The following is a 57671-nucleotide window of genomic DNA, read 5'->3' as shown; positions in this document are numbered from 1 at the left end:
GGCTGCAGTACAGCTTCCTTGCTGATCCAGCCGTAGTTCACAGCAAAGCTTACAGCCGAATAATACTCATTGTCCGGGCTTACACCGGCAACGGCCTTGGGCTCTGTTGCATTCGAATATCCTGAATAGTTTGGATTTGAAGCTTTGGCGATGAAGTTAAACCAATCTCCTACGGTGATTTCCTGATCCGGATTTATTTTACCGTCTGCATCCGGGATAAGTACACCATACTTCACCAATTCGGTTAATGCTTTTTCCGCTGGATGGCCCTTGAGGTCAACTGCCGCAGACGCCGCTATATTCTGGCCATAATAGGTGTTAACCTGCACCCATTTACCCGTGGAGGCATCCAGGACGGAGTACTGATCTTGTTCATTGACCGGCAGTGGACTGTAGACGAGCTTAACCTGCGGTTCTACATAGACATTGTTGGTGTACATTCCGCCTATGCGGCTATATTGAAGCTTCAGGACATACCGGTCCTTATAGCTTTTCAGCGCCTCGTTTTGGGATATAGCCGGGGCGGGCTGCTCCTTTATCGTTGCGAGATCATTGCGGCTCATTGCGGAATAGCTTTCGAGTCTGCCGTACATATCCATGACCAGCGTAATACCTGAGTCGCTTAAAGGGGTGTTCTTGTAATAACGGACAAATTGAAAACGGAAGCCTTTGCCATCCGGAAGCACACCCCACGTCCCGCCATGCTCTTCCAGCTTGAGAACGCTGCTGGCCTGATCGTACAAACGATTGACAAGTGTTATGGCTTGCTGCTTGGCTTCAGCCTGAGACAGCTTCTTTCCTCCGGCAGGCGCAGGCTGCGGCTTCACATTTGTGTTGCCGGTAAATTGCTCCAGCTGGAATTGGTAGATTTGGCCGGTTACTGCATCCACCTCAGCGTAAGAGGTAGGTGTAAATCCAGCCATGAGTGCGCTGCTGTTCTCACGCCAGGACAGCCTCCAGACCTTTTGCTTCGTATTCGGGTAGACATTACCCTGCATTTGGTCGTTAAGCTTGCGCCCTGCCGGAATTGACATAACCTGCTGTACAAGCTTAGCAGCTTCAGCGGCAGTAAGCCCCTTACCGGTACTGATCGCCTGGAATCGATCCTTAGTCTGAGGCACAGCCTCATAGGTTACCGGCAAAGAGGAGACTTCTGTGCCTTCGTTGTCTGTTCTCTTACCGGTCTGGGCATCTATTGAATACAGCGACTGTTCCTGCGGACGCCAGCCCAATACCCATCGCTCCACAATACCATCCTTGTAAACCGGAATATAATAGAGCCCCAAGGCAAAGCTGTCCGTATACTTCTTCTGCGCCGATTCCATAGAAACGGCAGGTTTGGCCGATGGGTACGTCAGTCCGGGGGATGGCTTGTTAAACTGAGTGACATTGCCATTGCCGTCGACCGTGACCCAGAGCCGATCCGAAGCTGTAGGCAAGCCGTTTTTGAGAAGCTTGAAGGAGAAATTATATTGAACGGCTCCGAACAGGCTGCTCCCCGCCCCATTCATAGACTCATTATCCTGTAGCTGAATGTCACCTGTACCCAAGGAAGGCGCCGCTTTGGCAATAAACTTCTGCGCTTGCCCCAATGCCTCATCACGCGTTAGTTTAGGCGGGTAATAAGCATCTTCTTTCAAAAAAGGAAACGGCAGGTACGTGTTAATCAAGTCACCTGTGATCGCATCCACTTGACTTGAAAAACCATATCCCGAGTTGCCGATCTCATAACTCCACGAAATATTCCACATCATTTGATTGCCGCTGGCTGGCAGGGACCCGTCGCCCCCGAAACGGACATTGGATACGGTTGCATCCTTCAGCACCGGAAACAGCTCTCTCAGTTTGGCAACAGCCTGATCCTCCGTAATCTTGGCTTTGGAAGGATCCGGGGCTACTGCGGCTTGTCCTTGAGCTTCCGTAACCATTGGCACTGAAACGGTAGTATGGCTTGAATCCGCTGCGGCAAGTCCCCCGGGCAACAACAGAGCGAGGGCTACTGTAGTAATCAGTGCGGTTTTGACTGTTTGATGAATGAAGGGTGTACTGTACGGTTTACTTGCATGTCTATCCAAAAAATTCATCCTCCTCAATATGCTTCCATTATTCTATCTAAGTATAAGGATATGTGCATATTTTTTCCATATTTTATTTACGACAGGAAATTACAGCCTTATGCAAAAAAAAGACCCCATCTGTCTTATCGACAGTGAGGCCTGCGTTGCGGCACAACAGATGAAGCATCGTCAAAGGATATTTATCTAGGCAGATGAACATTGAATTCCGTGCCTGAACCCAAAGTGCTGGATACGGTTATTTGTCCTCCATGAGCTTCGACAATTGCTTTTACAATGGCAAGTCCAATCCCTGCTCCCCCGGTTTTACGGCTGCGTGATTTCTCTCCCCGGTAAAATCGTTCAAAAATGTAAGGCAGCTCATCCTCAGCGATTCCTGCCCCCGTATCGGCAATACTTACTATGACCTCAGAGGGGTTCTCCAAAAAGGTGATTTCCACTTGACCTTCTTTGGTAAATTTCAGCGCGTTATTCAACAAGTTGACGAATACCTGCACCAGCCGTTCATAGTCACCACTGACCCAGTGCTCCGTCTCCTCCTTCAGCGTCAAGACTACCTGGTCCAGCTCCGGTCTGCCCGCAACGGAATGAACTGAATCCCGGAGCACGTCATTCAGGCACAGGCGCTCATACCGCAGCTGAAGCATCGGGTTCTCGGCAGCATTCAGCTTTTCCAAATCATCAATAAGCTGCACCAGCCGCAGGATTTGTCCATGACAGATCTGGAGCCTCTCAGGCGTGGCCTCCCACACTCCATCCTGAAAAGCCTCAATATAGCTCTGGACAGTGGTCAAGGGTGTACGCAACTCATGGGCCACATCGGCTGTGAGATTCTTCCTGAGCTTTTCTTGCTGCTGCAGCGTATCCGCGAGATAATTAAGTGCCTGTCCAACCTCATCAATTTCCGTCTGTCTACTGGCAGGCAGGGTAACCCTTTCCGTCAAATCTCCTTCTCTCATCCGTACCGCAATTCCCTTGATGCGCACGAGTGGCCGGCTTAGATCCTTGGCCATGTATCTGCTGTACAGATAGGCTCCGCCAAGCACCAGCAGCAGCGCTCCCCATGACAGCCGATTGAACATCTGCAAAAAGTCACGGTTCTGCATCTGCTCTGCTCCGCCATTCCCCTGAATTTCGAGTGTACCCACATTCGCTCCGTTGCCCATCACCGAATAACGGCTGGCAGCGTCATCTGAAGCAACCGCCGACATCCCCATATTCCCTGTATCCCAGATGAGTTTCCCGGCCACATCATAGAGGCGGATAGAATAATCCCGCAGCATGGCCTGATGAGACAATGACATCAATGTGTCCATGCTCCAGGAATTCGAGGAGTCATAGGCCTGCTCCAGATCAGCCAGAAGGAACCCTGCCTCCGCGCGCTGCCGCGCCTCCACATACCTTCCGAAGGAGAAGCTCATAACCAGGTTAACCAGGAACATAATGATTAGCAAAGAGCATAAGGCCACACCTAAATGGGATAGCAGGAGTTTGGTCCGTAATCCGCTTTTATTCATCCCGGTTCACCAAAAATTTATAGCCGACGCCGAACACAGTCGCAATATAGCGGGGACGCCTGGAATCATCGCCGATTTTTTGCCGCAGATTCTTGATATGCACATCAATAGTCCGTTCAAAACCGTCGAAATCATCCCCCTGGATCAGATTAACCAGCTCGTAACGGCTGAAGGCCCGCTTAGGACTCCTTGTCAGACACTCCAGCAGCTTGAATTCAAGAGGAGTTAACATGGCAAGCGCACCGTCCACTTTAACCTCATGCCGTTCAGCATCAATGGAGAGGCCGCCCCCGCCAAATTTCAGGGCACTGCCTTGCATCTGATTCTGTGGGGGATGTGCTCTCCTGAGCAGGCTGGTTATCCGTGCCAGCAGTTCACGCGGACTGAAGGGCTTGGTCATGTAGTCATCCGCACCTCTCAGCAGACCGTCCACCAGATCATCCTCACTGCTTTTCGCGGTAAGCATAAGAATGGGAGTGCTTGAGCTGCTGCGGATCATGCGGCAGATCTCTTCACCGGATATATCCGGCAGCATAAGATCAAGAACCACCAGATCAGGCTTCACACGTTCAAAAAGCTGCAGCGCGCTAGTTCCGTTCTCGGCTTCGTATACTATATAATTGCTCTTCTCCAGATAGGCCCTAATGACCTCAAGAATATCCGTCTCATCATCCACAAGCAGAATGGTTGAAGTATTCATAGACGACCGTCCCTTTCTATATAAAAAGACAGACCCCGCCCTTACGGGGCCGGAGGTCCATCTTCATTTTTTTATCATCAGAAATTCATCATACCGCCGCGTCCGGATGTACGGTCCATCATACCGCTCGTGTTAGTCCCTTGCCCGCTTCGGCAATGGTTCACCATATCTTTAACCTGACTGTCGGTCAGATCAGGATGCATCTGCTTTGCAAATGGCAGCATGTTCTCAAACCAGCTTTGTCCATCGTCATTGCTTGCCGCATACACGCTCGTGCCGATTCCCATAACCAATACTAATGCGATAATGCCTAACCAGATTTTTTTCATTTCGTTTCCCTCCTTCTTATGTATACAGCATATCCTAAAGTTGTGAAGAACTTATTTGCTTTTGGGGATAGACTGGACGATATTTGTGCCAAGCAAAAAACGGCTCATCTCTGAGCCGCCTTCTTCAACGCCGCCATTTCATAAACTTGTAATCCAGAACATCCACCAGCATGAACAGCACAAAGCCGACCAGGCTGAACAGCATAATACCTGCGTACATCTCCGGATAATCCAGCCGCAGCCAGGCATCCATGATAAAGAAGCCCATGCCGTGTTCCGTCCCGTAAATTTCGGTAAAAAACAAGACGGAAATCGCTGTTCCAAGCGAGATCCGGATGGTGCTGAGAATGACCGACAGTGCACCAGGCAGCGTCACATTCCAGAATTTCTGCCCTGTGCTTGCGCCGATGCTGGTCAAGACATCATAAGTGCTTTCGGGGATCGCCTTGACACCGTCACGCACGGAGATGATGACCTGGAACAGCAGGATCAGCATGATCATCAGCACCTTGGAGATTTCGCCAAGACCGAAGAACAGCATGACCACCGGCAGGAGAGCAATTTTGGGAATTGGATAAGTCAGGTAAACCACCGGGTCCAGCAGCCGGTTCCACAGCTGTGAGCGGCCCATCAAGAGACCAATCAGCAGGCCGATCATCAGCGCCAGGAGCACACCTTCGAAGATGCGCAGCAGACTGTACCCGACATTCAGCGCTACATCCCTGGCTCCCAGGTGAAACATAGCTTCATAGACAGCTCCGGGGCTGGGGAGAATCGGGTGATTCATCAGCAGATAGGCCATGTACCAAATGATGTTCATGCACAAAAAAACAAATAATAACCGCAGTAAATGTGGAAGACCCCGTTTTTTCACCATTTCGCAAGCATTACCTTTCTGATCCGTTTGCTCTGCTCAAAGAATTCATTGCTGTCCCGTTTCTCTTCATGCTTCATGGCAAACACAGGGGTATTGTCGAGAATTTCAGGAGTATCCTGTTTGGCGGATGGCATTACGATCACCTTCTGCCCGAGCAAAATCGCTTCCTCCACATCATGAGTAACAAATAATGTGGTTGCCGGATGAGCCAGCCAATTGTCCAGGAAAATCTGCTGCAGCGCTTCACGGGTAATGGCGTCCAGTGCGGAGAATGGCTCATCAAGCAACAAAATCGTTGGCCGAATGGCAAACGCCCTGGCAATGGCTACCCGCTGCTGCTGACCTCCGCTGAGTGAGGGCGGGTAGCGTCCGGCGAGTTCAGCTATCCCCATCGACTTCAGCCAGTGGGAAATTTCCGCTTCCATGACTCTCTTGCTCTCCCGGTCCGGACTTGTAATCCGCATAGCCACCCGAATGTTATCACGGACGGTTTTCCAGGGCAGCAGCCCATAGTTCTGCGGGACAAGCCCGATCAGTGTTTCTTTGTCATGTACAGATTTTCCGTTGAACAGCAATTCACCCTCATAACTTGGAAGCAATCCCGCTACCGCGCGCAACAGCGTGGATTTGCCGCTGCCGGAAGGCCCGATAACCGTGTAGATCCCATGCTCAGGCAAGGTCAAGCTGACTTGTCCGAGCGCCGGTTGTCCGCTTGAATATTCTACTTGAAGGCCCCTGATGCGAAGGCCGCTATTTCTTAAACTGGACATCGGAGATCACTTCTTCAGCCGATATATTTTTGGTCAGCAGGCCTTTTTCCCGTGCCCAGGCGAATGCCGCTTCCACTTCCTTCACATCTACTTGGTTCGCCGGCTGGTATGCCGGCACTGTAATCTGATCCTTCAAGGTATCCGGATAGCCGACCTCCTTGATAATCAGATCGATATACTCTGACTGTTCATGTGATTTCATGTAGGCTACTGCTTCATCATATGCGGCGTACATATTTTGAATGGCTTGCCCCTTGGCATCAATCGCGCTTTGCGGGAAGGCCAGCACAAACGGATTCACTCCTGCGGTCTTGGTCGAACTGAGCACGCGCAGCCCCGCCGCTTTGCCCATAGTAACATAAGGCTCGGGTAATACAGCAGCATCCGCTTTATGGTTCTTCAGCAGTTCCAGACGGGTTGGGATTTGCGGCACTTCAGTCACCTTAATATCAGCTTCCGTCAGACCCGCCTGCTTCAGCATAGTAGCCACCGTATACTGGGTTGAGGTGTTTTTGGATAAAATCACTGTTTTCCCCTTCAAATCCTTCACATCCTGAATCTCGTCATTACCGGTCAGCAGATCGAATTCGCCAGTGGTAGTGCTCGTAATCTTCACATCCAGGCCCGCTTCGTTATAAATCGAGATGGCCACCAGATCGGCACTGATGCCATCCACCTTGCCGGCCTGAAAAGCCACATCCCGATCCTTGGCACTCTTGAAGGTCTGAATTTTGAGATTCACATTATGCTCTTTGTCAAAACCCTGCTCATGAGCCAAAATGAATGGAATAGCATCAATCGAAGGTAACAGTCCCAGGGTAAGTTCAGCTGCCTCTGCCGGTGCCTCACTTGCAGCCGCTGTGTCTCCAGCAGCATTTCCTGTATCTGCCGTGCCTGTATTGTTCTTATTGGAGCCGCAGCCCGCCGCCACCATACTAAACGCAGCAACCAGCATTAACAGCATCATCAGGTGTTTCCAGTTTGTTCTCTTCATGTTCCTAGGTAGCCTCCATCTTCTCTGTTGATTGGTTTCTGAGCTTCTCTTCCTGCTTCAGGCCGGACTGGCGATATACGATCTGCACATGCGAATTAATTCACATAAGGACGTGTAACAAGTGGAAATGGCTGCCAGTCCTTTACTGACGTAATCCGTTTTGCGAGATCATAGATTCGCTGTCCGTGTTCCGGGAAACTCAAGTAAAGCAATTTTACACCCATTACCCTATTTTGTATATTTCTAAATTTAAATAGTTTACCTATGTACTCTCCATGGCAAAAAGCTTACCCTTGCCGTTTAAGGCAAAGGTAAGCTGACACTCCACACTCCCGTTCTTTGCATTTGTGGTAAATCACAGCCATATACACCCCCGCTGTCCACATTGTTCGGCTGCAATGCGGGTTGGAAGCCGTAAGGTTAACCACACCTTCGCCTAAGATATAGATAGTATCTCCAAAACTCCCAGGGATATTATCCGACACCGCCTGTTCAGCAGCAACAAAAAAGCCCTCTTTCAGCCCGAAGGATAAAAGAAGGCTCTTGCTTATTCCATTCAACTACATCGTTACTCCGGTAACACTCGTCCCGTTCTTCGTAATTTTGTAGCTTACCATTTCACCATTCCAAAAATGGAACTTCAGAATGATATCACCATTGTTGACTTCGTTAAAGAAGGCCGGCAGCAGGCTGATCTCATTCGTGCTGTAGGAAGGCGTGAATGCATAAGCGAATTCCTTGTACGGCGTCCAATTTTGTGGACCCGCATTGCCGCCTGTGGAATACACAGCTTCCATCGTAGCCAGGGTAGTCCCATTAAAGACAGCAGGAATCTTAAATGAACTGGTAGTCCCTTGAACATTGCTTAGTACCGGCGTGTCATATAGAATCACGTTAAAGTTCCAGTCTGCCCCTTTGTTGAAGTGTGCAGTCAATACTGCATTCACACCGAGCTTGCCGGAGGATATAAGACTGGTGAGCCGGGCAGCCTTGAAGGTTAGCTGGTCGCCGCTAAGTGTATAATCAGTTCCCTGCACCAGCTGCTGACTCCCGAAAAAGATGGAGGACAGCGTATTTCCATTCAAGTTAAGTTTCACTGTCACGTCTTTTGCAGATGCACCTTTTTTCAAGTTGATGAGATCGCTTTCAGCAGTAGATGAACGTTTGCTCCAGCTGGTTTTCATTATATTGTATAGCTGAGGGTCAGACCATTGATAGGTGGTACGGCCAAAGTGCTGGCCATTATCCCACAGCATCGGCGTAATTTGTTTGGACTTCAGATAGTAGGCCAGATATTCAAAAAATTTCAATTTCTCGCCTTGTTCAATCACACCTGTGTTCTTGTCAAATCCAAGCAGACCGTATTCGCCTACGATGACCGGAATTCCTTTAGCAGTAAAGGTATTATATACATTCGTGAAAGTGGTATTAATGTCATTCTGGGTATCCGTATCGAATTTGGTATATCCCGCAATGTTGACGCTAAACGGCCAGAAGCCATAATAATGCACGGTCGCGATCAAGTTGGAATCGTTCAGCTTCGTGATTGTATTGTTCAGCGAATCCATGCGGGTCTGGGTTGGAGACGTTTCCAAAGTAGGGAGCACAAGCGGACGGGTGGCATTCATTCCACCGGAGTTTCTGACAATGCTGTGGAAAGATACATTCAGCTCGTCCAGCATCTGGAGCGCCTTGTTCTCATCGGTAGTGCCTCCATCGCTGAAGCGCGGCTCATTGACGCTCTCAAACATCAGTTTACTGGAGTGGTTCTTGAACTTACTTGCGATTTGTGTCCAAATAGCGTTGTAGCGGGCTAACACTTGATCATGCTGCTGCTCCATCTTGCTGATCCACAACCATGAATCGTGATGGAGGTTGATCATAACATACAGATTTTCGCCAATTGCCCAGTCCACGACCTGCTGAACCCGGGTCAAATAGGCCGGATCAATCGTATATCCCGGAGCGGCTCCAACATGAACATCCCAGGTTACTGGAATGCGAATGCTTTTGTACCCTTGGGCAGCAATCTTCTTAATGAGTTCCTGAGTAACAGCCGGATTGCCCCAAGAGGTCTCATCCGCCCCCGTTGCATCCAGCGTATTCCCCAGGTTCCAGCCTGGCTGCATCGCATCCACATAAGATTGCAGATTTGCGGCTGCAGCGTTGGTGTGCGGTGCCTGTTCCGATGAATCAGCGGATACCGCAGGTGTAACCATGGCAAGCAGTAAAACGGCGATAAACGCAAGTGACAGGAACGATTTCTTTTTAGCCATAAAAAGTTGTTTCCTCCCTTATTGTTTTTTGAAACCGCTTACGCAAATCAATATAGCACCTTTTTCAAATGGAAAATATCCCATTAATTAGTGTAAAAACCAGTCAGAATTATAGGTTTCCATTTTTTCACGGGGAATCCATCCGAGTTCATGCTTTTTCCAATTCTTGTCCACCCTCATTTATGCTATAATGAATCAAAATTACACCGATGAAGAACCCCCTCCCGCATCCATCATCCATCGATAATTTATTATGAGTAGCTGAGGAGCTGTGACGATGAGTGACCCCGTACTTCAACAAATACTTACTGCTATAACTGGTGTACAGTCTGACTTAAGTGACATAAAATCCGAGATTAGTGGCATGAAATCCGAGATCAGTGACATCAAATCCGAGATCGCCAGCATTAAGGAGGACACCAAGCTGATCCCGCTGATCCAGCAGGCCGTATCGGAAGTGAATGCTGAAGTGATTGCCACCCGTGACATCATAGAGCGTATCGAAGAAACGCTGCGGGGACATGACGTCACACTTGACTTGCTGTCCAGACGATCCATTGACCAGGAAGCGGCATTGAAACGGATCAAATAACAGCTCTGTCCTATAAATTAGTTCAAGCGGCTGCCTCCAAACGGAGGCAGCCGTTTTTTGATGACAGCTGCCTTTCGCTATTTTCCCCCTACACTTCAGGTACAAGCAACAATGTCTCCTCAGAGTGGACACATATCTTTCCAACAGGCACATTTCCCTTTATATACGCAAATTGTTCACAAATTTTTGTCTGTTTCAGGCGGACACATCTTTCAATATCGTTTTTATGTGCTATAATGAAAGCGTAACCAAAAGGAGCTTTGAACCATAGATTTCATAGCCCAAGGAGGATGGAAGAAATGCTGGCAGGACTTAAAGAACTTAAGAATTGGGTATCGGGAATGTGGCAGCCATGGATGACCTCGGAAGAAGAGGATTACTGGAAAATCGAATATTCGGCAGAACGTCACCTGCATACTCCACCATCGCCAAGCCCGCTCTCCTATCAAGAAGAGGCACGGATCAAATCGGTGAAGTACCACTAAAGTTTCAACTAAACTAACCAACATGGCCATAAAGGATGGCTCTAAATATAAAACCGCGTAAACCGGAGAAATTCCGGCTTACGCGGTTTTTTTATATCCATTCTATCTCCTATCCATTTTCCGGCTCCATATGGTACCAGTCATTCGCCTCTTGCAAAACCTGTTTACCTCCCGCTCCCATAAATTCCTTGAAGAAGGAATCGAAATAATCTATGGTCTGGTCCCCGGTGATGATGGAAATATAGGCTTTGTTTTTTAATTTGATCAGCCCAGCGCTGTACTTCATGAGTGAAGGGGTGGAAACCTTCATGGCGTTGTATATCCCATTCTTGTCCAAGCCTAAGGTTGAGGCCCACTGCTCTCTGCGGCCCATAGGCTTGCGCGGAACGGTCATTCCGATTCCGGCGCCAATCCGGTTGGTGTAGTTGGTGATGGCATCAAATGGAGAAAGAATCATGAAATCACCCTTGGACTTGTCCGACCATTCCCAGTGTACTCCCTGAATCCCGTACAGCATGGACATCGCTTCGTCCTCATCCGGATTCGCACTGACATAGTCCAGAATTTGCAGAATTTTCTCCAGCTTCCCCGGCTCCTTGACGGCATCGGCACCAATCGCCGTGAAGCTCATCAGCATATCATAAGCCTTCGAGCCGCTTTTCCCCTGAGGGCCGGTCACAGGCTGTCCGAATATGATCCTGGCGTCCTTGTTCTTGGCTGCAAGCTCCCGTGCATTGAACGTGGCCTCTACAGGTACCTCTTTACCTGTTGGATCTAAATCCATGTAATCTCCGGCCTGAATCCAGTGATAATAGTTGCCCATCGAGGTCATCCCGATTCTGCCGTTGATAAAAGCATGGGATAGGTGTTTGTAGCCGCCCTTATTCTCTCCGGTGATGAATTCAGGATCAATGATACCGTCTTTATACCATTTTCGCAGAAGCCCCAGGGCTTCCTTCATCTCCGGCTCCAGAGCCCCAATGACCAGTTTCTGATCCTTAACATTGAAATACAGCTGGTCAGCAAAAACAATCTGTCCAAACGCCCCAAAAACAACATTCATCCCTTCACTGGAAAGCCCATAGGTATCCTTCTTGCCGTTACCGTCCGGATCATTGTTCGTGAAGGCATACAAGACTTTCTCAAACTCCGCCAAGGTCTCTGGAACCTTAAGCCCAAGCTTATCCAGCCAATCTTTTCTGTACACAACTGGGATTCTATAGATATTCGTCGGATTCACTACAGGGATCCCATAGAGCTTCCCGCCGATTTCCCCATAGTTCAAATATCCGGGTGCATTGTGATGGATCGCCTGCATGAGGTTCGGTGCATTATGGAGCAGAATGTCCTTTGGAATTTCGGCAAGCGCTCCCTGCGACTCGTATTTCAAAAGATCCTGCGGCTGCCTGATCCGAAACAGGTCCGGAATTTGCCCTTGTGCGAGCTTCAGGTTCAGCAGCGCTTCATATTTATTATTTTCGAGATTCCAGACATCCAGGTCCACCTTAAACTTATCCTCGATATATTCAATCATTTGTGCATCTGCGGGAACCGGCTCATTCTGATGCATCGTCCAGGAGATGGTGTAGGCGCTGTCCCGCGCAGGTGCCGCTTGAGCGGTTTCTCCGGTATCCCCGGGAGCTTCACATCCACCGACAGCAGACATCAGCATCATCAGCAGCAACAGGAACGAGAGCGATTGAAGACGGTTCATTTTCATGTCCACGGCCTCCTATGACTGCTCCATTAATTGTCGTATATAGTGTTTAGGGGTATAACCGTTCTTCTCTTTGAATTTTTTGATAAAATAAGCTGTCGTGCCATATCCAACGGTGTTCGCAATTTGCTCGATGGTCATATTATGGTTAGCCATTAGCTCCAGGGCTTTTTCCATCCTTTTCCCGGTCACATATTCAATATAGTTCATCCCGGTTTCTTCCTTGAATATCTTACTGAGATATTTGGGGCTTAGAAAGACCTTGCCCGCAACCGTATCGAGCGAAAGCTCCTCCGAAAGATGTGAGCTGATATATTGCTTAACCGCCTCAATGCTCTCGCTCGTCCGATTGTCGCTCCGCTTCTCCATATGACTAATACACACCGCTATGGAATCGGTCAGCCATTCCCTATAGCCGTTGATATCATGAATGGAAGTATATTCATTGTATAAATTAATTTTCACATGATCCGATGGGGTATACCTCACACTTATTAGATAATCTGAGTATACCGAAACCGTATTCAGTAATATAAAGCGGCAGTAATCTGCAGAGTACACCCCTTCCCGCATCTGATCCAACAGATGGTCAACGGCTGCAAAAGCACCCTCAATATTCCTTGCCTGAAGCTTTTCTTTGAATTTCAGCAGAACCGCCTGCGGGATTTCGTTAGGACTGACCTCCCTCTCCAGCAGGCTTGTATCCTTAATAACGGAAACCTCAGGCAGGAGGAATCCATATTTAGCAAGAATCTTTGCTTCACCAAAGCTCTTATGCACCTCCATAAAACGCCCCACCCAGCAGCCCAGGGAGATTTTGAATTTCAGGTCAAAGCTGCGTTTCACCTCTGAAAGAATGAAGCCTGAAATCTGCTCCAGCAGTCCTTCCTCCGCCTTGTCTGTACACACAATAACCGCTACTTTTTTATCCGGAAGCTCTTCCGCAATGATGTGGCATCCAGCAAAATCCGCAGCTTCCAACTGATTAATCATCCGGTAGAGAACAAATTGCGCGGTTTTGGAATGGAGCGCTTTGAAACCCGGGCTAAACGGGTCTATCAGCATGCAGCAGTAGCGGGTATACGCTATGGGAATATGGATGGATTGCAATTGCTCTACAAGTTCCTCCTCACTGTAGCTGTTATTCAGGAGATTGAGCACGATATTATGCTTGATGACCGGACTGTTGGCTTGCAGGGTTTCTTCGAGGCTGCTCACCTTGCGGGTCAATTTGTTGATGGCTGTATCAATCAGCGTGTATTCATTCAGCCCGGCATCCGGGGTATTGTCGAACATGCCTTTCATTTTGTCCCTTAAGCGCTTCAGGGGGTCATAAATGGCGACGGTGAAAATACCGGACAGGACCATACCTACGATAGCCGCCAGCAGACAAATCAGGAGCACCGTCCTCTGCAATAGAATCGATTTCTGATAGTAGTTGTCTGTAGGAGTAATGTTATATATTTTCCAGTCATTGGATGGAAAGGTGTGAAAAGAAACCTCATGGGACCCCCGGTTTATCGTATCCGTGAAGCTTTCAGCTACCGCTGTGGAAGACAGAATTTTGTTGATAAGTGAGCTGCTTCCGGCGCTATGGCCCAGTATTCCTTTGTCCGCCGCAGAGATGATCGTCCCGCTTGGCCCCATAACAAAAGTGTTCTTATAATCAGATGGCATAATATGCCGGATGATTCCGCTGATGGCCTCCTCCTTCATATCGACAGCAATCATCAGGTCGCAATCGGCACCGGTGGAGTGAAAAGGATAGCTATGTGCGTATGAAATCATAGGGTCCACTAGGCTATCGTCTGACAAACTCCTATTGATGTCCTGGGGTGCCATGCGCGCTTCGGTCCACACAAAGCTTGAATCACTGTTCTGCAGACGTTCCATCCAGCTTACTGCCGCGGCTGCAGCTTCACGCTCCTGATCCAAGTATCGCAGCCCGGAATCTGACGAAATCATGATCTTTTGCTTGGGATAATACAAATGAACCGCAGAAACAATGTCCACATGATCCGCGACTTCATTCTTAAGCAGGTCCTGCAGATCCAGTACAGTACCATGATTGCCCTGCAGGGTATCTTTGGCAAATATATCAATGCTGACAGGTTCACCCAGGGAAAGATCCAGATAGATTTGCTGCACCCGCTGAAACACAGACGATTCGATATAGTTGGCCGCACTCTCCAGGATAATCTGATTCTTTTTTTGGATTTCTTCATTGTAGTTCTTAGGAAAATACATATAAAAGATGGAGCAGAGCAAAAGGACAATGACCATCACGATCGTTACATAGGAAATAGCGAGGTTGGCAAAAGCAGAGTTCCCGTTTTTTTTCATCGTTGTTGTCTCCGGATTCGAAAGTGTTGAAGCATCTTAACCATCTCCTAATCTTATTGGAAATATGTTCACAGAGCGTTATACATGGACCCTGTTTATGTAAAGAAGCCTGATTCTAAAGAGAACATACGATTTTTATAGAATAGGGAAATTGTTGTATTGAGGCCCGGATCACCCGAATGCTACAGTGATGTCGAACTAAAACAGAGGAGTGATACATTTTGAGAATGGGATTTAGGAAAAAGCAAGTATCAGCAGCTTTGGGTCTGTCATTACTTTTAAGTTCCATAAGTGGAATGGTTGCGAGTGCGAATGCGGCTCCCATCCCGGAATCAGTGGCACTGCCACCTGCACCGGCCTGGGGGTATTATGTAGACAATTACAAAAACAATACTTCCTCCAACAAAACGACCCTCTCAAACCCCGCGATCGGGACTCTTTCCGGTTTTGAACAACTGTGGACTCCTGGTGCTACCTGGGATAGCACGAAATTGAACAGCAGCGTGCTGGATGCCAACATCCAAAAGGTGGTAGACATGGCCGCCAAACGAACCTCCAGTGAAGCTGACGCAGCCTACCTGGATGACCGGAGAAAACAGAGCTACAGCGTCATGGACGGCCTGGGTTCCCTTACCGATATCTACAGACTTCATGTGGGAGCAACGACAACAATCACCGGTATTCCCGCAGATGCCACAACGGTTAAATATGAGGATCAGGGAAACGGCGGAGAATATGGTTCAGGCGATCCGAATTCCAGTCTCGGCAGCATCGTGAGCTTGGTGAATACCTTCCGCAACAGCAGTGCTTCAACTAGTCCGTCAAAGACCTATTATAAATATCCCCGCCCGTTTCGCTGGAGCAGCCCGGCCATTGTAGTGCCGTCCCTTGTTCCTGCAATCAATGCTGACCCCAGCAACGACGGCGGATTTCCAAGCGGCCATACCAATGCCGCCTACCTGAGTGCAATAGCGATGGCCTATGCTGTACCGGAGCGGTTTCAGGAACTACTTACCCGGGCATCGGAACTTGGAAACAACCGTATCGTTGCCGGTATGCACTCTCCGCTTGATGTAATGGGAGCACGGGTCATGGCTACGGCGGTATCCGCTGCTGCGTTGAATGAACCGAACAATAGCCTTTTGAAAAAGACGGCGTATAACGATGCGCATAGTCTATTGTTGACACAGACCGGCACAGCAGAAGACCGGTTCAGCAATTACGCCAAGAATAAACAAGACTACACAGAGCGTTTGACCTACGGATTCAGTCCGATCCAATCCACAACTAAGCCAGTGGTGGTTCCAAAAGGCGCAGAAGTCCTGCTCGAAACACGCCTGCCATACCTGGACGACACGCAACGCCGCTGGGTCTTAGCCACGACAGGGCTTCCCTCCGGCTATCCTGTGCTAGATGACCCGGAAGGATGGGGACGGCTTAATCTCTTTGCCGCAGCAGATGGCTATGGTGCTTTTGCGAATGACGTTACAGTGACCATGGACACTTATCAAGGCGGCTTCAATGCCCTGGACCGCTGGCGGAATGACATTTCCGGCACAGGCGGGCTGACCAAAAAGGGAACGGGGACGCTCAAGCTTCAGGGGAACAATAGTTATTCCGGAGGTACACAGCTGAATGAAGGTACGCTTGAGGGAAATTCGGCGGCAGCTTTCGGAACCGGCGATGTGAACAACCACGGGGGAACCCTGATTCAGAATGTTCCTGGACAGATGACCATCGGCGGGAATTTCAGTCAATCTGCCGGCGGCACACTTGAACTGAACCTTAGCAGTACAAACGATCTGCTCGATATTAAGGGCAAAGTACAGGCTGGCGGTACATTGCGTCTGAACTTTTTGAATCATTACGTACCTGACGGTGTGATTACACTCATCACCCATGGTAAGGATCAGCGGAGCGGAGAATTTTCTTCCGTAGAGACAACGGGGCTGCCCAGCCAATACAAAATGAAGGTCATCTATAACGCTAACAGCATTCAGCTCGCTGTAGACCTCGAGGCGCCAAGCTGGCCGGCAGACGCCAAACTGACCGGTTCAAATAGTACCCAATCGGGCCTTACCTTGAATTGGCCGGCGGCGATAGACAACGAAGGGGTAGTCAGCTACAGCGTATATCGTGACAGCACACTGCTTCACACCGTAACCGGTGCTACCTACTCCTATAATGTAACCGGATTGACTCCAGGCACAGCCTATTCGTTCTCTGTCATCGCTTATGACCTTACGGATAACTCAAGCCGTCCTTTAAAATCATCCTTGAGCACCGTTTCCAGCTCTTCTTCTGGCGGGAATGGTCCAGTGGCAACGCCAACACCTTCCCCTGTGCCTTCGGCTGCTCCAAGTCCCGCATCCAGTCCGGGGACAGATAACGGGAAGCAGAGCCTATCGGTAACGGCAACTGCCGATTCCAGCGGGAAAGCAGAGGCAACGATTAAGGATTCCCAAATTACTGACTTGTTGACTAAGGTCAGCTCTTCTACCGCAGCAAAGATCTCAGTACAGCTGAATGTGGGAACCGTAGACCATGCAAAGTCAGTTGGAATCATACTTTCCAAGGATGCCATCAGCAAGCTGTTCGAGAGTAAAACTGCTGAAGTGGAACTTGTAACCCAGTTCGGAAGCATGTCCTTTAACAAAGCAGCCTTGGGGTCGTTGAAAAATGCCGGGGGAGACAGTATCCGCATGGGAATCGCTCCAGCAGCTACTTCCGGCCTTTCTTCTGAAGCAGCAAGTCTGGTCGGCACGCGGCCTATGCTGGAGTATACCGTTCAGTCTGGCACTTCAAGCCTGACCAGCTTTGGAGGCGGAAGCCTCAAGATCAGTATTCCGTTCACTCTCGCCCAAGGTGAAGATGCTAACGCCATTACCGCCTATTACATTGACAGTAGCGGCAAGCCTAATGCGGTCGCCAAGTCTGGATTTAACCAGAAGACAGGTACTGTTACTTTGTTAACCGATCACCTCAGCAAATACGCCGTAGGCTATAACAAAATCAGCTTTAGCGACACTTCCGGTCACTGGGGCAGCAGCTATATTACCTACCTGGCTGCGCACCACATTATTTCCGGTACAGGCGCTAACACGTTCGCACCTAATAAGGGGATTACCCGGGCAGAATTCGCCAAAATGCTGGCAGGACTCGCCAATGCGGATGTCTCAGGGTATTCCTCCTCAGCGTTTACCGATGTCAAAGCCGGTGACTGGTACCTGCCTTATGTAGCGTGGGCTGCCGCGAATAACATCGTGAATGGGGCAGGCAACCATCATTTCAATCCGAATGCCTTCATCAGCCGCGAGGAAATCAGCGTCATGATCGGGCGGTATGCTGATCTTGCGGGCTACGCACTACCTGCCAACATCAGCAACGCAGGCTTTGCAGACAACAGCAGCGTTAGTGCGTGGGCCGTGGATGCAGTAACTGCCTTGCAGAAAGCAGGAATCCTGTCCGGCAAAGGCAATAACACATTGGATCCTAAAGGCGGCGCAACCAGAGCTGAGGCCGCTAAAATGATGACAGTGCTTTTGCAAGGAATGATTCAATAGCTTCAACAACCAGGGCGATAGCCAGCAAATCACAGATTAATTTATTTAATCGGATTGCTGGCCATCGTCTTTTTCTAGTTTCAGCTACTCTCTCACCAAACAAAAATAAACCTCCTCTCCTCCCGAAGGATGAAAGAAGGTTTAGCAGCGTTAAATATCAAGTGCGGCATGATATCCTTGATAGATTGCAGTCGTAATCGTTGATGCCTTAACGCAGTCCCCAATTTGGGCAACATAAGGTGCGCAATCCAATAACTCATCTACTACATTTCTTCTAGCTCGTTGTCCAAGCGCACAAATGACCGAAGTACCCGGAACAAGAACCTCTTCCCCATTTGGCTCCGCGCAAACCACACCTTCTTGTGTGACACGCAGCCCTTTATATCCTAAATGCACTTGAATGTTGTTCTTTTCAATTTCTTTCAGCATAATGGGACGATGTCTGATATTAGCATCTGGAGCCAGCTCCGTTCTCATCTCTACCAGATGGACAGTCTTACCCTCCTGGGCAAGGTGAATGGCGGCTTCACAGCCTGCCAGACCGCCTCCCAATACGATTACGCTATCACTGACCTTGTCCTTCTCCAGATAATAGTCATTCACAACGACTACGTTATCTCCGTTTAATCCAGGGATTGGAGGAACAATGGCTGCGGAACCGACGGCAATAATTAACGCATCAACCTCTTCTTTCTCAGCATACGCTTTAGTCACAGGTGTATTCAAACGAATCTCAACACCGGCGTCCTTGGCGAGTTTTCCGAGAGTTACTCCCAACTCATACATCTCATATTTAAATGGAATGGCCTGTTCACCCCTCAAGATACCCCCTACGTCATCAGACTTCTCACATAAAATGACTTGATGTCCGCGTTTAGCTGCGGTAAGCGCGGCATACAGTCCACCCGGACCTCCGCCAGCTACCAAAACCTTGCGTGAATTAGGAGAAGGATATATTTCGGTTCCATCCATTTCACGACCAATGAGCGGGTTAACTGTACAGCGTCTTGTGGATGTTTCGGCACGTTCTGCCATACAGGTGAAGCATCTCAGACACTTGATAATATCCTCATCCCGGTTGCTCATCACCTTTTTGGGGAGCTCGGGATCCGCCAGGAGGGCACGGGCCATTTCTACAACATCCGCCTGACCGCTGGCAATGATTTCTTCCATTTGAGCAGGGTCATTTAACCCGCCAACCGTTGCTACCGGAACACTAACATGCTTCTTGATCTCTGCCGCAAGATAAACATTACTGCCATGAGGCAAGAACATAGAAGGGTGTGTGATACCAAACCCTGTCTGATACGTTCCGGCAGATACATGTAGCAGGTCGATCCTTGATTCCAGTAATTTAGCAATTTCAATCCCTTCTGTCAGATCATAGCCGCCTTCAAACAACTCGGAGCCACTCATTCTAAACTCTATGGGAAAACCAACGCCAACAGCTTCACGGACACTGTCAAGCACCTCCTGGGCAAAACGCACCCGATTCTCCAAAGATCCGCCATACTTGTCTGTTCTGCGATTGAAATGAGGAGAAAAGAACTGATTAATCAACCAACCATGCCCGCCATGAACCATAATCATTTCAAAACCTGCTCGCTTCGCAAGTCCCGCACAGGTACCATAAGCAGCTACAATGTCATCAATCAGTTCTTGCGTAAGCTCCTTAACTTCTCTGCCGTCCGGGCGCACCCCGGGGCTGGGGCCCCACTGGGCAAGTCCTTGTTTCTTATTTTTATCAGTCAGATAAGTTCCTGCATATTGACCCGAATGGGATAGCTCCACACTGGCAATGGCCCCGTGACGGCGGATAGCATCTGCTGTATACGTAAAGCTGGCCAAAGAATCCACTGTTCCCAAATCCAGATGATACATATGAGAAGCTTCTGTCTCGGGGTGAACTACAACTTCACTGACTGTAACTGAGGCAGCGCCGCCTTTTGCTCTTAATTCATAAAAAGCAGTAGATTTGGGGCCAATGGTGCAGTCAGCTGTAATATCTGTTCCTCCCATAGGTGCGCCAAACATTCTATTTCTAAAAGTCACATTGCCGATGGTGATGGGCTTGCTTAAGTTTGGATATTTTCTGTGCATGCTTTCTTACTCCTTCTCTGTAGATGATTCTTCTTACATTTAAATGATAGCCTTCTGATTCTTATTAGCAGCCGTCTGCTGATACTTGACGGCCCGCTTATATACAAAGGTCAGAACAAATCCGGTGATGCCAAAAACAGCCGCAATGACAAAGGCTCTCTGGTAACTACCGTCTGCGCTGTACACGTTCTTCATAATGGACGGCCCAAAATATCCTGCGATTGCAAATCCAATGAACATAATGCCATAATTCACACTGTTATTTTTTGCACCAAACTGATCCGCAGTAAATCCGGGAAACACCCCCATCAGTGAGCCAAAGCTTAATCCGATCACTGAAATACCGATATAAAAGGTCGCCACACTGTTTTCTCCGGATAAATACAGCAAGGTGAGTCCGATTACCGAAAAGAGAGAAGAAATGGCCAGAGTATTGATTCGACCGATTTTGTCTGAAATATAGCCTGCAATGATTCGTCCACCCGTGTTAAAAAGAGCCAATATGGAAACAGCGGTCGTAGCGGCTGCCGCAGACAGGCCAACCATTTTCTGCGCGATAGGTGAAGCTTGGGATGTACACATTAGTCCGGCAAAAGCTCCACTGATCAATAACGCGATCATTACATAAAATAGTGGATTGGCAAGCATGCCTTTCCAGTCCTTGTCATTCTTCAAAGAGCGGCCAACATGTACAGCCTTTGGTGTCCATCCGGACGGAACAAAATCAGATGGGCATTTCTCGATGAAGAAAGAAGCAGCACATATAATCACAAGAAATGCGATACCGAGTATAATGAATGCCGTTTTTACACTGGAAGTACTTATTAATCCGTTGGCAATCGGAGGGATTATCACTGAGCTCAATCCATAAGCTGCCGTGGTTACACCGCCAACCAAACCCCGTTTGTCAGGAAAAAACTTAATCGAGTTGCTGATCGTGCATCCGTAAACCATTCCTGTACCAAGGCCGAGTACAATACCGTAAGCAAATACCAGGAAGCCTACAGATGTTGCAAACCCTGATAAAAGCATACCGCCTCCAAATAACAAGCCCCCTGCAAAGATAACTTTCTTGGGTCCAAATCGGTCATTGATCCACCCACCAGAAATCATCGTGATTGGCCCTACTGAATTTGTAATGGTAAAGGCAATAGCCAAATCCCCCGGTGTTAAAGTACGTCCTGTGACATTGCTCAAATACTCAGCCATTGGGGCAGCAAATACACTCCATCCGTAAATTGATCCAATACACAGATTAATAAAGCAGCTTGCAATCAGAATAATCCATCGCTTTTTCGTAAGCTCCACTGAGATTCTTCTCTCCTTCAAATTGTATTGTGAATTTATTCACACCATTTGAGTACATATTAACATAGGATTTTATTTATATCAATATAAACATGTATGTATTTATATGTTCTGAAATACATGTTGTGCGAGGCTTGTATCAATCCTTATTGCGAGCCCCAAAATATGCTATACTTAACAAATCAAAAAGACGAAATGTATAGGAAGAAGCGAGCCTTATGAGAACTTTAAAGTATGCCATTTTGGGGTTACTAAATAACGAACCTATGACGGGTTATGATATTGGTAAAGAATTCAGCAAAGATTTAGGTGAATTCTGGAATGCAAAGCACAGCCAGATCTATCCGGAATTAAAAAAACTGTTTGACGAGGGACTTATCGTTTACGAAATCCAAATTAGCGGAGAGATCCTGGAGAAAAAAATGTATTCGATTACGGAGGAGGGCAAAGAAGCTTTTTTGAAATGGTTAAAACAAGCGGAGCCTTTAGAACCCACTCCCAAAGATGTGTTTCGGCTTAGAATGTACTTTTCGAATCATCTGGATGTGCCAACCCGGATACACCTCTTAGAGCATCAGTTGCTTCAGCATCAGGAGCGGCTGCAACATTTACGCAAAAACAATGAACGTCACCAAAGTATTCCACCACATGATAGCGTGGATTTTGGTGATTATTTCATATTGGATGGAGCTATTTTACGTGAAACGGTAACGATACAATGGCTGGAAAACTTCATTCAATATTGCAAATCGTTGTAACAGATAAGCATACAGAAAAACCTTCCCTCATCCCGGAGGATAAAAGAAGGTATACGTCTCTTTTCTGAGGCAAGACAGCTATGAACGTATACAGAATTCCGTCAGCATAAAGTATCATGCTCATATATTTTGCTGGGGCGGCCCCACTCAAAAAGGCTCAGTCCGATCTCACGGAAACCATATTTTTCGTAATATTGAATATGATCCGTAGTTAAGTAGACCTTTTCAACCCCCAACCGGCTGCCTGCCGTTTTCCTTGCGTGCTGCAAGAGCATGGCTCCTAGAGCCTGCCCCCGCTCGTTCTTGTCGATGAACAACGGTCCGATCCAAGGTGATAAATCTTTTCGAATCAAATATTCCTGTTCAATCAATTGGTAGAAGCCGATCATCCGGTTGTTCCTTAACATTAAGAAGGTCAATGGTAAAGCGTCCACTGTAGATAAACTTCCTTCCATTTGAGCGATCACGATGTCCTTTACGGCTGGCCAAGATTCAGAAATGTATGTGATAAAGGCATCCCTATGTTCAGGGCATTCCTTAAGGGATTGGATCACTGGATACCCATCTATAGATGTAATCGTTGATGTAGGGGCCGTATAAATGTTCATTTCTGTGCCATTAAATATATATCCATTCGTGAAGTGGCTCCACCCAAGCCTTTCGTAATAGCCGTCCAGATCGGTACAGAGATACAGGTTGTCATGTCCCAATTCCCGGGATTTCTGAAGTGCATGTTGCAGTAGTTCGGCTCCCATCTTTTGTCCTCTAAACTCCGGTACCACATACAAACAAGCAAGCCACGGAAAAACATCTTGGCGGCTGATCAAGTCATTCCTCAGCAATGCATATGTACCGATGATTGAGCCATTTTGTACGGCAATATAAAAACGCGGCAAACCATCCTCCGTTTTCATGGAATGAAGCATACAGTCGTAATAGAATTGATAATTCAGATCGCTTCCCCATTCGCTCCAAAACAATTGGACAGCGTTTTCAAAAAAATCGGTTTTTTCCCTAAGTTCATATATCCGGAACACCATATCCCCACACTCTGTTTGTCCTCAAGAATAAGTCCTTCCAGCTGGCTCTATTCAATGATAGCTGATTCTCTGTCGTGCCAGGTCATTTCATGAAGAAATCTCGATAATAACGTTATCTGCTATGACCGTGAATTCCACTAATGGACTGTCAAATAAAACGTTAAACTCAAACCCAGCTTCTGTGGAGTACACTTCATCGTACAGCCAGTAACTGCCTGCACTTAAGTCTGAAGGTTGTAGGCACTTCACCCCTGTAAATGTTACTTTACTTTGATATCGGTTTGATAATGGTAGCCCCCTCTACAATCCAGGTTCATGATGAAAATGTCCGTAGAAGGTATTTCGATTGAAGTTACTTTTGCATCATGTATCAAATCATGCTCATTCGCTTATCGTACTCACTTCGCCACTGTTCAGCCATTGGTATGATTTCACGGTTTCTCATATCTTAGATTAAACTTTCAGAATATCTGTCATTAACCAGTCGTTATAATTTCCATCTTTCGAAACAAACCATACATTGTTATACACCCTTGGCTTATATATCAAATTTTTATTTCTTAATAAGCAACTCATTCCAAAAATAGGAGAAGCATTTCTAATTAATAGTGCCGTAGGATATGTATTTTCATATTTTAAAATCTTTTTTTCTTTTTGTTTTAATAGATGATTCAGGGCACTAATAAAATTTTCATAAATCTCTATTCCATGCAGATCATTATTAGATCTACCTAATATCATTTTGGCTTCTTCAGAATCATAAAATAAGTGTGCAACTTCAAGTCCTAATAATTCGCCCTTCAAATTTTCCAAGACGAAATCCGGACTCTCTCTTTTTTCTACTAATTTAAGTTGATCCTTATGGTTTAAGTTGAATAGGTTTAAAAATATGCCAAGTGCGGCATTCTCCAGAGCATATTTTTCGTCGCTATGATTCTTCATCTTTTTCCCCTTTTGTAATCAGTTAACTCTTTTATATTCTTAATAACTGCATAGCCGTCATAAGTCACTTCATCTCTAATCTCATCTAGCTCAATTTGATAATTGCCTGTAAAAATTTCTTTCCTATCTTTCTTGTTTGTATAAGATATTGTGAATTCCACATTATAAATATAGTTCAATTCTCCATAATCTAATATTGTCATTTGGACAGAAAAATTAGAACCCTTATGTAAAAGACTGGTCATTAGACTCTTTATGTTTTTTAATACACTATCATTGGCAGAGATCCGCTTTATTTCAGTGATATCTAAAGTATTCAAACAATCTTCAAGTACTTTTGGGTAAAATCCAAGGAGCTCATCTGCATAAAAACCATCGGTTTTCACTGCCCCCATACGCTGCTCAATATCTTGCTTGAAATTTGGCCATTCTCTAATATCACTTAAGAAATACGTCTCTCCAACCTTCTCAACCGAATAAATCCAATGAAATTCCTTTGATGTTCCTTGCTTCTGGGGATAATTAATCGCAATATTTTCAGTAGCTTCAACATCATATTTATTCACATCCGTATAATAAACCCTATAAATATATGAACTTATAAATTTCTCAGTGATTTTTCTATTAAATAAGTTATTTATGAGCTTCTTTTGTGACACATACAAATTACTATTTGTTAAAAGATTGGGTTCAACAATTGAAAATGTATTATTATTTATTGATTCAACAAGATTAATTTGATAATCATTAATTAATTTATTTATTTTTTGCATTGTATTATCAGGTTTATTTTCAGAAAAGATGATTTCATTTTCTTGTGATTTATCACTTCTGTTTACATGACTAGTTCTGTTTGTATTACCAATGAAACTATCGTTACTGCTACAGGCTGTAAATACACAAAAAAACAGGACCAAAACTAATGTTTTCCTCATCAAGTTTCCTCCTGTTTCGTATTTACATATCCATTAGATGCCGACCTTACATCACTATAAAAATATAACAAGTTGGGTAATTCTTCCTTTTCTAAATCATTAATATTGTTTTTGTATTTAATTAGTAAATCAAGAGATTGACGATAATAGTCCAAATGGTATTCATTTATTTTGGTTCGTTTTACTTGTGCGATATAGGTTTCCAAATCTGAGATTTGAGTAAATAAATATTCACGTATTATTTCAAATGTCCTTTGATCAAGTTCATTGATATCCGTCATGTTCCTTACATTCTCTTCAATCTTATGGAGCCATTCATAATCTCTTTGAAATATTTGATAAATAGGTTCCAGAAATGAATAAAGTGTTTTGTATCGTCTTTTTTTGAATAAAAAGTGCGTGATATTAAGAAACATGTACATCCACCACCGTCTTATGTTTTCAATATCTTCTGGGAGTTTCATATAACGTTTCCGTATTCCTGACGTTCAAGGGGCTTAAGGGCTCTACCTTACATATTCATTATATTTTAAAAGATGCTGGATTGCTTCACTCTGATAAAATCCATATTCCCAAATATCCCTTCTGTCGCTAAGTAATATCCATCACTCTTAGAACCCAAGCACCAAGTGGCTTCGCTTTTCTCAGAATCTATTCATACGTATCGCTGATTCTTATATATCCGTTTATTTGTTCCCGGGTCCTTTGAAATATGCCTGATCTATTATTATAATTCCCTTCTGCTGTTATTATTTTATCCTGTTCTACTTTTAATACCACTCCGATATGATCATTCGGTCCATTCCCCACAATATTATCAAATACGATAAGATCCCCTTGATCTGGGACGAACGATAGCTCACTTATAGGATGATAGAAACCATATAGCTGTCCCCATTCTAACCAAGCTTCTACCCATGCAAAATTACGTGAAACCGGCTCTGGATATCGTACAGGTAACTTCAATCCTGCCTCCGTACAACAATGATATACAAATGCAGCACACCAATCGAAACCAATATTTGGATTATCTCTTGGAAAATACCTAAGAATGGGTTCCAAATCCGGACCGTATTTATCTTCATTTCCGATCACCGGTCTTGCAGCTAATTCTTCAGCTATTTTAGCCAGAGTCTCTCTTCTGCTCATGGTTTCACCCTCCGTTTGTATATAAGGCCACTAATTTTTCAATGACTGAATGAACTTCTGTTGAATCTTTAATAACAAAAAAATAATCTGCTTCTCCCTCTGTGGGGTCAGAAATATTGTCTTGTTTTGATTCTGCATTTTGTCTGTTTAGCACTTCTACAAAATTTGAGGCCGTTCGAAATATCGCTTTACTACGAGCACTCTTATGGACACGTTCCTCCAGAATGAAATCAGGGAAATCGAAATGGACCAGTACGGTTTCAAATCCTTTATCATGAAAATAAGTTAGAAGTTTGGAACGACCTATCGTATTTCGGTTTGAATTACTAAGGATGAGGTGAAGCTCCGTCATCTCTACAGCATAATCTACAATTGTATTCGTTATCGCATATTTGATTGTGTTCGGTCCCTGCTTTGGACGTAGTGATTTATAGTAGGTATTGATGAATTCAGCATGGGTATCTTGATCAATCACGATTGAGTTATTCAATTGTTGTTCTAGTTCTTTAGCAAATGTTGTTTTGCCACTGTGTGTTTTACCTACCGTAATAATAGCGAGTCGCTTCAAGAATACTCCCTCCAATTCATCTGAGGCCGCGAAGAAGTTAGGTTCGCAGATTATTCAAAAACAAACTTTACCCGTTGATCTCCGCACCACTTTTCTCTTATCCCATTATAGTAAACATCTACATTATTATTTATGATTTCTTTATAAGTGCCAGCTAATTGAGGATAGTTACGTCCAATAAACTTTTCCAAAGTAGGCCCTGTGTTTTTTCCTATTCTAACTTTATCTAAAAATACGGGTATGTCCTTATCCAGAGCATGAATCATTAAATCCACATCTGTTATTCCGGGTAAAATCGGAGTGATAAATACCCAAACCTTAATCCCCATTCTATGTAGCTCATTGGCTGTCTGTATATTGCTCATCAGATTATAATCATCGATTTTCTTCAACTGTTCCAGGTTAGATAAACCTAACAGCAGAGTGAATTTGTCCCCCATAGGTTTAACCACATCGAGATCTCTATAAATTAGTTTTGACCCGGCTTTAGTTGTGACCATACACTTCACGTTTAACTTACATAATTCGATTAGGCATTTCCTGGTTAACTGATATTTCCGTTCAATTTCCATATAAGGATCACACTTACTTCCCAAATATACGATATCTTCTTGATTCCAGTGAATGAATTCTTCATATAAAATATCTGCAATATTGAGTTTAACATTCAAGTTTTTATTCCAGTTTTCATCTTCTAGCTGGAAACAATAAGGGCACCCGATAGTACATCCATCATACGGGTCAATAATTGGTAATGTTCCTCCGTCAGGGGGATATTCATATGTCATTGCACAACTAACACATATTTCTTTAAGCATTTCGGGCCATCTCCATTCGTCCGTTTATGAGACGATGGTACATGAATCCCGGAAAAAAATATAGACTTATAATAATCATTCTGCTATGATGTTGAATAAGGTCTTGAAAAAAATAGTCATACAAACCCTGAGATTCTAATGATCTTAGGGTTTTATTTTTTTGTTTTGGGCTCATTTCGCATTACAGATCAAGACTTAATCGAATCATATCCCTACATTGTATTCCGTTTTCATAAATCTCTTCCTTATAATGCCTTACAAAGAAATCCCGGTCTATTCCTGTTATTCGAAAACCGCATCTTTGATATAGCATGAGCTGATGTACACTGGAGTTTCCGGTTCCGATTTCAATGGTTTTAGCCTTTTCTTCTCTCGCCTTATCTATCGAATATACAATTAATTTCTTTCCTATTCCTATCCCCTGATAGTCTTCCTGTACCGCGATATTTACAATTTCTATGGTTTCAGGTCGAGTCCTAATCAAAACCAAAACTCCAATTATTTCTTCGTTTATTAGAGCTACTAAGCATTGTCCTCTTCCCAAATATTCCTTAACGATTTCCTTCGACGGATCAGCAAGAAGTAATAGATCAAAGGGGATTTCTTCGCTTGAATTTAGTGGTCGGATCTTAATTTCCATGAATTTTCTCCTTTGGCACGCTTCGTGAATACAATGTTATCTGAACTCTGCATTTTCATAATAGTCCCGACTGAGGAGCTACTGCGATCAAAAGTGTCACGTTTTCATATAACTACCTATTAATCATAATATTGTGCCTGTGCCTCCCACATCGAACTATATTCCTTTCCATTCTTCACGAGCTGGTCATGATGCCCGTACTCCACTAACTCACCTTCTTTAAAAACGGCGACCTTATCACAGAATTTACAGGAAGATAAACGATGAGAAATATAAATAACGGTATGCTTTTCTGTCATGCGGTTAAAATTAGAATAGATTTCGTATTCTGCATATGGATCAAGGGCAGCCGTGGGCTCATCCAAGATTAGAATAGGGGATTTTTTAAGCAAAGCCCTGGCCATTGCCATTTTTTGACCTTCTCCCCCTGAAAAATCCGTCCCCTCCGAATCGAATGTTTTAAATACCTGTGTGTCTAGCCCCTTTTCTAAACCACCGATTTTTTCTTCAAGCCCGACTTGCTTCATCATCGATAGCATTTCTTCTTCTGCATCTAAAGTAAACTTCAAGCTCAAATTATCTTTTATGGAGAAAGAAAATAACTTATAATCCTGAAAGACTACACCCAGGGTCTTCATATAATCTTCGTATTGGTATTGTTGAATGGGATATCCATTAAGCAAAATCTCACCCTGTTCGGGTTCATACAATCGGCAGAGTAATTTAATAAAAGTCGATTTCCCTGCACCATTTTGTCCGACGACAGCCAGATTCTCACCACTTTTTATCGTAAGAGACACATTTTTCAAGGAATAGACCTCACTCCCTGCATATTTAAAATAAACACCTCTGAACTCTATCTCAGCTTCTGTCAACTTCCCAATCATTCGTTCTCCACTTCTCATGGTTGCAGGAAGACTCTCAAATTCTCTGAAAACCTCAAGATACCTGCACATTTGTCGAAGCTCAACATAGGCATTAAACACCACAGATACTTGTGTAGAAAAGCTGTTAGCAGCTGCAATATACATTATGAAATCACCGATTTGAATCCTTCCACTCATTACCTTAACAATCATGTAGCCATAGATCACCACCATTTGCAGTTGAAGATTAATACTCGTTAACCCCTTGTAACGCCCAACCTGTCCGTATAATTCTCCAAATCCCCGGATCGTATCCTTGTGATATGCATCTACCTTTTTCAATAAAAAAGGTGCCATTCCATACAGACGAATATCCTTGGCCATAGAAAAATCAGTTGCCAGCCTGGAGTAATAACCAAATTTACGATTTAGCGGGGCCAGTATTTTGTAGAATCTGAACTGGGTCTGCTGTGATTTTTTAAAAATATAGGTATTCAGCAAAATCATCCCAAGGATCAATAAAATGATCCCTATATTCAATGTGGAGATCAGAGCGGTCAATGCTATAAGGGACAGAGACGTTTGAAGAAGCATTCTCATGCTGGTCATCATTTTACTTATAACATCCTGCTGCTGAATCGGTGATAATGCCTGCTCCTTCAAATCAAGAACCTTAGCATTCTCTAAGCTTTCAAAATCGAGATTCATAATATGTTTGCCGACATGAAGCTCCAAGCCATCCATTACTTGCAGATTGGCCTGTTCCATTTTTTGATCCAAATAACTCTGGAGTAACCCAAAAATGGCATTACCTACGGCCAGAATACCAATCCATAGAAGTAATTGCGTTTCCCGCGCTAACCCCATAAGTTCGTCAATGATATACTTGGGTGCAATAATATTGATAAAGGGAAAAAATGCACTACACAATGCAACCAATAGCATCAGAGGGATATACGTCTTAGAGTAGGAATTAACCAGCTTCCAAAAATAAACGACGACTTGCGAATCCTTCTTCAGTTCAGGGAATGGGTTCATATTCTTTATTTTCACTCCCTTTGTAGTATTGTGCTTGAACCTGAAACATTTGCGCATACTTTCCATTCCGTTCTAGCAATTCTTTATGTGTGCCCCGCTCCGCAATTTCACCCCATTCCATCAAGAGAATCTGATCACAGAATCGGGTACTGGACAAACGATGTGAAATATATAAGGCCGTGCGATCTCCAATCATTTCATCAAAACTCTTATATAAACTGAACTCTGCTAGAGGATCAACCGCTGCGGTGGGTTCATCTAATACAATAAGATCTCCATTTTTATATAAAGCACGGGCTAACATCATTCTCTGATTCTCTCCGCCAGACCATTCAACCCCTTCATCATCCAAAAATTTCTGCAAATGAGTGTTAATGCCGTATTTAAGCGTTGAGATCTTCGGGCCTAAACCCGCCATTTCTAAGCAATTATGAATCTTTCCAGCATTGGATTCCCCGTTCTCCTGAAGAGAGACATTCTCGGCTACTGTAAAGGCCAACACTCGAATTTCCTGAAATACAGTAGACCATAAATCCCAGTACTCACCTTGGGAGAAGCGCTTGATATTAATTCCATTCAGATTAATCTCTCCGCTGTCCGGTTCGTACAATCTGCAGAGCAGCTTGATTAATGTTGTTTTCCCTGCTCCATTATGACCTACAATGGCAAGCCTCTGGTGAGCAGGGATAATAAAAGATAAATTTTCGAATACTAGCCGGCCGCTGTTAGGATAACCGAAGGAAACATTTTTAAATTCGATGGTGTAGGGTCCTGACGGAATCGGCAGCCTGTCCCCTTTCTCCTCTCTCTTAGTAGGTTCAAGAAAACTGCACAGTTCCTGTATGTACAGATTCTGTGTCCGCAAATGGGCTAAATCTTTTATCGTTCCCCGGAGAACATATGAGAAACCCGCTACAGCTCCGGTGTACATAGCAAAATCACCTACCGTTATCCTGTGATGGACATATAGGTAGGCTAAATAACTGTAAACACTTCCCTCCCTGGCGAAACGAATGATGACGTCCAATACATCACTCTGAAAATAACGCTTGCTTATGTTGTACTGAAGTGTCCTTCTCTTATCGGTAACTGCCTGGAATAGAGAAACAAAGTGCTTGTTTAACGAATAAATTCGAATTTCCTTCCCGTAAGCAAAGTCCTGCATCACATCCGAATAATAACGTTTTTCACGGTCCAGCTCTGATTGTCGTTGTTCTTGCTCATATTCATATTTCTTTGCCCGAAGTGAAAAAAAATATGAACCTGCAACCGATCCGATTAAAAAGAGAATAATCCACATCCCTAGCCTGGCAATTACTGTGAAGTATCCAGAAAGAGCAATAATCCCCCCCAGTAACGAAAATAACGTATGGAATAAACCCTGAAAACCATTCTCTACACTTTGCAGAGATCTCTTAGCCTGTTCCATTTGATTGAGGAATACCGGATCTTCCGTATTTTTGAAATCCGCATTCAGATTTTGCGCGGTATGTGCATGCAACTGACTAAATACAACTTTCATCAGCTGGGTTTGGCCTATATTTTGCAGATAGGCAGTTAAAAAACCAATGGTACTTGATAAAACAAACATGAGTGCAATTAGTAATATAAAACGAAGGGGTCTTTGCTGTCCCATTAATTCATCGAGAATGAGTTTAGGAAACAATAGCAGAATAAAGGGCTGAAGAGCAGTAAGCAGAGTGACTATCGAATAATAGATAACCGAAAGCTTACTATGAATCCACGCTGTCGAAAGGATATATCGTATGCTGGACCCAGTGGAAGATTGGAAACTTGTTTTGAGCATTGTCACGCTCCTCTTATTCACTCATTTACAAAATCTTTATTTATACTCCACCTTTACACAAAGTTATGTAATATAAATATTTCTTGTATATATTCTAACGATGTTATTATTTGGTAACTATATGAATTTATTAGGACTCATAAGATTATTTAATGGTAATTCAATGAACAGAAACCTTTAGCAGACAAAATAAAAAAGGGCTTTCCCATATGCCATGAAATGGCTTTGGGACAGCACCTCTAAATATAACCCTTACTTACATTCCTTGTGCTAGCAGTACTTTCTTATAAACGTTTCCGTGTTCACCATGTCCTTTCACCTTAATCCCTTTAGGACGGTGCAGTTAGGTGATTGGGTATGTCCCGGCATCTACTTCTCCGACTTACCTTCTGGGACTTCGGTTGGATCAAAGGACCACTCGCTCGCCAACAGCGTGAATGCATTGTTATCGAATGTCAGCGGCATATCTATATTATTTTTCCAAGTAACATTTTCATTCTTACTTCACACCATAAAACACCATCTAACACCGAATTTGTCGACAAACTGAACAATACATGGACTATAAAAGGTTGGACCTAATGGAGTGATCGTCTTGCTTTCATCCTGCAGAATTTGATATGCCTTTCTTAACTCTTCATCGTTATCAAAAATAGCAACAATTTCCATAGTAGCATCTGCCGATGATTCTCTAGTGCCACCAGCGTCACTAAGCATTAATCTTGTTCCAAGAACATGAATCTCAGCATGAATAACGTATTTCTCTGGCTCCTTTTGAGAATCAAACATTATCGAATCTGTTTCAGTATTAAAAGCTGCTTTATACAATTCAAGAGCTTCGCAACACGCACCATTTAAATATAATTGTGGAACTAACATATACATCCTCCCTTTTGTACATTCAAACATCGAAATGTTCTACAAGAAACTCAATTTCTTTCTTATAATGAGCAAGATGACCTTCCGCGACTAATTGTATAAATGCGGGATCTCCAAAGGCGGCACGTAGGTGAATTCATCACTTCTTTGATTGAGTACACTAATTATTGCGCGTTATAGTCTTTCTTAAGCAAGGCATATATCACCACATCCACAAATCGGTTTCTCCAAAAGTAATGTTCCTTCAATACCCCTTCTTCACCTAAACCGATTTTCTCAAGGACCTTCCTTGAACTCACATTCTCCGGCTCTACAAATGCTTCGATTCTGTTCAATCTAAGTTCGTTAAATCCGAATTCAATGATCTTTTGATTCGCCTCGGTCATAATACCTTTGCGCCAATATTCAGGAGTGAGTTCATATCCAATTTCAGCTTTAGAATGTTTTTTCATCCAACCATGAAATCCACAGGTTCCAATGACTCTGTGATCTGACTTCAAAGTTATCCCCCAGCGAAAGCCTTGATTTTCTTCGAACTTTTGATTCCAGCGCCAAATTAATGCTTCTGCTTGATTAATAGTAGTAAAACTCTCCAAATCATAAAACTTCGTAACCTCATCCAAAGAGAAATATTGAAAAACTTCCCTGGCATCGTCTTGTTTAAGTTGTCTGAGTATTAATCTTTCTGTTTCTAATATAGGAAATTGAGACATCTTCTTCTCCCTTCAGGGTTTGGGTCATTTCACCTAACGCTTTTTTTGAAGTCAAATTCATCAATAATTTCTTTAGTACCATCCTCTTTAACCACCATCACTTGCACATCTTTAATCGGACTAATTGCATACCAAAACCGCTTACCCTCTTCAACATCAATGATTTGCGCAAGCTCTTCACCTGCATATACTTCTCTTATCGAATCTCCACTTATTGTACCTGAGTATATAAAAGGGGGTTGATTCATTGAAGACCATTTCATCGGGGAGTTCCATTCCGCACCTCTTGTTTGTATCCAACTCCATTGTTTATCCCGTTTCTCCAAATAAGCTATAAATATTTGTTCTCCACGTTTATTATTTTCTTTAAATATAGCCACCGCATCATCTTGATGTACCACATTAAACTCCTTGTGAACGAGCTTATAGGAATAATTTTCTTCTCCTATATGGAGATGCTCCAACTTTTCATTAAAAAAAGATTCAAATGTTTGTGGCTGTGAACAACCAACCATTATAAATATGAAAAAGGCTGATAGGCCAAAATATATTAATTTCAATTTCAATGCTCCTTTGCTTGAATTACAATTTTATTTCAGAATTCAAAATCGAACGCTATCAATCGATGCGAATAATCAAAACCCAATTTTCCAGCCACTCTCTTGGATGGCTCATTTGATTGATCAGTTGTCCAATAAACACCATACCCTCCTCAAAGCCTCTTCCACAGACCAAGGGTATTAGCCGTAGCATGAACTCAGTGTTATGTGAAGAAATTTAGTCATTCATAAAAATAAGAGTTCTCACGGTTGTTATCTTCGAATCTTGAAATTCACAGTTATTATCGTCTTTGTTTCGCGTATGTCCTTAGGTCCTTATGTAATTTTGCCCTTTCTTCCCTTGTCTATCTTTGAACTACCTTGCTCTATTGAGTAATTAAATCAATAATAACTCCAGCAGCTAATAGAAATAAACCGAAAGCTAAATTCACTTTTTTATTATTAATACCTGATCGCTCACAGATAAATAATGTTGCCCCGATGATAAAGAAAAACAAAATAGATTCAATATTTGATTCTGTCTTTGACAATATATATTTGCTATTGACCAATTGAACAAGTCCTGAAAGAGTTCCTAATAGTTGTACACTTCTTTTGTATACACTGTTTTGTAGAATTACATGATTATATTAGGTAATGGAGGATCTTTAAATGGGTTCTCAATCATGATACTTAGTGTTACCTGTAAAATGATACTGACAATAATAAATATAATAATATATCTTGTCATGTCCTCCTTTCCCTTATTATATTGACTATGGATTATTATTTGGCTAGTAACTATATTCAGAATTATCATTAGTCCACATATAAGAAGATGGCCGAGTCCAGTTAAGAATCCCTTAGTATAAAACTCAGGAAACAAAAGATGAAATAATTCTAGAATTAGTACAGGTAATACTATTGAGCAAAAAATGGATATCACGATTAAGAGAAGTTTCATCCTTGTCTTCATGTATTGACTCCTTAACAAATTGTTTTTTGTGGAATACCCTCTCTCAAGCAATAGGTATACTCATATTGAATTGCATCTCATTTTCTCATCTAGTATATCAGTCATTCAAAATACTGGAAATCAAAAAGAAGTCCTTAAGGTTATTCAACCTCAAAGACTCCTGTAGAGTTTTTTAGCAAAACAGATTAGAGCTTACAACGATTCCCGTTTCTTCCCAACTGCACCGAGATAGATCACAAATTCATCATCACCGTCTAATTCTAAAATCTCATCAATCAACTTTTGATCATAGATTCCAATGGCGCAAGCACCTGCACCGATAGATTCACTGGCTAAATAAAGGTTTTGACATACATGTCCAGCATCGATAAGGATTTTTTTGTGAGCTGAAATATCATACTTCCATTCGGAGCGATAGGGTGTTGTACTCCATGCAAACAGTACAGAGGCCTTTTTTGCAAAGTTAGGGACAAATGGCTGATCCAAAGTAATCGCATCAATCTTCTGTTCAATTTTTTCTAATTCAAACATGAATAAGAGCTTATGTTCTACAGGAAGGTATCTGTAGATTCCTTGCTCAATGCCTTCTACCCGCATAATAAACAAATAGGTTTCAAATGTGTGTGTTGCTCCACTGCATGGGACAGTTCGTAGCGTAAGTCCGTTCTTATTCATACCGGTAATCCCTTGGGTAGCCCATAATAAATAGGATAACTCATCCAGACTTAAAGTTTCCTCAGAATAAAACCTCGTACTTCTTCTTTGATCCATAATATCAAAAATGTTTTCTTTACACACAACGTCTTTGCTGATCTTTGGCAAATCAATAATTAGCGATTTCGGATCATAGGATTTAACAATTGGTGGTTGTGCAAGTCCTTTGATCTTATCTGTTTTTATGTGTTTGAATTCATGAAAATTAGATTTCAGAAAGTGCCTTTGTTGTTCGTACCTAGTCATAACAGATCCTCCTAAATTACCTTTATAGCTATAATTTATCATGTCATAAAAAATAAAAGGTGATCGAACGCACTATTCAGTTGTTTTAGGTAAGCAAACTTCAATAAACCTCCCCTCAACCCTAAGGGTGAAAGAAGGCATAAATGCTTCTTCAGCAATGATTTACAATAATTGTTGTTATGAGATGCCCTAGCCTCCCCGAGTTAACTACTTTAATAATATTGTTGCTTTTTCGATTTCTCCTTGCTCATCCAGGTACTTCAAGGTCCTATTTATATCTTCAATATTCATAGTCTTCACAATTATTAAATGCTGAATATTACATCCCGGTGGATCTAGATTAGGTTGTTCAAAATGCTTTGCTAATCTTTCTGGCGTTGTTACCAAACACCATCTCATCATTCCATTATTAAAAGTTATTGTTACTTCAATTAGATGAAAAGCGTCCAATTCATCATCGAACTTCCAACCTTGTATTATTGGAACTTCCATCTTGCCCTCAGCAAAATAGTCTTTATTGATCCATATTCTTCTGTTCTGATTTCCGATTATTCTGAATTTCCCATCATCTTCAGCGACTACTTCATAAAACCTTCCTTTAGTAATTGCATGTCCGTATACCCCAACATGGGTACAAGTAATAATTCTTTCGTCCATGTAATCACATCCTTTACTCATATCTATTGGTCTATTATCTCGAATAAACTCAATATTAATTACGTGCAATATTCCTTATAATTAACTCTGGTGAAGATTTCGTAGAGTTCCAATCAAAATGAGAATGGCCTGAATATGAAGTAGCAAGATAACAACAACTATGAACTAGCATCTCAAAACCAAGTTGTGATGAATTTATGGTTGCCATATCTTTACCTGATTTTATTCTAAGTTGTTCATTATACTTCCAATGCTCCCATGCATCCCATATTTTTTCATCATGTGTGCTCAGCAAGGGAAGTCTATAATTATCCGATCTAAAGAACCCTAATGATGACTTGATTTTCCTTAAGTCTTTCTGAGTAAAAGAATTAATGGAACCATTGAATATAAATAAGTCTGTATCTATTGTATCTTTTCGTTCTAAATAGATTAGATCATGACTTCTCATAGAATGTTGAAATAAACTTGCCAATAAGAACATTTCACCACTATCAGCTGCGTCTATTAAAAGAATATGTCCTAGCTCATCCCTTACTTTAATGTTTATATCGTTTTGCTTTAATACAACAGTCGTAATAACTTTGGAGCTCAATCTAATTGTTACTCGCTTTATAAGAACTGATCTAGACATTTATCAGGTCTCCAATATCTTTTTGATTTACGCTGATTTTCTATAACGTTATTGTATTCACGACATCCCACCGACTTAAGTCTCAGCAGGGGACACTATTGAATAACTTTCAATTTCTTTAGATCCATTTAAAAAATGTTTTATGATTCACTTCAATATTGTTGTTCTTTGCCCATTCTATTAAGGTATTTATTTCCTTATTAGTGTTACTAAATTCAAAACATAAACCTATTGGCACAATTCTATTCCTCTTTGGTTTAATTCCGATTATGCCATTACGTTCAATATTTATTTGGCTTATTTCACTGGCTTCAAGTTGATAGTTTTTGATAATTAATACTTTATTATCGAGTTGCAATAGCTTGGGTTTAAGAAGTCTCCTTGTAACAGCTGCAGTAATAATTAGTAGATAGACAATACTAAAAGCCAAATAAAGTAGTTTATTGGATCTATCGCTTGTAGCAATGATATTAAGAATACATAATAAAGTCAGGATCGACATGCCGATAATTAACCTAATATTTAAAGGGTATCTTATATTTATTTTCATTTATTTCCCTTTCGTTGATTTATGATAACGTTCTTGTATCCACGATGCCTGGCCCGATTGCTTGAAAATTACGTGACCTGATGTCCTCGTTTTCGAAACCTTATCTTCAAACTTTGTTCTTCTAGTCTTTATGGTTTTAAAATGTATTTATTAACTCTTGCCTTCTCAATTATTTCCTTGAGCAAGCTCTCTTTATAAATTGAAGTACTATATGGTATTTCTCTATGATTGTCATCTGGATAGATATTCTCTGCGTAGATAATAAAGTTGTTTAAATCCATCTTCTTGATTATAAAATAGTTTCCCTCGAACTCACCGTTACGAATGTGAACGGAGTCAATGAAATCAAATATAGCCTCATAAAGTTTTTGTGATGAAATCTCATCTTCATTTCCTATAACGTTGTTGTATTCACGACGTACGACGAAGTCGGATGTATCCGGTTGCCTCTGCTTCCTTGAAATCCCTCTGCCGGACCGAGGGCGTATGCCCGATGCGTGAATATATTGTTATACGAAGGGAGCCTTGAGATACCCTCAAATCATGGTCACTTAAATAATTTCTTTATATTCCTCAAATCTTGTTCCAATTTATTTAAATATTCCCGGTCGTATTCAAATGATCCGCTCAATATTGTTTCACTTAATTTATTATTCAAGTACTTCGTTCTCTTAATTGTGTAATTAATTATAAATAAATCTTTTCTAATACTAATCATTGATAATTTAAATTCTTCAGGACTCATTGAACCTAAGCTCAAATTACCTTCTCTGCTATTCATCGTTTCTTTGAGGCTTTTATAAAATTCCTCAAGTATATTCTTTTCTATCCAAATTTCAATTGAACCTTTAAATGAATGATCAATGACATCTACTAAAAATGAAATTGATGGATATCTTTCAGTTTCAATGTCAATGAAAGTGAACTGTAAACTAGACCTACGATCTAAAGAAAACAAAATAAAATCAAAATCATTAATGAGCTTTCTTGTGGTCATTAATCATCACTCCCTTATTAATTCCATGCTTCGTCCTTTTGTATAACGTTCATGGATTCACGAAACCTCACTGGCTTTAGGGGTAAGCAACAATTCCCACGGACTTAGAGTACAGGGTTGTCTGCTGATAGTATACTGTTCAGTATAGCAACTATTCTAAATACTGGAAATAAAAATGGAGCCTTCAAGGTTGTTCAACCTCAAAGGCTCCAATCCTTTTGGAGTCATCTATTACTATTACAGCTGCTCATCTCCGTCTACGGACGAGATACAGGTCAGCAGTTCTCGTGCGGGTGTACGAGGACGGGGCTTAGGAATCTTATCCTGATCGAAATAACCAAGATGAAGCGTGCCGATGATTCTCTCGCCCGGTTTCACGCCAGTAATTCTGCAGAAATCGGGATCGAAATTATATTCATTCGTCTTCCACACTACGCCAATTCCCTGCTCCCATGCCAGCAATTGTATGTTCTGAATAAGGGCTGAGCCTGCACCCACAGCGTCTTCCCATTCCCGTTGTCTGGGATCGGCCTCGATAACAACAAGCAGATGGGCTTGAATACGCTCGCAGTAATCGTTCCTCAGCTTCTCTTCCCAGCGCTCCCGCTCGCCCTTGGAGAACGTATGCAGGACCCCATCAGCAAATCGCTTCCTTCCCTCTTCCATAAATAAGATGAATCGCCACGGCTCCTTGCGTGAATGTACCGGTGCCCATACAGCTGCTTCCAACAAATTTACGATCGTTTCTTTTGCCAGCGGTTTTTCATTGAACTGACGAATGGTTCTTCTTTCACGAATTAGCATCTCTATTGCCGATGTTACCATATCGGTTGATCCTCCCGTCGCATTCCCTTATTGGGTGAGCCAATGCACCGCTTCATCGATAATTTTACTTTGTCCGATCGGACCGCCCGGACCTTGGAACCACAAGCCGTAGTCAACGATATAGACATGGTTGTTTTTAACAGCCTTCAGGCTTTTCCACACTGCAGTTTTCTGCAACTCACTTGTTTCTTCCGGGTCTGATGACAGGAGGAAAATATGGTCCGGATTAATAGATGGCAATGACTCCATAGAGATAATCTGCATCGATTCAGCCGGATCAGGTATAGAAGAAGGTGGAGTAAGGGCGAGATCATCATAAAGAACCTCATAATTTCGTTTACTGTAATACCGCACTTCTTTATCGGATAGCCGTAGAAACATCACTGTCTCATCTCCGATAGCTTGTTTGATCTTCTCACGGGCTTTTGCAGCCTTTTTCTCATATTCTTCAATAACCTGCTTGGCTTGTTCCGTCCTACCTAACATTTCCCCCATTTTTAGCAAGCTCGTTTTCATACGAATAACGCCTTGCTCATCCTTCACCTTCTCTGCGAGCAAGGTGGGAGCAATTTTACTGAGACTCTCATAGGCATCACCCATGAAGTCCTGACCAATAATAAGATCCGGATCTGTCGCTAATATACTTTCAAAATTCGGATCCACCTGCCAACCCAAATTCATTTTCCCTTCCAATTGATCTGCCAGATAGGTAGGAAACCGATCACTGCCTTCTTCATTACTCGAAGCAGCCTGGGGTACAATGCCGAGGGCTAGTAAATAGTCCGTAGCGGCAGGGAACAGCGAAATAATATGCTTGGTCTCGCCCTTAATGACAGTTTCTCCCCATGCATGCTTAATCACCCGCTCTTGTACGGCTGGCTGTTCTGTAGATTGTGCAACAGCGGTCGGTTGCGCACTGCTGCCGTTCTGTCCACTCCCGCTTGCTGGCGAAGTATTCTGAGAGGAGGAGCAGGCAGCTAATAATAGCGTAAGGCTGAGTATCAGTAGCATCGTAACGGATTGTCTCGATTTCATGAGCGTGCGTAAGTCTCCTTCTCGTTTATATTGATAATGATTATCATCATCAGTAGGATTATAAGCGCGAAGTTTATGCCTGACAATGGACAATTCTGACCTTCCTATAGTAATATCCTGACTCCCAGGCAGACTGATGCACACCTGTTTGAAACGGCCTGGCGATACCCCTACCTGCTTTTTGAATAAGCGATTGAAATAAATAACATCCGGGATACCTATACCTTCGGCAATTTCCTGCAGGGATGCGTCCGTACGCAACAACAGCTCTTTGGCTTTGTCCATTCGAATCCGGGTTAAATATGTGATTAGACTGCTTCCAGTCTCTTTCTTGAAGATTCTCGACAGATGCCCTGCGCTGCAGTCCAGAAGTTCCGCTAATGGATCGACCATAATCGGTAAAGCATAGTTTTCATGAAGATAACGAACAGCTTGGGCGACCAGATTGGGCTTGGCAGTTTGAATATCCTTCATATTTAGCTGTCTCATCAATTCGTTAATAAATTGGTAGAATAGCGTTTTCACCTGAAATTTCGCAAACTCATCCGTCAGCCTCCAATATTGGTCTATTTTTTGGACTTTGTCGTATAAGTCGACGGGATCGCTTGGGACAAAAGCATATTGAACATGAAATGGAGCATGTTGCCTTAATAGCGTTTGAATCTCACGACTGCCCGACAAAGACAGGTTAGCCCGATAGAGTATTATGTAATATTCGAAGTGATTATCCGTGAGGGAAATATCCAAACATACTCCCTTACCTCCATGCAAGACTTGCATCTTATCAACTGCGTACGTGGTGCCGTCCAGCGTAACTGCCGCACTTCCCCGTATCGTATATAAAAACCCGCTGACAGGCAATCGATAGGCATTGACTTGTTCGCCGGCACGTAACACCCTATGCCGTACATCCCATATTCTGATCGAGGCCAGATTCCAAAGCCTAATATGCTCTTCTAAGTCCATCGCTTCACCTTCCATAGAACTTTATGTATGCTAAAACCAGCAAGAAATGCTTACATTTATACTAATACTCATTCTATCGATAATCATTCTCAACTACAATGGATATCTTACTACTAGCATGGAGTGAACAAACAAAAAACCTCCCCTCACCCCTAAAGGTAAAAGAAGGCGTAAACGCGTCGCTTCTGTAGCACGGCAGCTATATCTTCAGCTCCCCAAGCTTGATCAGCTCGACAACCGCTTGCGAACGGCCTTTGACGTTTAGTTTTTGCATGACGTTGGAGATGTGATTGCGGACGGTTTTCTCACTGATGAATAACAATCCGGCAATATCCCGTGTGGTTTTGTCCTGCACAAGAAGCTCGAATACTTCGCGCTCACGATGCGTCAAGAGAAATTTGCTGTGATGTTCGTTCCCTTTCAATGGTGTCACCCCTCCTTGCCCTGGGTTTGTTTGGTATAACAAGGTAAAGGGATACAGTCAAAATCATTTTATGTATGGGGGGTGATATTGGTGCGGTGACTGCCTTAAAATGGGCGGCTGCGCCTGCTTGTCCATCAGAAAGCACATCTGTTACATATACCGGTCCGTCACGCCCTTGCGGTCACGCCGGTTTCTCCGGTAATGCTGGTGCAGCTTCAGTATATTTTATGAAATGGATTCCATAGCAAGCTTTATATTCGGAGGGCTGCAAGCGAACAATATGCTAAAATAGAAGAACTATATCTCTTGTCCCAGGAGGCGGTCCGATGGCCAATATCAAAGAAATTGCCCGCATTGCCGGGGTTTCCGTAACGACTGTATCACGCGTGCTGAACAATCATCCTTATGTAAGCAAAGACAAAAGAACAGCCGTGCTGAAAACCATAGAGCAGCTGAATTATACACGCAATATGAACGCTGTTCATCTGATCACGGGCCGCACCGGGGCGGTTGCGGTTATTCTGCCGATGATCAATTCCTTCTATTTCTCGGTGGTAATGGACGGTCTGGCGCAAGCAGCGCTGATGGCGCAATATCGTCTGATTCTGTGCCAGACCAACTATGTCCCCGAAGAGGAGCTTAAAGTACTGAATATGCTGCGGAACAAAGAAATTGACGGAGTAGTCATTGTCTCGACTGCGCTGAAGCCTGAGATGATTGAGCCATACTGTGCTTACGGACCGATTGTAACCTGCCAGAATAGCGGGGAACGCCCGTACTCTTCCGTATATATAGAGCATTATGCCGCATTCCGCCACGGGCTGGATTATCTGCACAGCAAGGGACACCGCAAAATCGGTTATTGTGAAGGCCGGGAGAACGGCAGCAGTGCCTCTATCCGCCAGAGTGCTTTTCAGGATTTTCTTGCGGAAAAAGGGCTGCCCTTCGATCCGGAGTGGATGATCTTCGACTGTGTGCGGGAAGAGGACGGTGCGGAGGTGGCCCGGCGTCTGCTGGATATGCGGAACCGGCCTGAAGCGATGATTATTTCCGGCGATCACGTGGCCGCAGGCCTGATTATTGAAGCCCGCAAGCACGGCCTTAGCATCCCGGAGGAGCTTGCAGTGATGGGGTTCGACAACCAGCCAATCGGACGGCTGCTTGAAATCACAACGATTGACAACCAGCTCTATCAGATGGGTTCGGCGGCCTTCGAAATTGTCCATAAGCATATTCACGGCAGCAGCCTTCCGGTGACCCGCAAACTGGAGTATCGGATCATTGAGCGGTCTACGGTGTAAAGCCAAGGTGTGTACAAGCTTCGGATAAAGATCCGCTTGGGGTGCGCCTGAACAGGATATTCCATTGCACAAACTGCAATGAGTTTCCCAGACCTCAGCTTCTTGTTCACCCCCTTCTTACACACAACATTCTACTCCCCTGTCACTTTCTCCTCACTTCTGCTCTGACATCCCCTAGCAATTATCCGGCTGCTCCTCATGCGCGCGTGATATTTCATGCAGTGACAACACAGTGATATAAATCACATTTTTATATTGACAGCCCTTGCGCAGACACTTATGATAAATCCAGCACTAGTGATAACGATTATCATTTGCATATATAAAAAAGGGGTGTTTTGAGTGAAGTATAGTTATGCGCTTCCCGCCGGCCTGATTGCGGCCTCCATTCTGTTTGCCGGCTGTGGGGACAATGGCAACAATAATAAAGGAAATAACTCCAATAATGAGGCAGCGGCCACAGCTGCTGCAACGAATGCTCCAGCAGTTAATGCCGAAACTTCTGCAGCCGCTGCCGACTTCACCTCTGCCATTGAGCAATACCGTGCTTATGTCATTGAACAAAGCGATGCTTTTGTGAAGCAGACGGAAGGTTTTACCGATGCTGTCAAAGCCGGAAAGCTGGATGAAGCCAAAGCGCTGTACGCTCCGGCCCGCATGTATTACGAACGGATCGAGCCGATTGCTGAGGCGCTTGGAGATCTGGACCCGAATATCGATGCCCGTGAGAATGATGTAGATCCGGCTGAATGGCGGGGGTTCCACAAGATTGAACAAGCACTCTGGCAGAATAAGACCACAAACGGAATGGCCGAGGTGGCAGATCAGCTGTTGAAGGATGCCCAGCTGCTGCGAGCCAAGGTCGAAACGGTGGATATTGACGAAAGCCTGCTTGTTACAGGAGCTGTCGAGCTGCTGAACGAGGTGTCCTCCTCCAAGGTAACCGGTGAAGAGGAACGTTACTCCCATACGGACTTGTATGATTTTGTTGCCAACGTGGAAGGTGCGCAGAAGATTTATGAGCTGCTGAAGCCCGAGCTGGCCAAGAAAGATCCGGCACTGGAGAAAACGATCGGAGACAAGTTCACCGCTCTGCTGGCCGAACTGGCTCCTTTTAAATCCGGGGACGGATACGTTTCCTATGAAACGCTGAAAGAAGATGAAGTACGTAAATTAAGCCAGAATCTCGATGCTTTGGCGGAACCCCTCTCCAATATGGGGACCATTCTAGGAGTGTGACCGGCATGAAAAAGAAAGTAAACAACCTGCACGATAACGGGCAGGCAGCCATAGAAGAGGTTAAGGACGGAAGCAAGAGTGGACAAATCTTCGATAAAAAACTAAGCCGCCGCGAGATGCTACGGCTTACCGGAGCCTCCGGCCTTGGGCTATTGCTGGGCGGCGGCGGGGTTAGCGGTATATTGGCGGCCAGCGGTGCAGTTCATCCGGCCGCTCCTGCACCGCAAGCCTCCAGTGAGGATATCATCCCGTTCTACGGCAGCCATCAGGCCGGAATTCTGACTCCTGCGCAAAATTTCCTCTGCTTCGCTTCATTTGATCTGACGACTTCCAGCATCGCCGATGTCAAAAAGCTGCTGCAGTCCTGGACCACGGCTGCGGCTGCCTTGACCTCAGGAACCCTGATCGGCAACGCCAATGAAAATCCAAACCTGCCTCCATCCGATACAGGAGAAGCCGACGGGCTCACCCCCTCCAAATGTACGATTACTTTTGGGGTGGGCCCTTCATTATTCGACGGACGTTACGGACTTGCATCGAAACGTCCGTCTACCTTCGCCGATCTTCCGGCCTTTGCGGGAGACAGTCTGGATCCGCAGTGGTGCGGCGGCGATCTCTGCGTGCAGGCCTGTGCGGACGATCTGCAGGTGGCGTTCCACGCCATCCGCAACCTGGCCCGCATCGCTAGAGGAACCGCCGTACTCCGCTGGACACAGGAAGGTTTCCAGCGCACTGGCGGTGCCGACCCCAAAGGCGGCACTCCGCGCAATCTGCTTGGCTTCAAGGATGGCACGGGCAACCCCAATGTTACCGATGCGGCCGAAATGCGCGAGGTGGTCTGGTGCGGCAGCGAAAGCCCCGCTTGGATGAACGGCGGCACTTACATGGCCGTGCGCCGGGTACGGCTGCGCATTGAGGTATGGGACCGTTCCTCGTTAAGTGATCAAGAGGCCACCTTCGGACGCCACCGTAAAAGCGGCGCACCTATCGGAGCTACCGATGAATTCGCCAAGTTGAACCTGGATGCGGCCGATCCTGCCGGGAAGCCGGTCATCCCGCCCGATTCCCACTCGGCACTCGCCCATGGGGACGGCACAGTCAAAATGCTGCGCCGCTCTTATTCTTTTTCCAGCGGCATGGATCTTACCACCGGGCAACTGGATGCGGGTCTGCTGTTCATCAGTTTCCAGAAGGATCTGGTGAAGCAGTTCGTGAGCATTCAGAAGCGCCTCGCCAAAAATGACCGTCTGAACGAATACATGGTACATACCGGCAGCGCGGTATTTGCCTGCCTGCCGGGCGTTCGCGAAGGCGGATACCTCGGAGAAGCCCTGCTGGGCTGAGTACGCGAACAAAAAAAAGATAAACGGGGGTTAATCGCAGTGAAGGATAAGGCATATACAACCATAGAAGAGCACAAGCCCGACTTCCGGCTTACCCGGTTAAAATGGAAAGGGGTACTCCCGATGTTGTTGTTGGTACAGAAACTGGTGCAAAAAGTCCCGGGCGGATGGCTGCCGAAACCACGTCAGCGTCTGACTGTACCGGAAGCGGGCAGGAAGACGCAGCGCTACGGGCTGCACGCAGCCGTGTTGCTCGGCTGCCTGTGCCTGCTGCTGCTCAGCAGGCCAGCAGCCACAGCCGCGGCGGCAGGCACGCCGCTGGACGAGCTGCTGCCGCCAGTCGGCAGCGCGCTCGTCGAGGCCGGCCAGAGCCGCTGGGACGCGGCCGCCGCCGATGTTGACACGTTCGCTGCGCTGTGGCGCACCGCGAACGCCGGCACGCCGGACCCGGCACTCGCCGGTCCGGCTTCCGCTGTGGATGCCGCGCTCGCAGACGCGGCGGCAGCCCTTGCGGCGGGCGGCGAAACGCCCGCCAAAACCGCGCTGTCCACGCTTGCCAGAAGCGTGGATGCGTATGTGAGCGCCGCCTCCGGCACGGGCGGCGCGGACTCCAGCGCCGCCGGCCGTGAAGCGGCGGCGAAGCTGCTGCCCGCGGCAGAGCGCGTGCGGGAGGCGGCGCGCAGCGGCGACTGGGCTGCGGCCGCGGAAGCGTACCGCGCCGTGGTGAGCGGCTGGAAGCCGGCGGAGCGCGGCATCCGCGCCGATAATCCAGCCGTCTACGGCCTGCTGGAGACGAAGATGAGCCTGCTGCGTATCTCGCTGCAGGCTCAGCCGCTGCGCGAAGAAGCCGCGCTGACCGAAGCGGAAGCGCTGTATACGCTGCTAGCCGATTATCGTGAAGGCAAAGCAGTCGATACCGGGAGCGCCTCCGCGGAGCCGGCATCGGTTGAAGCCCTGATCGGCTACCTGAAGCAGGCCTCCGCCGCAGCAACCGCGGGTAACAGCGCACAAGCAGCAGGCATCATGGAGCAGTTCATCACGGCCTGGCCTTCAGCCGAAGGCAAGGTGCAGATTGCGTCGCCCAAGGCCTACGCGAATATTGAAAATGAAAGTGCAGCGGTCACGGGCGATCTTCTCTCCAATCCGCCCAAACTCGATCAGGCGCTTACGGCCATGGATAATATGCTCTCTGAGCTGACACCGCTGGCCGGAGAAACAAGCTATACAGCCTGGGACGCTGCACTGATTCTGCTGCGCGAAGGTCTGGAGGCCATTCTTGTGCTCGCCGCTCTCCTCTCGTACCTCAAGAGGGAAGGTACTCCCGGAACCCGGCGCTGGATCTGGTCCGGGGCCGCAGCCGGACTTGCCGGCAGCATCCTGCTCGCTGTCATCTTAAGTATGACCATCTCCAAAGCGGCTTCCGGCGGAGCACGCGAGCTGATTGAGGGCATTACCGGGCTGTTTGCCGTGGTGATGATGCTCACGATTGGCCGCTGGCTGCACGGCAAGTCCAATACGGCAGCCTGGAACAATTATGTAGGCCATCAGGTAGACGGTGCGCTGGCCCGGGGCAATCTATGGTCCTTGTTCCTGGTAGCGGCTTTGGCCATTTTGCGTGAAGGTGCGGAAACCACTATCTTCTATGTGGGAATGGCTCCTTCCATCGCCGTTTCGCAGCTGTTGCTCGGGATTGGGGGCGCGCTGGCCGTGCTGATCGTCCTGGGTTATGCCATTATCGCCTTAAGTGCAAAATTGCCGATTGCCGCCTTCTTCCGCATAGCCACAGTGCTAATCTACTATTTGGTGTTCCGCTTCCTCGGCGAGAGCATTCATGCCCTTCAGGTAGCAGGCAGTCTTCCTGCACATGCGGAGAACGCCTTGCCTTCCATCGGCTGGCTCGGTTTGTTCCCGACCTGGGAAACCCTGGTGCCACAGCTCCTCATGCTGGTCTTCATTCTCTGGGAGCTGCTGCGCAGCAGAGGAGCAGCCGGCAAGTCACGGACAGCCGAATAGCGGCAAATTGCGGAACTGCCTGGTATAACAACGCGTTTCTTGATTACGAGCCTTCTCAAGTTCACGTTCTACAGTGTGATTTATCAGAATCCTATCTACTCTACAACCGCCTCCATGGAGTTAGCATCACGGACTACAAATCCGCTATTGCGCTCTGCGGAGGTTTTTTGCGGTGTTGGTGATCGGACAGCACTTACGGATTTTATGAATAGATGGGCTTGCGGCTCAACAATTCAGATGGTTTCGATTGGCGATTGCCTTAGTTTCCAGGTAACTTAGGTGGAATTTCTCCATTTCGTTTTGTTCTGTAATCTCCCCGAAGGTATTCAGTTGGAAAAAGTCCACTTATTCACTTCAAAATCACTGAATAACGTGGAAATGGAGGTAATTAAATCTACTTTATCCACCTAATTAATAAAAAATCGGTGAAATCTACAGATTAGTTTTCCTTTTTCCACTCTCTCCAGCGATACTTGCCTTCTTCCCCTGTTTTTTCAGCTTCATCCTTAGTAAGCGCTTGCCCAACCTACGCCCGCTACCGGTGAGCGTCGATATCCCCTTTTAGAGAGGGCACACTACTTTAACTTCTTTTTAAATAACTTCTCAGTAACTCCTAAGTAACCACTCTAACTAATCGCCATCGCCACCTACTGGGCACCTACTCGCCACCACCTTGGAGGCCCGATAAAACTCCCTCTTGCATCCTTACTGGTAATGCTTTATTCTATGTATGAAAATAATTTTCTTAAATAGTATTATATTATTAAAAATAATTTCATTACATCTGAAGAAAAGAAGGTGGAGGGATGTCTCCCATCCTGCATGCTCTGGAGCATGAGAAATCCAAGCTGTCACAGATGGAGCGTAAGCTGGCAGAGAGAATTCTAGCCTCTCCGGGAGAAATTGTCCATATGGGGATTACGGAGCTGGCAGAGCAATGCGGTATCAGCCCGGCTACAATTACACGGTTCTGCAAGGTTCTGCATTTTAAGGGGTTTCCGGATTTCAAGGTTAAGCTGGCGGCGGAAATTGCCCACAGCGATAACTCCCCTCAGGATGGCGGGTCCTCTTATCAGGATATTGTAGCAGGCAATCCGCTTTCTGTGATTGTCGAAGCGATGCAGGCCAATCATTTGGCTTCCATCCGGGATACTACATCACTGCTTAATCTGGAGCGGCTGCAGAGTGCAATTGATCTGTTATGCCAGGCCCGGCGGGTAGATCTGTACGGGATGGCCACCTCTTCAATTGTGGCCCAGGATTTCTACCAGAAGCTGATTCGCATCGGCGTGAATTGCACTGCCTTTTCCGATTCCCATATGCAGATTACATCCGCTTCTTCGCTCAAGGAAGGCGATGTGGCATTCGCCATCTCTTATTCCGGGGAAACCCCGGAGACGATTGACGCCTTAAGCTGTGCCTCAGCCAGCGGTGCAGCCACGATCTCGCTGACCTCCTACGGCAGTAGTTCACTGGCTACTTTGGCCGATATCCCGCTGTTTTCTTCCTCACTGGAGCAAGGCATGCGGCGGGGAGATATGGCTTCGCGGATCGCACAGCTGCATATTATCGATATTTTGTTCACCGGAATGGTCAGCACACGCTTTGGAGATTTTATTCCCAAGCTGGAGCAGTCTTACCTGAATGTCCAACATTACCGTCATAAACGGGGAGGTCAATCCTAATGAATATTTTGAAATTTAAAACTGATGAAGACTTTGCACAGACCGGAGCCAACCTGATTGTCAGCCTGCTGCAGAGCAACCCCAAAGCCGTGCTGGGCCTCGCTACCGGAAGTTCACCGGTCGGAGTATACGCCAAGCTCGTTGAAATGCATACAAAAGGAATCGTCAGCTTTGCCAAAGCTTCGTCTTATAATCTGGATGAATACGTAGGTTTGCCTGGGGATCATCCGCAGAGCTACCGCAGCTTCATGAACGGACATCTGTTCAGTCATATTGATATCGACCAGGCCAAAACACATGTACCGAACGGCAACGCCCCTGACCTGGATGTGGAATGCCTCGCTTATGATAAGCTGCTTGAGGATGGCGGTCCGGTGGACCTGCAGATTCTGGGTATCGGAAGCAATGGCCATATCGGCTTCAATGAACCGGATGCCAGTCTCACCAGCGGCACACATGTTGTTGATCTGCTGCCTGAGACCCTGGAAGCCAATGCCCGCTTCTTTGACAGCCGGGAAGATGTTCCACGGCAGGCGGTTACGATGGGTATCGGCGGCATTCTTAAGGCACGGCAAATTGTACTTTTGGTACGCGGCGAAGAGAAAGCGGAAGCGGTGAAGAATGCGCTGGAGGGTCCGATTACCACACAGTGCCCGGCTTCCCTGCTCCAGAGCCATCCCAATGTCGTTGTACTGCTGGATGAAGGTGCGGCAAAATGGCTGAAATAACATCCACCACAGGCCAGTTGCTCTTCGGAAAAGTTCTGACACCTGCAGGAATCATCCAGGAGGGTGTGATCGCTGTATCAGAGGAAGCCATTCATTATGTCGGCGAAGCGGCTTGGCTGCCGGAGGCTTATGCCGGGTGGCCCGCCGGAAACGCGGAAACCCGTGGCGGCCTGCTGATTCCCGGATTTGTAGATGTGCATGTTCACGGGGGAGCCGGCTTTGACTTCATGTATGCCGATGCTGAATCCCTGGAGACCATTACACGGTTTCACGCTTCGCAGGGAACCACCACCATGCTGGCGACAACGATGACCGCAGACAAAAAGGATATTGACCGGGCGCTCTCGGAAGTACACGCATTCCGCTCTGCCCCGATGCCCTTTGCCCAATTGGCCGGGGTCCATCTGGAAGGCCCGTTTATTAGTCCCAAGTGGTCTGGTGCGCAGAATCCGGACCACATCGTTCCCGCCAATATTGAATGGATGGAGCAGTGGGAAGCCTTATATCCGGGATTAATCCGGCAGGTGACACTCGCACCTGAAGGAGAAGGTGCACTTGCGGCAATTACATGGCTGCGCAAACATGGGATAATTGCCGCACTGGGCCATACGAATGCCTCCTATGAAGAGGTGATCGCTGCCGCCGATGCAGGACTAAATCAGGCGGTGCATATGTTCAATGCGATGACCCCGCTTCACCACCGCAAGCCGGGTGCAGCAGGCGCCATTATGTTTGACGCGCGGATTCGCGCAGAGATTATTGCCGATGGCATTCACGTGCATCCAGCAGCAATCGCTGTGCTGTCCCGTCTTAAGAATGCTGGTAATCTGCTGCTGATTACAGATTCCATGTCGGCGACCGGACTAAGCGATGGTGAATACACTATTGGGGATCTTCCCGTTCTGGTCCGTGACGGCGTTGCCAGATTGAAGGAGAATCCGGAGGCCCTAGCTGGCAGCACGTTAACAATGATCCGAGGGTTCCGCTATCTGGTGGAGGAGGTTGGTCTGACTCTGGAAGAAGCCTCCAGAGCAGCAAGTCTTACACCAGCAGAGGCCATCGGCATGCAGAGGACCATCGGTACGCTTGAAGCCGGTAAACGCGGCGATATCCTGCTGCTGGATGAAGCGCTGAACCTGCGCGGAGTCTGGATAAAGGGCCGTAAAATGAACGATATATCCTGAATTCAGAAACGCAGCCCAACCCGGAATTAAGCTGAACCGGAGGGGGCTGCGTTTTTTTTGAGCGTATGGGATAACGACTGGAATAATACAACCTTCCCTAGGAATACTAAGGAAAATCCGTTTAGGCTTTGCTTAAGTTAATAACCGCTGCGCGTCGGGAAGATTCGTCCAACCATTGTACTGAATTCGTGGGCAAATCCCCTCAGCGGATGTCCTGCACGGAATTCTTGAGCGTAGAAGTTTGTCCGTTCCACAAAGTCAGGGTTTGCAGATACGTAGACGTTGTCGATATTTTGATCATATCTTCTGACCTCGGCGGCTATTTTATCCTTCAGTTCCCGGGTCATAGTATCGTTAGCAAGGGTGCCGGTGTTATGGGTTCCATTGGTCATGCCATTGGTGCTGTAAGGAGTAATCGTCCGGGTGCCCGCTGCAGTACCCATGCTTCTGTCGATATCATTTCTTAGGACCCGGCCATCGGTCATGTTGCTCCGGGACATTATTCCGTTACCCCCATTCCCTGCATAACCCCCTGGCTTGGCTGTTCCTGTACCCCCCACAGTTCCTGTGCCGGTAGACAGAGTTCCCGACATGCCATTGATTGAACCGCCTACCCCTGTCATTCCAGGTACACCGGTTCTAGAACCTCTCATGCCGGGGGTGCCATTCATGCCAGCGGTGCCGCTCAACCCGTTGTTACCGGTCATGCCGTTTGCATCGTTCATACCGGTGGTACCCGTAGTTGTGCGGCCTGAAGTTCTTCCGTTGCCGGCAATCATTCCCGTTGGCCCCCCGATCCCCGCAGTATTTCCGTAGCTTTTGGCATGAACGCCACCTGAGGCTTCATCCAGAGTTACTGCAACATATGCGCTTTTTCCTGCCACAACTACATTGGCGGAACGGACCTCAGGCATGGCCGCAATACGGTCTGCCAGTTCTCTGCTCATCTCCATTTTATCGAAGGCATTCACCTTCATGGAGTTGACACCCAGCCGTCCGTCATGGATTCCGCGTACACTTTTGGTTTGCACATTCTTGTCACTTGCGGTGTTATTGGTACCACAGCCTGTGATGCTTACCACGCCCAGCAGCAGCGCAGCGGAAACCGACATGCTGATCTTCGATCGCAACATGAATTCATCCTCCATCTCTTGTTATATATGCAGCGTAACAATCATTAGGATAGCCCTCATCAGGTCAGGCTATCCTGAAAGGATTTGGCATGGCGCCCTTTGATCGTCACCTGTAAGGGAAGTCCGGCGTATCTTATAAACAGCAGGCCCTGCTTTTGCGAAGGGCGCCGGTGTTTCTCCGCAAGGTAAAGTCAGGGAGGGATGAGCTTGAAGGTTTTATTTACATTTTATGTCCCCAGCGGGGGTGTCGAGACTCTGAACAGGCTGCGGTGCGAGAGTCTTCAGCGCAGCGGCATTGAGTGTCATGTGCTGTACCTGATGCCGGGGTCAAGCAGTCAGAGCACGGCTGACTTTCCTGTATTTATCGCTTCAACGGATACAGATATTAAGGGTGTGCTCGACACCCATAACTATGACGCAATTATTGTAACTTCGGATTATCTGCTGCTGGAGCGTCTGCGCCGTCTGGGGTACAGCCGTATTCTGATTTACGAATCCCAAGGCCTGGGAACTAAAACCGAAGCAAAACTCATGGTCACGGAGGCTGTTCCTTTTTTACGTAATTATTGTAATGCTGTATTGATTCCGCCCACTGACCATCTGCTGGAGCTGTTCATTTCGATCTGTCCCTGGCTGCAGCGTTACGTCATTCCCAATATTGTGGATGTCCAGTCCTTCCGGCACATTCCCGGTGAAGTGCCTTGTGATCCGGTGATTGCCTGGGTCGGGCGTCTGGAGACCAACAAGAACTGGAGTGAATACCTAAAGGTTGCCCATGTTATCCGCCGCAGCAAACCCAATCTACATCTCTGGATGTTCCATGATCCGGACCTTGCGACCGCAGAGCAGAAGCATCTGTTCCAGACGGAACTTCATGCCCTGGAACTCAATGACCGCCTGAATGTATTCACCAATATCCCCAATCATCTGATGCCAGTATATTACTCCTCCATAGCCGCTTCCGGCGGGTTTCTGTTATCCTCTTCCATCACTGAGGGCTTTGGATACGCTGTTGCCGAGGCCGTCTGCTGTACCTGTCCGGTGCTGAGCACGGATTCTGACGGGGTGCGGTCCTTTATCATCCATAATGTAACGGGGAAGTTTTATCCGCTTGGCAATGTGGAAGCTGCCGTTAACGAAGGACTGGAGCTCATGGATAATCTACCCCTTCGCAGCTTCATCCGCGAGCAGGGGCGCCTCCATATGATCTCCCGTTTCGGTTCCGAGAAATACGCCCAGTCCTTTCGCGAGATGATGAATTCCTTCGCCATTTTTTAGCACATAAAGAACCCTCAATCCCACATAACCACGTGGAGTTGAAGGTTCTTTGTATATATAAACCCGGTTCACCCATGCCTGGATAAAAGTTCAAATAGCTCTGACTGGAAAATTTGCATGCTTCTCTCCCAGGTGAACCGCAATGAACCTGTCTCTCCTTTTCTGGCCAGACGTTCACGCTGTTCCTTATCCCGGATGAGTGTGACAACATCTTCAGCCAGCCGGTTCTCATACCGGTAGGACATCATACAGTTGGATCTATGAACGCAGTATTCAAGGTTGCCTCCCGAATACACTGTCACGAGTGCCGCCCCGCAGCGCATAGCTTCAAGACCAGGAAGTGAGCCGCTGTCATAGGTGCTGGAGCTGACGAAAATATTACTTTCATTATAGTGGTAACGCAGCTCTTCATCATTCGAAGGCGTACGCAGACGGTAGTGACCATCTGCAAACAGAGACTGCAGCCATGAAGATTCCGCATATTCACCAGGTGGTGTGATCAGATCGATCTCAACCTCCGGATGCTGCCCTTTGATCAAATCCAGCTGCTGCAGCAGATAACCCTGGTCCCGGTGCCCCGAGAAGCCTCCCTCCGGCTTGCGTACAATGGCAGTCACCACAAGCTTGCTGCTCGCTTCACGGATATGCATATTATAAAAGTCGGAGCTGAGGCCAATCGGTACAATCCGCCCTTTAATCCCATGATTCATATGGACAATCCCCTGTTGCCAGCGTGAGAGCACCAGCAGATTCGGAGAAAGGTGATACGAGGCAAAGGATTCGTTGTTATCCGGAAGAAACGTCGGCTCATAGCAGAGTGCCAAACGGATGTGCACCCCTTTTCCCAGTTCACTCGCCCGCTGCGCAACGGATACCGTCTTGTAGTAATTGGAGACAATCACATCGCCTACGGGAAAATCATCCTCTGAAATCAAGTCGGCTCCCGCAAAGAGAATCGGACATTTCATCTGATACTCCACAATCCCGCTGGACGGCATCACAATAGTCACTTCATGTCCTATTTCAGCAAGACGGTTGGCCAGCTCCACGAGCATCCGCTGTGCGCCTCCCCTGGACAGCGTCAGAATGGGGAAGGTAATTCTCATCTCCTTCTCTCCTTTCTGAGCAGCCTTGACAGATTACTGTAGTGCATTTCCTGTACCTGCTTAATCTCCCGATTCTGCGCCTCGCTGTGGATGACGGAGCCCATTTCCTGGTGCACCCGGTAATCCAGCAGAGGTTCTGTGATATAAGACCATTCATAATGGGGCAGAATCCGGAGCCAGAGATCATAGTCCTGGGTATACAGCAGCTTCTCATTAAAAAGCCCAACCTTTTTGAAAATGTTCATATTCATCATGACGGAGCTGCCATTAACCGGACAGCCCTTCATTAGGGTTGTGACAAGCTCGGCCCTGCTATAAAAAGGTACACTTATAATACCGGAAAAGCGCTCTCCGAGTTCATTGATGTAATAATAAGCCGTATGGTTAAAGGAGGTGTGTGAATTACCCATAACCTCCATCTGCCGGCTGATTTTATCGGGATGAAAGCAGTCATCAGCACTTAACCAGGCAAAATATGCCCCGCTGGCAGCCCGGATACCCAGATTAAGAGCTGAAGCCGTGCCGCCGTTAGGTTTATGGAGCACCTTCATCCGGTCTCCGTAAGGAATTAGCTTCTCCGTATGGAGGGTTGACCCGTCATCCACAACGATCAGCTCAATATCCGGATAGCTCTGGGCAAGCACGCTTTCTATGGCAATATGGATATATGGACAATTGTAAAATGGGATAACCACTGAAACCTTGGTTCCATGATTCATGCGCTCACCCCCTTTCCGGACGATATTTATACGGTTTTGCAGGCCAGCAGAGCGTCCAGTGGCGTATGATTCTGTCCGAATGCTTCCCGGAATGAAGGATTCTCTGCATGATGGTAGCCTTTAAGCACTGTCACATCATATCCCCGTTCCAGGAAATCCTCCGGTTCCCAGCCACTCCGGTGTTTTTGAAACTGCTCCCCCTGCAAGTGGTAATGATCTGTTCCTTCCTGGGGAAAGAAACCGCGTGGGGTAAATACGACCACGCGGTTTGCGGCAATGATCTCTGCCTTTCGCAAAAGTTCTTTGCCCTCGCTCATGGTGAAATGCTCCAGGGAGTCGATGAGCGTCACCGCCGTGAAGGTGCATGGAAGAAACAGTTGATCGATATGTCCGGCATCGGCGTGCACCGGTATGATATGGGGCGCTGTATATTTGCGGTGCAACAGGTAAGGCCTGTGAATATCAAGGCCGACTACCACCGTAGCCTGGTAGCGTTCAAGGAGTGTACCGGTCCCGCTCCCCACATCCAGGATACTATCCGCAAATTTCAGATGCTCCAGAAGAACCGGAAGAAAATCCTTCACTTCTATTTCCCGGTACATAGATCACACCTCCTATAGCGATCGGATCGCTGTTCAGCCGCCCATCGAGGCAATTAATCCGCGGAGCAGAGGGCTGTAACGGGCATTGGTAACAGCAGCCTCAGCCATGATGACATCATAATGCTTAATCGTCCCCATCCCATCATGCCGCCGGTAGGCGGTCAGAGACTGATTCAGCATGACAGGCGGATATCCGTTCAGAATCGAGCGGAACCACAGGTCATAGTCATGGGTGTAGGGCAGCGACTCATCGAACAGCCCGATGGCACCGAACAGCTCACGTTTGAACATCACTGTACAGCCGTTAATCGGGTTACCCTGCAAAAAACAACGTAAATAGTCAAGGTGGCTCGGGAATACCGCAGCCGCGTTAAGCCCAGTCAATTGTGAGTGTTCGTTGATATAATTAAAGTTGGTGTAGGTAATCAGCAGGCGGTTCTGGTCCATGAACAGCACCTGGTTGTTGATTTTGTCGCGGTAGAACATATCATCTGAGCTAAGCCAGACCACATAGTCGCCCGAGGCATGACGGATTCCGTGATTCAGGGCAGACGCAGTCCCCCCGTTGGCCTTGCCCAAATAGTGAATGTGCGGGAGGTAAGGCGTAATCCGGTCTGCGTGCATGGTAGAGCCATCGTCGACAACGATGATCTCATAGGGCTGCCAGGATTGGTTCAAAGCGCTTTGCAGCGCCTGTTCGATATAAGGGCAATTGAAAAAGGGAATCACCACGGATACCTTCGGTTTCATGAAGCGCCTCCTTCTCTGCTTGCCCGGTGATAGTCCACAATATCCGCAAGTGAGCGGGACAACTCAATCTGCGGACTCCAGCCGAGACTTACAGCATCGTCTCCGGAAGATGAGGATAATCCTTCTTGAATAGCTAATGTTTCGGATCCTGAAGATGGAACGGCAGCTGCCGCAGGAGCAGCAGCCTGTTCCGTTCCGGTGTTCTCCGGCCCCCAATCCATGCCTACC

At 46.0% G+C, this 57671-nt stretch carries 55 protein-coding genes (2 of these 55 cut by a window edge); 13 read left to right on the top strand and 42 right to left on the bottom strand.

The features are described 5' to 3' along the window. From A3848_RS06570 to A3848_RS06530, 8 genes are all read right to left on the bottom strand, one after another. Positions 1–2075, bottom strand: the 5' portion of a protein-coding gene (locus A3848_RS06570) for an S-layer homology domain-containing protein (protein WP_074084151.1). The gene continues 301 nt to the left of window position 1, outside the view; 2075 of the gene's 2376 nt are visible here — the first part of the coding sequence; the start codon lies at positions 2073–2075; its stop codon lies beyond the left edge, outside the window. Positions 2076–2257: 182 nt separating this feature from the next. Further along, positions 2258–3592 carry a sensor histidine kinase gene (locus A3848_RS06565; protein WP_074084150.1) on the bottom strand — a complete coding sequence of 445 codons (1335 nt, stop codon included), beginning with the start codon at positions 3590–3592 and terminating at the stop codon, positions 2258–2260. After that, positions 3585–4292 (bottom strand): response regulator transcription factor, encoded by a 708-nt coding sequence (locus tag A3848_RS06560; RefSeq protein ID WP_074084149.1) that lies wholly within the window; start codon positions 4290–4292, stop codon positions 3585–3587. Before A3848_RS06560 ends, A3848_RS06565 begins: the two co-directional genes overlap by 8 nt. Before the next feature lie 77 nt (positions 4293–4369). After that, positions 4370–4621 (bottom strand): FAD/FMN-containing dehydrogenase, encoded by a 252-nt coding sequence (locus tag A3848_RS06555; protein WP_074084148.1) that lies wholly within the window; start codon positions 4619–4621, stop codon positions 4370–4372. A 124-nt stretch (positions 4622–4745) separates the two neighbouring features. Further along, positions 4746–5441: an ABC transporter permease gene (locus tag A3848_RS06550; RefSeq protein WP_074084231.1), complete on the bottom strand. Its 696-nt coding sequence runs from the start codon at positions 5439–5441 to the stop codon at positions 4746–4748. A 50-nt stretch (positions 5442–5491) separates the two neighbouring features. Further along, the gene (locus A3848_RS06545; RefSeq protein ID WP_074084147.1) at positions 5492–6268 is read right to left on the bottom strand and encodes an ABC transporter ATP-binding protein; all 777 of its coding nucleotides are present in this window, start codon (positions 6266–6268) and stop codon (positions 5492–5494) included. Continuing rightward, a complete protein-coding gene (locus tag A3848_RS06540; RefSeq protein ID WP_083611956.1) occupies positions 6249–7262 on the bottom strand; it encodes an ABC transporter substrate-binding protein in 1014 nt (337 codons plus the stop codon). Before A3848_RS06540 ends, A3848_RS06545 begins: the two co-directional genes overlap by 20 nt. A gap of 560 nt (positions 7263–7822) precedes the next feature. Beyond that, on the bottom strand, positions 7823–9538 hold the full coding sequence (locus A3848_RS06530; RefSeq protein ID WP_074084145.1) for a cellulase family glycosylhydrolase: 1716 nt from the start codon (positions 9536–9538) through the stop codon (positions 7823–7825). 277 nt (positions 9539–9815) lie between these two features. Here A3848_RS06530 and A3848_RS06525 point away from each other — a divergent pair, with 277 nt between their 5' ends. Together A3848_RS06525 and A3848_RS06520 are read left to right on the top strand one after the other, a co-directional pair. Then, a complete protein-coding gene (locus A3848_RS06525) occupies positions 9816–10130 on the top strand; it encodes a histidine kinase (RefSeq protein ID WP_074084144.1) in 315 nt (104 codons plus the stop codon). Between the two features lie 299 nt (positions 10131–10429). Beyond that, positions 10430–10615 (top strand): hypothetical protein, encoded by a 186-nt coding sequence (locus A3848_RS06520; RefSeq protein WP_074084143.1) that lies wholly within the window; start codon positions 10430–10432, stop codon positions 10613–10615. Positions 10616–10724: 109 nt separating this feature from the next. On the opposite strand, the gene A3848_RS06515 is transcribed toward A3848_RS06520, so the two are convergent. Continuing rightward, entirely contained in the window at positions 10725–12335 is a 1611-nt protein-coding gene (locus tag A3848_RS06515; RefSeq protein ID WP_074084142.1) for a type 2 periplasmic-binding domain-containing protein, read from the bottom strand. Between the two features lie 12 nt (positions 12336–12347). Then, positions 12348–14675 (bottom strand): helix-turn-helix domain-containing protein, encoded by a 2328-nt coding sequence (locus tag A3848_RS06510; RefSeq protein ID WP_074084141.1) that lies wholly within the window; start codon positions 14673–14675, stop codon positions 12348–12350. A 227-nt stretch (positions 14676–14902) separates the two neighbouring features. On the opposite strand from A3848_RS06510, the gene A3848_RS31195 reads away from it, so the two are divergent. After that, positions 14903–18238, top strand: coding sequence for an S-layer homology domain-containing protein (locus A3848_RS31195; protein WP_083611954.1), 3336 nt, complete (start codon positions 14903–14905; stop codon positions 18236–18238). 150 nt (positions 18239–18388) lie between these two features. Here A3848_RS31195 and A3848_RS06480 read toward each other — a convergent pair whose 3' ends face one another. Beyond that, a complete protein-coding gene (locus tag A3848_RS06480) occupies positions 18389–20338 on the bottom strand; it encodes an oxidoreductase (protein WP_074084140.1) in 1950 nt (649 codons plus the stop codon). A gap of 39 nt (positions 20339–20377) precedes the next feature. Further along, entirely contained in the window at positions 20378–21646 is a 1269-nt protein-coding gene (locus A3848_RS06475) for an L-lactate MFS transporter (protein ID WP_074084139.1), read from the bottom strand. A gap of 218 nt (positions 21647–21864) precedes the next feature. Here A3848_RS06475 and A3848_RS06470 point away from each other — a divergent pair, with 218 nt between their 5' ends. Then, positions 21865–22404: a PadR family transcriptional regulator gene (locus A3848_RS06470; RefSeq protein WP_074084138.1), complete on the top strand. Its 540-nt coding sequence runs from the start codon at positions 21865–21867 to the stop codon at positions 22402–22404. A gap of 101 nt (positions 22405–22505) precedes the next feature. On the opposite strand, the gene A3848_RS32175 is transcribed toward A3848_RS06470, so the two are convergent. From A3848_RS32175 to A3848_RS06340, 24 genes are all read right to left on the bottom strand, one after another. Continuing rightward, positions 22506–23444: a GNAT family N-acetyltransferase gene (locus A3848_RS32175; RefSeq protein WP_178381920.1), complete on the bottom strand. Its 939-nt coding sequence runs from the start codon at positions 23442–23444 to the stop codon at positions 22506–22508. Positions 23445–23531: 87 nt separating this feature from the next. After that, positions 23532–23693 (bottom strand): DUF4085 family protein, encoded by a 162-nt coding sequence (locus A3848_RS32815; RefSeq protein WP_256702183.1) that lies wholly within the window; start codon positions 23691–23693, stop codon positions 23532–23534. An 11-nt stretch (positions 23694–23704) separates the two neighbouring features. Then, positions 23705–23818: a DUF4085 family protein gene (locus tag A3848_RS32810; RefSeq protein ID WP_074084137.1), complete on the bottom strand. Its 114-nt coding sequence runs from the start codon at positions 23816–23818 to the stop codon at positions 23705–23707. A gap of 79 nt (positions 23819–23897) precedes the next feature. Beyond that, positions 23898–24386 carry a hypothetical protein gene (locus A3848_RS06445; protein WP_074084136.1) on the bottom strand — a complete coding sequence of 163 codons (489 nt, stop codon included), beginning with the start codon at positions 24384–24386 and terminating at the stop codon, positions 23898–23900. Continuing rightward, positions 24383–25321, bottom strand: coding sequence for a TcaA NTF2-like domain-containing protein (locus A3848_RS06440; RefSeq protein WP_074084135.1), 939 nt, complete (start codon positions 25319–25321; stop codon positions 24383–24385). The genes A3848_RS06445 and A3848_RS06440 overlap by 4 nt, the downstream gene beginning before the upstream one ends. Further along, on the bottom strand, positions 25321–25602 hold the full coding sequence (locus tag A3848_RS31630; RefSeq protein ID WP_143192348.1) for a hypothetical protein: 282 nt from the start codon (positions 25600–25602) through the stop codon (positions 25321–25323). The genes A3848_RS06440 and A3848_RS31630 overlap by 1 nt, the downstream gene beginning before the upstream one ends. 370 nt (positions 25603–25972) lie before the next feature. Beyond that, complete coding sequence (locus A3848_RS06430) at positions 25973–26470, bottom strand: CHAP domain-containing protein (RefSeq protein WP_074084133.1); 498 nt, start codon at positions 26468–26470, stop codon at positions 25973–25975. Positions 26471–26474: 4 nt separating this feature from the next. After that, on the bottom strand, positions 26475–27038 hold the full coding sequence (locus tag A3848_RS06425) for an ATP-binding protein (RefSeq protein WP_074084132.1): 564 nt from the start codon (positions 27036–27038) through the stop codon (positions 26475–26477). A 50-nt stretch (positions 27039–27088) separates the two neighbouring features. Then, positions 27089–27856 carry an SPL family radical SAM protein gene (locus A3848_RS06420; RefSeq protein WP_074084131.1) on the bottom strand — a complete coding sequence of 256 codons (768 nt, stop codon included), beginning with the start codon at positions 27854–27856 and terminating at the stop codon, positions 27089–27091. Between the two features lie 181 nt (positions 27857–28037). Further along, the gene (locus A3848_RS06415; RefSeq protein ID WP_218618992.1) at positions 28038–28490 is read right to left on the bottom strand and encodes a GNAT family N-acetyltransferase; all 453 of its coding nucleotides are present in this window, start codon (positions 28488–28490) and stop codon (positions 28038–28040) included. Between the two features lie 125 nt (positions 28491–28615). Further along, complete coding sequence (locus A3848_RS06410; protein ID WP_218618991.1) at positions 28616–30415, bottom strand: ABC transporter ATP-binding protein; 1800 nt, start codon at positions 30413–30415, stop codon at positions 28616–28618. Then, positions 30384–32207 carry an ABC transporter ATP-binding protein gene (locus tag A3848_RS06405; protein ID WP_074084128.1) on the bottom strand — a complete coding sequence of 608 codons (1824 nt, stop codon included), beginning with the start codon at positions 32205–32207 and terminating at the stop codon, positions 30384–30386. Before A3848_RS06405 ends, A3848_RS06410 begins: the two co-directional genes overlap by 32 nt. Before the next feature lie 504 nt (positions 32208–32711). Then, positions 32712–33086 (bottom strand): VOC family protein, encoded by a 375-nt coding sequence (locus A3848_RS06400; RefSeq protein ID WP_074084127.1) that lies wholly within the window; start codon positions 33084–33086, stop codon positions 32712–32714. 164 nt (positions 33087–33250) lie between these two features. Continuing rightward, positions 33251–33799 (bottom strand): GNAT family N-acetyltransferase, encoded by a 549-nt coding sequence (locus A3848_RS06395; RefSeq protein ID WP_074084126.1) that lies wholly within the window; start codon positions 33797–33799, stop codon positions 33251–33253. A gap of 29 nt (positions 33800–33828) precedes the next feature. Beyond that, positions 33829–34359 (bottom strand): hypothetical protein, encoded by a 531-nt coding sequence (locus tag A3848_RS06390; RefSeq protein ID WP_083611953.1) that lies wholly within the window; start codon positions 34357–34359, stop codon positions 33829–33831. A gap of 365 nt (positions 34360–34724) precedes the next feature. Beyond that, positions 34725–34910 (bottom strand): hypothetical protein, encoded by a 186-nt coding sequence (locus A3848_RS32170; RefSeq protein ID WP_178381919.1) that lies wholly within the window; start codon positions 34908–34910, stop codon positions 34725–34727. A gap of 596 nt (positions 34911–35506) precedes the next feature. Beyond that, a complete protein-coding gene (locus tag A3848_RS06380) occupies positions 35507–36274 on the bottom strand; it encodes a SagB/ThcOx family dehydrogenase (protein ID WP_074084124.1) in 768 nt (255 codons plus the stop codon). A gap of 207 nt (positions 36275–36481) precedes the next feature. Further along, positions 36482–36931 carry a hypothetical protein gene (locus A3848_RS06375; protein WP_074084123.1) on the bottom strand — a complete coding sequence of 150 codons (450 nt, stop codon included), beginning with the start codon at positions 36929–36931 and terminating at the stop codon, positions 36482–36484. Between the two features lie 55 nt (positions 36932–36986). Continuing rightward, complete coding sequence (locus A3848_RS06370) at positions 36987–37565, bottom strand: hypothetical protein (protein ID WP_074084122.1); 579 nt, start codon at positions 37563–37565, stop codon at positions 36987–36989. Positions 37566–37683: 118 nt separating this feature from the next. Further along, positions 37684–37923 carry a hypothetical protein gene (locus tag A3848_RS32165; protein ID WP_178381918.1) on the bottom strand — a complete coding sequence of 80 codons (240 nt, stop codon included), beginning with the start codon at positions 37921–37923 and terminating at the stop codon, positions 37684–37686. Positions 37924–38662: 739 nt separating this feature from the next. After that, positions 38663–39112 (bottom strand): hypothetical protein, encoded by a 450-nt coding sequence (locus A3848_RS06355; protein WP_074084119.1) that lies wholly within the window; start codon positions 39110–39112, stop codon positions 38663–38665. 237 nt (positions 39113–39349) lie between these two features. Beyond that, positions 39350–39937, bottom strand: a complete 588-nt coding sequence (locus A3848_RS06350; RefSeq protein ID WP_074084118.1) for a nitroreductase family protein — start codon at positions 39935–39937, stop codon at positions 39350–39352. 27 nt (positions 39938–39964) lie between these two features. After that, entirely contained in the window at positions 39965–41953 is a 1989-nt protein-coding gene (locus tag A3848_RS06345; protein ID WP_256702180.1) for an AraC family transcriptional regulator, read from the bottom strand. A gap of 184 nt (positions 41954–42137) precedes the next feature. After that, on the bottom strand, positions 42138–42362 hold the full coding sequence (locus A3848_RS06340; RefSeq protein WP_019908812.1) for a helix-turn-helix domain-containing protein: 225 nt from the start codon (positions 42360–42362) through the stop codon (positions 42138–42140). Between the two features lie 326 nt (positions 42363–42688). Between A3848_RS06340 and A3848_RS06335 the strand changes: the two genes are divergently transcribed. The 8 genes from A3848_RS06335 to nagA all read left to right on the top strand — a co-directional run bounded on the left by A3848_RS06335 (position 42689) and on the right by nagA (position 51855). After that, positions 42689–43663 (top strand): LacI family DNA-binding transcriptional regulator, encoded by a 975-nt coding sequence (locus A3848_RS06335; RefSeq protein WP_074084116.1) that lies wholly within the window; start codon positions 42689–42691, stop codon positions 43661–43663. A 342-nt stretch (positions 43664–44005) separates the two neighbouring features. Continuing rightward, positions 44006–44902 (top strand): iron uptake system protein EfeO, encoded by an 897-nt coding sequence (efeO, locus tag A3848_RS06330; RefSeq protein WP_074084115.1) that lies wholly within the window; start codon positions 44006–44008, stop codon positions 44900–44902. Between the two features lie 5 nt (positions 44903–44907). Continuing rightward, on the top strand, positions 44908–46245 hold the full coding sequence (gene efeB, locus A3848_RS06325; protein WP_083611951.1) for an iron uptake transporter deferrochelatase/peroxidase subunit: 1338 nt from the start codon (positions 44908–44910) through the stop codon (positions 46243–46245). 104 nt (positions 46246–46349) lie between these two features. Next, the gene (locus tag A3848_RS32805) at positions 46350–46646 is read left to right on the top strand and encodes a hypothetical protein (RefSeq protein ID WP_256702178.1); all 297 of its coding nucleotides are present in this window, start codon (positions 46350–46352) and stop codon (positions 46644–46646) included. A 73-nt stretch (positions 46647–46719) separates the two neighbouring features. Then, complete coding sequence (locus A3848_RS06320) at positions 46720–48258, top strand: FTR1 family iron permease (protein ID WP_256702177.1); 1539 nt, start codon at positions 46720–46722, stop codon at positions 48256–48258. Between the two features lie 806 nt (positions 48259–49064). Next, positions 49065–49943, top strand: coding sequence for a MurR/RpiR family transcriptional regulator (locus tag A3848_RS06315; RefSeq protein WP_074084114.1), 879 nt, complete (start codon positions 49065–49067; stop codon positions 49941–49943). After that, positions 49943–50671: a glucosamine-6-phosphate deaminase gene (gene nagB, locus A3848_RS06310; RefSeq protein WP_074084113.1), complete on the top strand. Its 729-nt coding sequence runs from the start codon at positions 49943–49945 to the stop codon at positions 50669–50671. The genes A3848_RS06315 and nagB overlap by 1 nt, the downstream gene beginning before the upstream one ends. Beyond that, positions 50659–51855, top strand: coding sequence for an N-acetylglucosamine-6-phosphate deacetylase (gene nagA, locus A3848_RS06305; protein ID WP_074084112.1), 1197 nt, complete (start codon positions 50659–50661; stop codon positions 51853–51855). The genes nagB and nagA overlap by 13 nt, the downstream gene beginning before the upstream one ends. A gap of 137 nt (positions 51856–51992) precedes the next feature. On the opposite strand, the gene A3848_RS06300 is transcribed toward nagA, so the two are convergent. After that, the gene (locus A3848_RS06300; RefSeq protein WP_074084111.1) at positions 51993–52988 is read right to left on the bottom strand and encodes a YhcN/YlaJ family sporulation lipoprotein; all 996 of its coding nucleotides are present in this window, start codon (positions 52986–52988) and stop codon (positions 51993–51995) included. 201 nt (positions 52989–53189) lie between these two features. Between A3848_RS06300 and A3848_RS06295 the strand changes: the two genes are divergently transcribed. Further along, positions 53190–54266, top strand: a complete 1077-nt coding sequence (locus A3848_RS06295; protein ID WP_074084110.1) for a glycosyltransferase family 4 protein — start codon at positions 53190–53192, stop codon at positions 54264–54266. A gap of 68 nt (positions 54267–54334) precedes the next feature. On the opposite strand, the gene A3848_RS06290 is transcribed toward A3848_RS06295, so the two are convergent. The 5 genes in view from A3848_RS06290 to A3848_RS06270 are tightly spaced (at most 33 nt apart) and all read right to left on the bottom strand, a layout consistent with a single transcriptional unit that may run on beyond the window. Beyond that, positions 54335–55372 carry a glycosyltransferase family 4 protein gene (locus A3848_RS06290; RefSeq protein ID WP_074084109.1) on the bottom strand — a complete coding sequence of 346 codons (1038 nt, stop codon included), beginning with the start codon at positions 55370–55372 and terminating at the stop codon, positions 54335–54337. Further along, positions 55369–56091, bottom strand: coding sequence for a glycosyltransferase family 2 protein (locus tag A3848_RS06285; protein ID WP_074084108.1), 723 nt, complete (start codon positions 56089–56091; stop codon positions 55369–55371). The genes A3848_RS06290 and A3848_RS06285 overlap by 4 nt, the downstream gene beginning before the upstream one ends. A gap of 26 nt (positions 56092–56117) precedes the next feature. After that, the gene (locus A3848_RS06280) at positions 56118–56693 is read right to left on the bottom strand and encodes a class I SAM-dependent methyltransferase (RefSeq protein WP_074084107.1); all 576 of its coding nucleotides are present in this window, start codon (positions 56691–56693) and stop codon (positions 56118–56120) included. Between the two features lie 33 nt (positions 56694–56726). Next, the gene (locus A3848_RS06275; RefSeq protein WP_074084106.1) at positions 56727–57443 is read right to left on the bottom strand and encodes a glycosyltransferase; all 717 of its coding nucleotides are present in this window, start codon (positions 57441–57443) and stop codon (positions 56727–56729) included. Beyond that, a protein-coding gene (locus A3848_RS06270; RefSeq protein ID WP_074084105.1) for an SDR family oxidoreductase crosses the window boundary here: on the bottom strand, positions 57440–57671 show its end. Its footprint extends 794 nt past the window's final position; 232 of the gene's 1026 nt are visible here — the last part of the coding sequence; the start codon falls outside the window, past its right edge — the gene reads right to left on this strand; its stop codon occupies positions 57440–57442. Before A3848_RS06270 ends, A3848_RS06275 begins: the two co-directional genes overlap by 4 nt.

Source organism: Paenibacillus sp. P32E, assembly GCF_001909085.1.
Lineage (GTDB): Bacteria > Bacillota > Bacilli > Paenibacillales > Paenibacillaceae > Paenibacillus_AQ > Paenibacillus_AQ helianthi.
Note: the sequence above shows the minus strand (reverse complement) of the source record. Positions and strands in the feature narration are given on the sequence as shown.

Bases quoted from the DNA above. Each gene is read 5' to 3' on its own strand.
- A3848_RS06565 (WP_074084150.1), bottom strand. From the start codon at position 3,592: ATGAATAAAAGCGGATTACGGACCAAACTCCTGCTATCCCATTTAGGT.
- A3848_RS06355 (WP_074084119.1), bottom strand. From the start codon at position 39,112: ATGACCACAAGAAAGCTCATTAATGATTTTGATTTTATTTTGTTTTCT.
- A3848_RS06350 (WP_074084118.1), bottom strand. From the start codon at position 39,937: ATGGTAACATCGGCAATAGAGATGCTAATTCGTGAAAGAAGAACCATT.
- A3848_RS06395 (WP_074084126.1), bottom strand. From the start codon at position 33,799: ATGTCTCAATTTCCTATATTAGAAACAGAAAGATTAATACTCAGACAA.
- A3848_RS06510 (WP_074084141.1), bottom strand. From the start codon at position 14,675: ATGAAAAAAAACGGGAACTCTGCTTTTGCCAACCTCGCTATTTCCTAT.
- nagA (WP_074084112.1), top strand. From the start codon at position 50,659: ATGGCTGAAATAACATCCACCACAGGCCAGTTGCTCTTCGGAAAAGTT.
- A3848_RS06515 (WP_074084142.1), bottom strand. From the start codon at position 12,335: ATGAAAATGAACCGTCTTCAATCGCTCTCGTTCCTGTTGCTGCTGATG.
- A3848_RS06285 (WP_074084108.1), bottom strand. From the start codon at position 56,091: ATGAATCATGGAACCAAGGTTTCAGTGGTTATCCCATTTTACAATTGT.
- A3848_RS06480 (WP_074084140.1), bottom strand. From the start codon at position 20,338: ATGCACAGAAAATATCCAAACTTAAGCAAGCCCATCACCATCGGCAAT.
- A3848_RS06530 (WP_074084145.1), bottom strand. From the start codon at position 9,538: ATGGCTAAAAAGAAATCGTTCCTGTCACTTGCGTTTATCGCCGTTTTA.
- A3848_RS06375 (WP_074084123.1), bottom strand. From the start codon at position 36,931: ATGGACGAAAGAATTATTACTTGTACCCATGTTGGGGTATACGGACAT.
- A3848_RS32805 (WP_256702178.1), top strand. From the start codon at position 46,350: ATGGAAAGGGGTACTCCCGATGTTGTTGTTGGTACAGAAACTGGTGCA.
- A3848_RS06345 (WP_256702180.1), bottom strand. From the start codon at position 41,953: ATGGAAGGTGAAGCGATGGACTTAGAAGAGCATATTAGGCTTTGGAAT.
- A3848_RS06300 (WP_074084111.1), bottom strand. From the start codon at position 52,988: ATGTTGCGATCGAAGATCAGCATGTCGGTTTCCGCTGCGCTGCTGCTG.
- A3848_RS06400 (WP_074084127.1), bottom strand. From the start codon at position 33,086: ATGTTAGTTCCACAATTATATTTAAATGGTGCGTGTTGCGAAGCTCTT.
- A3848_RS31195 (WP_083611954.1), top strand. From the start codon at position 14,903: ATGGGATTTAGGAAAAAGCAAGTATCAGCAGCTTTGGGTCTGTCATTA.
- A3848_RS06440 (WP_074084135.1), bottom strand. From the start codon at position 25,321: ATGAGGAAAACATTAGTTTTGGTCCTGTTTTTTTGTGTATTTACAGCC.
- A3848_RS06560 (WP_074084149.1), bottom strand. From the start codon at position 4,292: ATGAATACTTCAACCATTCTGCTTGTGGATGATGAGACGGATATTCTT.
- A3848_RS06430 (WP_074084133.1), bottom strand. From the start codon at position 26,470: ATGAGCAGAAGAGAGACTCTGGCTAAAATAGCTGAAGAATTAGCTGCA.
- efeB (WP_083611951.1), top strand. From the start codon at position 44,908: ATGAAAAAGAAAGTAAACAACCTGCACGATAACGGGCAGGCAGCCATA.
- A3848_RS06290 (WP_074084109.1), bottom strand. From the start codon at position 55,372: ATGAGAATTACCTTCCCCATTCTGACGCTGTCCAGGGGAGGCGCACAG.
- A3848_RS32175 (WP_178381920.1), bottom strand. From the start codon at position 23,444: ATGGTGTTCCGGATATATGAACTTAGGGAAAAAACCGATTTTTTTGAA.
- A3848_RS06315 (WP_074084114.1), top strand. From the start codon at position 49,065: ATGTCTCCCATCCTGCATGCTCTGGAGCATGAGAAATCCAAGCTGTCA.
- nagB (WP_074084113.1), top strand. From the start codon at position 49,943: ATGAATATTTTGAAATTTAAAACTGATGAAGACTTTGCACAGACCGGA.
- A3848_RS06555 (WP_074084148.1), bottom strand. From the start codon at position 4,621: ATGAAAAAAATCTGGTTAGGCATTATCGCATTAGTATTGGTTATGGGA.
- A3848_RS06275 (WP_074084106.1), bottom strand. From the start codon at position 57,443: ATGAAACCGAAGGTATCCGTGGTGATTCCCTTTTTCAATTGCCCTTAT.
- A3848_RS06280 (WP_074084107.1), bottom strand. From the start codon at position 56,693: ATGTACCGGGAAATAGAAGTGAAGGATTTTCTTCCGGTTCTTCTGGAG.
- A3848_RS06445 (WP_074084136.1), bottom strand. From the start codon at position 24,386: ATGAAGAATCATAGCGACGAAAAATATGCTCTGGAGAATGCCGCACTT.
- A3848_RS06420 (WP_074084131.1), bottom strand. From the start codon at position 27,856: ATGCTTAAAGAAATATGTGTTAGTTGTGCAATGACATATGAATATCCC.
- A3848_RS06545 (WP_074084147.1), bottom strand. From the start codon at position 6,268: ATGTCCAGTTTAAGAAATAGCGGCCTTCGCATCAGGGGCCTTCAAGTA.
- A3848_RS06520 (WP_074084143.1), top strand. From the start codon at position 10,430: ATGCTGGCAGGACTTAAAGAACTTAAGAATTGGGTATCGGGAATGTGG.
- A3848_RS06380 (WP_074084124.1), bottom strand. From the start codon at position 36,274: ATGACTAGGTACGAACAACAAAGGCACTTTCTGAAATCTAATTTTCAT.
- A3848_RS06405 (WP_074084128.1), bottom strand. From the start codon at position 32,207: ATGCTCAAAACAAGTTTCCAATCTTCCACTGGGTCCAGCATACGATAT.
- A3848_RS06540 (WP_083611956.1), bottom strand. From the start codon at position 7,262: ATGAAGAGAACAAACTGGAAACACCTGATGATGCTGTTAATGCTGGTT.
- A3848_RS06470 (WP_074084138.1), top strand. From the start codon at position 21,865: ATGAGAACTTTAAAGTATGCCATTTTGGGGTTACTAAATAACGAACCT.
- A3848_RS06295 (WP_074084110.1), top strand. From the start codon at position 53,190: ATGAGCTTGAAGGTTTTATTTACATTTTATGTCCCCAGCGGGGGTGTC.
- A3848_RS06525 (WP_074084144.1), top strand. From the start codon at position 9,816: ATGAGTGACCCCGTACTTCAACAAATACTTACTGCTATAACTGGTGTA.
- A3848_RS06550 (WP_074084231.1), bottom strand. From the start codon at position 5,441: ATGAACATCATTTGGTACATGGCCTATCTGCTGATGAATCACCCGATT.
- A3848_RS06370 (WP_074084122.1), bottom strand. From the start codon at position 37,565: ATGTCTAGATCAGTTCTTATAAAGCGAGTAACAATTAGATTGAGCTCC.
- A3848_RS06335 (WP_074084116.1), top strand. From the start codon at position 42,689: ATGGCCAATATCAAAGAAATTGCCCGCATTGCCGGGGTTTCCGTAACG.
- A3848_RS31630 (WP_143192348.1), bottom strand. From the start codon at position 25,602: ATGACGGATATCAATGAACTTGATCAAAGGACATTTGAAATAATACGT.